Origin of the sequence: Bifidobacterium kimbladii (assembly GCF_032193675.1) — a bacterium.
GTDB classification, from domain to species: domain Bacteria; phylum Actinomycetota; class Actinomycetes; order Actinomycetales; family Bifidobacteriaceae; genus Bombiscardovia; species Bombiscardovia kimbladii.
This window is the reverse complement of record NZ_JASTZZ010000004.1, coordinates 173,015-230,685: the sequence shown is the minus strand read 5'-3', so window position 1 is coordinate 230,685 and position 57,671 is coordinate 173,015. Positions and strand designations below refer to the sequence as shown.

At 58.0% G+C, this 57,671-nt stretch carries 33 protein-coding genes, 1 tRNA gene and 2 pseudogenes (2 of these 36 running past the window's edge); 15 read left to right on the top strand and 21 right to left on the bottom strand.

Annotated elements, in window-relative coordinates; translation table 11 throughout:
* From QRX41_RS06855 to QRX41_RS06795, 14 genes and pseudogenes are all read right to left on the bottom strand, one after another.
* Nucleotides 1-773: the start of an RCC1 domain-containing protein gene (locus QRX41_RS06855; protein WP_313839546.1), read on the bottom strand. Its footprint begins 2,749 nt before the window's first position; 773 of the gene's 3,522 nt are visible here — the first part of the coding sequence; its start codon is at nucleotides 771-773; the stop codon falls past the left edge of the window.
* Nucleotides 774-1,070: 297 nt separating this feature from the next.
* Nucleotides 1,071-4,727 (bottom strand): RCC1 domain-containing protein, encoded by a 3,657-nt coding sequence (locus QRX41_RS06850; RefSeq protein ID WP_313839544.1) that lies wholly within the window; start codon nucleotides 4,725-4,727, stop codon nucleotides 1,071-1,073.
* A gap of 287 nt (nucleotides 4,728-5,014) precedes the next feature.
* Nucleotides 5,015-8,764 (bottom strand): RCC1 domain-containing protein, encoded by a 3,750-nt coding sequence (locus QRX41_RS06845; protein WP_313839543.1) that lies wholly within the window; start codon nucleotides 8,762-8,764, stop codon nucleotides 5,015-5,017.
* Nucleotides 8,688-8,891, bottom strand: a complete 204-nt coding sequence (locus QRX41_RS06840; protein ID WP_229132389.1) for a hypothetical protein — start codon at nucleotides 8,889-8,891, stop codon at nucleotides 8,688-8,690. The genes QRX41_RS06845 and QRX41_RS06840 overlap by 77 nt, the downstream gene beginning before the upstream one ends.
* 297 nt (nucleotides 8,892-9,188) lie before the next feature.
* A complete protein-coding gene (locus QRX41_RS06835; protein WP_313839539.1) occupies nucleotides 9,189-12,668 on the bottom strand; it encodes an RCC1 domain-containing protein in 3,480 nt (1,159 codons plus the stop codon).
* Between the two features lie 466 nt (nucleotides 12,669-13,134).
* The gene (locus QRX41_RS06830; RefSeq protein WP_313839538.1) at nucleotides 13,135-14,997 is read right to left on the bottom strand and encodes an RCC1 domain-containing protein; all 1,863 of its coding nucleotides are present in this window, start codon (nucleotides 14,995-14,997) and stop codon (nucleotides 13,135-13,137) included.
* A 171-nt stretch (nucleotides 14,998-15,168) separates the two neighbouring features.
* Nucleotides 15,169-16,572, bottom strand: a pseudogene (locus QRX41_RS08505) (RCC1 domain-containing protein); the annotation flags it as partial.
* A gap of 618 nt (nucleotides 16,573-17,190) precedes the next feature.
* Nucleotides 17,191-17,856, bottom strand: a complete 666-nt coding sequence (locus tag QRX41_RS06820; RefSeq protein ID WP_198200933.1) for a TetR/AcrR family transcriptional regulator — start codon at nucleotides 17,854-17,856, stop codon at nucleotides 17,191-17,193.
* Nucleotides 17,857-17,862: 6 nt separating this feature from the next.
* Nucleotides 17,863-18,639, bottom strand: coding sequence for an ABC transporter permease (locus QRX41_RS06815; protein WP_313839534.1), 777 nt, complete (start codon nucleotides 18,637-18,639; stop codon nucleotides 17,863-17,865).
* A complete protein-coding gene (locus QRX41_RS06810; protein ID WP_313839533.1) occupies nucleotides 18,636-19,517 on the bottom strand; it encodes an ABC transporter ATP-binding protein in 882 nt (293 codons plus the stop codon). The genes QRX41_RS06815 and QRX41_RS06810 overlap by 4 nt, the downstream gene beginning before the upstream one ends.
* Nucleotides 19,518-20,119: 602 nt before the next feature.
* Complete coding sequence (locus tag QRX41_RS06805; protein ID WP_313839531.1) at nucleotides 20,120-23,350, bottom strand: RCC1 domain-containing protein; 3,231 nt, start codon at nucleotides 23,348-23,350, stop codon at nucleotides 20,120-20,122.
* Between the two features lie 21 nt (nucleotides 23,351-23,371).
* A pseudogene (locus tag QRX41_RS08500) lies at nucleotides 23,372-23,926 on the bottom strand (InlB B-repeat-containing protein); the annotation flags it as partial.
* A gap of 526 nt (nucleotides 23,927-24,452) precedes the next feature.
* Nucleotides 24,453-25,976 (bottom strand): DUF4062 domain-containing protein, encoded by a 1,524-nt coding sequence (locus QRX41_RS06800; RefSeq protein ID WP_313839529.1) that lies wholly within the window; start codon nucleotides 25,974-25,976, stop codon nucleotides 24,453-24,455.
* Between the two features lie 512 nt (nucleotides 25,977-26,488).
* Nucleotides 26,489-26,908: a hypothetical protein gene (locus tag QRX41_RS06795; RefSeq protein WP_313839527.1), complete on the bottom strand. Its 420-nt coding sequence runs from the start codon at nucleotides 26,906-26,908 to the stop codon at nucleotides 26,489-26,491.
* A gap of 118 nt (nucleotides 26,909-27,026) precedes the next feature.
* On the opposite strand from QRX41_RS06795, the gene QRX41_RS06790 reads away from it, so the two are divergent.
* The gene (locus tag QRX41_RS06790) at nucleotides 27,027-27,287 is read left to right on the top strand and encodes a hypothetical protein (protein WP_313839525.1); all 261 of its coding nucleotides are present in this window, start codon (nucleotides 27,027-27,029) and stop codon (nucleotides 27,285-27,287) included.
* Between the two features lie 2,324 nt (nucleotides 27,288-29,611).
* Here the strand turns inward: QRX41_RS06790 and QRX41_RS06785 are convergent.
* Nucleotides 29,612-30,187, bottom strand: coding sequence for a hypothetical protein (locus QRX41_RS06785; protein ID WP_313839523.1), 576 nt, complete (start codon nucleotides 30,185-30,187; stop codon nucleotides 29,612-29,614).
* Between the two features lie 243 nt (nucleotides 30,188-30,430).
* Here QRX41_RS06785 and QRX41_RS06780 point away from each other — a divergent pair, with 243 nt between their 5' ends.
* Both QRX41_RS06780 and QRX41_RS06775 read left to right on the top strand, forming a co-directional pair.
* Nucleotides 30,431-30,697 (top strand): hypothetical protein, encoded by a 267-nt coding sequence (locus QRX41_RS06780; RefSeq protein ID WP_313839521.1) that lies wholly within the window; start codon nucleotides 30,431-30,433, stop codon nucleotides 30,695-30,697.
* 234 nt (nucleotides 30,698-30,931) lie between these two features.
* Nucleotides 30,932-33,880, top strand: a complete 2,949-nt coding sequence (locus tag QRX41_RS06775; RefSeq protein ID WP_313839519.1) for a glycoside hydrolase family 3 protein — start codon at nucleotides 30,932-30,934, stop codon at nucleotides 33,878-33,880.
* Between the two features lie 383 nt (nucleotides 33,881-34,263).
* On the opposite strand, the gene QRX41_RS06770 is transcribed toward QRX41_RS06775, so the two are convergent.
* Complete coding sequence (locus QRX41_RS06770) at nucleotides 34,264-34,416, bottom strand: hypothetical protein (protein ID WP_313839517.1); 153 nt, start codon at nucleotides 34,414-34,416, stop codon at nucleotides 34,264-34,266.
* A 69-nt stretch (nucleotides 34,417-34,485) separates the two neighbouring features.
* Nucleotides 34,486-35,508 (bottom strand): LacI family DNA-binding transcriptional regulator, encoded by a 1,023-nt coding sequence (locus tag QRX41_RS06765; protein ID WP_313839515.1) that lies wholly within the window; start codon nucleotides 35,506-35,508, stop codon nucleotides 34,486-34,488.
* Nucleotides 35,509-35,807: 299 nt separating this feature from the next.
* Here QRX41_RS06765 and QRX41_RS06760 point away from each other — a divergent pair, with 299 nt between their 5' ends.
* The 4 genes from QRX41_RS06760 to QRX41_RS06745 all read left to right on the top strand — a co-directional run bounded on the left by QRX41_RS06760 (nucleotide 35,808) and on the right by QRX41_RS06745 (nucleotide 40,246).
* Nucleotides 35,808-36,674, top strand: a complete 867-nt coding sequence (locus QRX41_RS06760; protein WP_232349646.1) for a carbohydrate ABC transporter permease — start codon at nucleotides 35,808-35,810, stop codon at nucleotides 36,672-36,674.
* On the top strand, nucleotides 36,671-37,639 hold the full coding sequence (locus QRX41_RS06755) for a carbohydrate ABC transporter permease (RefSeq protein WP_313839514.1): 969 nt from the start codon (nucleotides 36,671-36,673) through the stop codon (nucleotides 37,637-37,639). The genes QRX41_RS06760 and QRX41_RS06755 overlap by 4 nt, the downstream gene beginning before the upstream one ends.
* Before the next feature lie 101 nt (nucleotides 37,640-37,740).
* A complete protein-coding gene (locus QRX41_RS06750) occupies nucleotides 37,741-39,096 on the top strand; it encodes an ABC transporter substrate-binding protein (RefSeq protein WP_313839513.1) in 1,356 nt (451 codons plus the stop codon).
* Between the two features lie 397 nt (nucleotides 39,097-39,493).
* Nucleotides 39,494-40,246, top strand: coding sequence for a Fic family protein (locus QRX41_RS06745; protein ID WP_313839511.1), 753 nt, complete (start codon nucleotides 39,494-39,496; stop codon nucleotides 40,244-40,246).
* 320 nt (nucleotides 40,247-40,566) lie between these two features.
* On the opposite strand, the gene QRX41_RS06740 is transcribed toward QRX41_RS06745, so the two are convergent.
* A tRNA-Arg gene (locus QRX41_RS06740) sits at nucleotides 40,567-40,639 on the bottom strand.
* A gap of 167 nt (nucleotides 40,640-40,806) precedes the next feature.
* On the opposite strand from QRX41_RS06740, the gene QRX41_RS06735 reads away from it, so the two are divergent.
* Nucleotides 40,807-41,832: an endonuclease/exonuclease/phosphatase family protein gene (locus QRX41_RS06735; protein WP_313839509.1), complete on the top strand. Its 1,026-nt coding sequence runs from the start codon at nucleotides 40,807-40,809 to the stop codon at nucleotides 41,830-41,832.
* Between the two features lie 7 nt (nucleotides 41,833-41,839).
* Here the strand turns inward: QRX41_RS06735 and QRX41_RS06730 are convergent, their stop codons facing one another.
* Nucleotides 41,840-42,175: an exodeoxyribonuclease VII small subunit gene (locus QRX41_RS06730; protein WP_313839507.1), complete on the bottom strand. Its 336-nt coding sequence runs from the start codon at nucleotides 42,173-42,175 to the stop codon at nucleotides 41,840-41,842.
* A gap of 95 nt (nucleotides 42,176-42,270) precedes the next feature.
* Nucleotides 42,271-43,545, bottom strand: coding sequence for an exodeoxyribonuclease VII large subunit (gene xseA / locus QRX41_RS06725; protein ID WP_313837025.1), 1,275 nt, complete (start codon nucleotides 43,543-43,545; stop codon nucleotides 42,271-42,273).
* A 509-nt stretch (nucleotides 43,546-44,054) separates the two neighbouring features.
* Here xseA and QRX41_RS06720 point away from each other — a divergent pair.
* Nucleotides 44,055-49,508: an acyl-CoA dehydratase activase-related protein gene (locus tag QRX41_RS06720; RefSeq protein WP_313839505.1), complete on the top strand. Its 5,454-nt coding sequence runs from the start codon at nucleotides 44,055-44,057 to the stop codon at nucleotides 49,506-49,508.
* Between the two features lie 85 nt (nucleotides 49,509-49,593).
* Nucleotides 49,594-50,247: a sugar O-acetyltransferase gene (locus QRX41_RS06715; RefSeq protein ID WP_313839503.1), complete on the top strand. Its 654-nt coding sequence runs from the start codon at nucleotides 49,594-49,596 to the stop codon at nucleotides 50,245-50,247.
* A 78-nt stretch (nucleotides 50,248-50,325) separates the two neighbouring features.
* Here QRX41_RS06715 and QRX41_RS06710 read toward each other — a convergent pair whose 3' ends face one another.
* Complete coding sequence (locus tag QRX41_RS06710; RefSeq protein ID WP_313839502.1) at nucleotides 50,326-50,943, bottom strand: TetR/AcrR family transcriptional regulator; 618 nt, start codon at nucleotides 50,941-50,943, stop codon at nucleotides 50,326-50,328.
* 301 nt (nucleotides 50,944-51,244) lie between these two features.
* Between QRX41_RS06710 and QRX41_RS06705 the strand changes: the two genes are divergently transcribed.
* The 5 genes from QRX41_RS06705 to QRX41_RS06685 form a co-directional block, all read left to right on the top strand.
* Nucleotides 51,245-51,403, top strand: a complete 159-nt coding sequence (locus QRX41_RS06705; RefSeq protein WP_313839500.1) for a hypothetical protein — start codon at nucleotides 51,245-51,247, stop codon at nucleotides 51,401-51,403.
* A 33-nt stretch (nucleotides 51,404-51,436) separates the two neighbouring features.
* Nucleotides 51,437-53,551, top strand: a complete 2,115-nt coding sequence (locus QRX41_RS06700) for a beta-galactosidase (RefSeq protein ID WP_313839499.1) — start codon at nucleotides 51,437-51,439, stop codon at nucleotides 53,549-53,551.
* A gap of 83 nt (nucleotides 53,552-53,634) precedes the next feature.
* On the top strand, nucleotides 53,635-55,935 hold the full coding sequence (locus QRX41_RS06695; protein ID WP_313839497.1) for a glycoside hydrolase family 3 N-terminal domain-containing protein: 2,301 nt from the start codon (nucleotides 53,635-53,637) through the stop codon (nucleotides 55,933-55,935).
* A gap of 137 nt (nucleotides 55,936-56,072) precedes the next feature.
* Nucleotides 56,073-57,347 (top strand): glutamate-cysteine ligase family protein, encoded by a 1,275-nt coding sequence (locus tag QRX41_RS06690; protein ID WP_313839495.1) that lies wholly within the window; start codon nucleotides 56,073-56,075, stop codon nucleotides 57,345-57,347.
* A gap of 109 nt (nucleotides 57,348-57,456) precedes the next feature.
* Nucleotides 57,457-57,671, top strand: the beginning of a protein-coding gene (locus QRX41_RS06685) for a GNAT family N-acetyltransferase (RefSeq protein WP_313839493.1). Its footprint extends 253 nt past the window's final position; the window shows 215 of its 468 coding nt (coding positions 1-215); the start codon lies at nucleotides 57,457-57,459; the stop codon falls past the right edge of the window.

Genomic DNA, 57,671 nt, shown 5'->3' with positions numbered 1-57,671 from the left:
GTTGTGCTGACAGTTTCACGTCCCAGTTCTCCGTCGGCATTGTTCCCCCAGCTGTAGAGATTGCCGTCTGAACCGATGGCCAGGAAATGGGTGTAGCCTGTGCTGACCTGGGTGAAGTGGACGCCGGTCGGCGGGTTGACCAGGCTTGGCGTGCGCTTTTCGTCTTCAGGAGTCTCCAATTTGTAGTTGTTGTCTCCCCACCTGTAGAGGTTGCCGTCCGAGGCTATGGCCTGGGAGCCTTCTTCTTTTGCTGGGACGATGTGGCTGAAGCGTATGTCTGGTGTGGTGGGCGGGGTCAGGGTGATCTTGGTGTATTCTGTGGCTTTCCCTGAGGTGGGGGAGAGGCTCCAGGCGCTGGTGCCCTTGGTCCAGTGGGCGGTCAGGGTGAGGTCTGTGGTGACGGGTTGGGTGAAGTCGTAGGCGACCTTGGAGTCGCCCTTGGCGTCTTTGGTGAACCAGCCGTCGAACAGGTAGCCGTCCTTGGTCGGGTCTTGCGCGGGTCGATTGGCCTGGGTGCCTTCGGCAATGGTTTGTGAGTCGACACTGCTGCCGTTGTCGCTGTCGAAGACGACCTGGTATGAAGTTGAACCTGGCTGAGCTCGGGCGGTGGTTGTGCTGACGGATGCGTCTGTTTGCTGGGCCGGGCTGATAGGTTTCGCGATGGCGTCGGCTGCAGTGAGGCCGCCGATGATCATGCTGGCTGGAAGAATGACGATAACCTTCAAAAGGTCTACAACAATGGCTGACCGGGAAGACGCGTCCGGATGGCACATGATCGCTACAAACCCCTTTCCCAAGGTAAGGCGGTCCGATGATGAAAACCCCAAGTTTTTTCATCGGCTGCATGCCGGGCACGTTCCCGGTTGCTAAAAAGTACGCTAGCATGCAGGTTCGGGTCTGAAGGGGAGCAACACTCGGTTAAAACGGATAAAAAATATTATGTCAAGTTGGGACGCCGATATTTTCCTCTAGGCGCAGAGGTAAAAAATGAAAATGGGTGGCTCCCTGATGTTGGGGGGTGCGGAGCCACCCATCAAGGTCGGGCCGTTCTTGGGATGCGGCCCGACCGTTTACTCGAGCGAAGTGAATTCGTGCCTGTGGCGTCTGGCTGCCAGGGCGCCGGCGGCGGCAAGCAGGCCTGAGACGAACAGGAGGAGTACCCCCGTGTTGCCTGTGAGGGGCAGAATGCCTTTGAAGGTATAGCTGAGGTGGGTCGGGGCTTGGTTGGCGGGACCCAGGGACCAGTCCACGATCACGTCAGACAGTCCCGGATTGTGGGCTGGCGTGGTCAGGGTGACCGACCCGTCCGCGTTCTGCTGCAGGCTGCCGGCGGGTGTCTGGTCGAACCTGACGCCGGTAATCAGCGGCGGCGGATATAGCGCCACCAGCGTCGGCGTAATGATCTTCGTGCCGTTGTTGCTGCCGGTGCCGAGTTGCCCATGGTAGTTGTATCCCCAGCTGTAGCTCTTGCCGTCCTGACCGATGGCCATGGAACAAGCCGATCCTGCGCTGATCCGCGCGACCGCGAACCCCTTGCCTGCGTTGTCCTGGCCTGCGGGGGGTGACACTTGTGAGGGGACGAGCAGCTCGGAGGTGCCCTGGTTGCTGCCCAACTGATCAAAGGTGTTTTCTCCCCATCCCCAGGCTGTACCGCTCTGGTCGATAGCCAGCGAATATGTGGCTCCGGCGATGATTTGGGCGGCCTGGAATCCCTGGCTGGCATCGGCAGGGTTTTTTACCTGCGTGGGTGTGGACCGGTCGGTCAGCGTGCCATCGCCGATCTGGCCATCCGCGTTCATTCCCCATGCCCAGGCTGTGCCGTCCTGACCGATGGCCAGTGCGTGGACTTCACCGCTGCTGATCATCCTGGCCTTAAAGGTCTTGCTGGCGTTCTTGGGATCGGGCACGGGAGCTGGGTCGGCAGCATATGCGGTGCTGTATTTTCCTGTGCTTTGGCCGTTGCCGAGCTGTCCGTGGTTGTTGTATCCCCAGGTGTATACGTTGCCGTCGGCGTCCAGGGCCATGAGGAAGCTGTATCTTGCGCTTACCTGGACCGCCTTCAGCCCATTGTCGGAGCCGCTGGGATCCTTGGCCAGGGCCGGCGTCAGTTTGGGCGCGCTATAGGTGTCCTGGTCCTTGGTTTCGCTGCCCCAGACGTAGACGCGCCCATTCAGGTCGATTGCTGCCGAGTCGGTGAATCCGGCGGTCACCTGGGTGGCCTTGAAGGGTTGTCCGTCTGGGCCCTTGACGGGCTGTGGCTTGGAGTGGTCTTGCCTGCTGCCGTCGCCAAGCTGGCCATATTGATTTTGTCCCCAGCTGTAGACGGTCTGGTCGGAGCCGATGGCCAGCACGTGGGTTCCGCCTGCGGCGACCTGCGTGTAGGTGAATCCGGTAGCTGCGCCGTCAGGCAGGGGGACCTTGGTCGGCGCATATTGTTTGGCCGTCGTACTCGGATCCTGGCCCAGCTGCCCGTAGTCGTTGCCGCCCCAGGCGTAGGCATTCCCATCGCTGGTCACCCCTATAGAAAAACCGGCAAAATTATCGCTGGCGCTTATCTGGTTGAAGCGGATGCCCCGGCTGGTTTTGGGCGGGGTGATGGTCACATGCTGGCCGCCCTGGGCATCGCCATTATTCGGGCTGATTGCCCAGCTGCCGATGTCTACAGGGCTCCAATGGGCGACCAGGGTGATGCTGCTGGTGACGGGCTGGCTGAAGTCATAAGCCACCTTGGATTCGCCTTTTGAGTCCTTGAGGAACCAGCCGTCGAACAGGCAGCCGTCTTTGGTAGGGTCTGCGATCGGGCGTGTGGCCTGCCTGCCTTCGGTGACGGACTGGGGTCCGGGCATGCCCGAGGGTGCTGTAGGGGAGTCACTGTCGGAAGAGAAAGTGACATGGTAGGCGTTCATGTATTGGTAGGTCAGGTGGGTGTCGGGCTGCTGGCCGTTCATGCCCCAGATGATGGTGACATCGGTCTTGCCTGCTGCATGCTGGGGCGTGGTGACGCTCCAGGTGCCGTTCGACTCGGCGATGAGGTTGGTGCCGGGCGTCCCGCCGAAGCTGACGCTGACGGGTCTGGGATCCTCGGGGAATGTGACTGTGCCGGGGTCGGCGTCAGAATGACCAGTGGTCGTGCGTCCCAACTGGCTTCGGCTGTTGTCTCCCCAGCTGTAGAGGTTGCCGTCCGAGCCTAGGATCAGGGAGGAGGTATTTTCTGCGATGATCTGGATGCAGCTGATGCCTGCCGGCAGGGATACTTTGCCCGGTGTGGCATTTCTCAAGCTGTGGGCGTCGCGTCCCAGCTGGCCGAATTTGTTGCTTCCCCAGCTGTAGAGGTTGCCGTCCGATCCTACGGCCAGGGTGTGTTGGTTTCCTGCGCCGAACTGGGTGAATCTCGTGACGCCTGTGGGCAGCGTCACTTTGCCTGGATCGATGTTTTGTGTTGGCGTGTCGGTATCTCGTCCCATCTGGCCGTAGCTGTTGTAACCCCAGCTGTAGAGGTTGCCGTCTGAGCCCATGGCCAGAGAACACCATCCCTGTGCGGCAATCGCGGTGTATTTCGTAACGCCTGTCGGCAGGATCACTTTGTTCGGCAGGGTTCCTGGCTGTTCGCTGTTGGTGTTGCGTCCGAGTTCGCCCTGAGTGTTGTCTCCCCAGCTGTAAATGTTGCCGTCCGAGCCCAGAGCCAGGGAATAGAAGGTTCCCCCGCTGATCTGGGTGCAGGTGATGCCTGTCGGCATTGACACTCTGCCTGGCGTGGCGTCGTAGGTCGCTGATCCCGTGTCGCGTCCCAACTGGCCTCGGCTGTTGTCTCCCCAGCTGTAGAGGTTGCCGTCCGAGCCGATGGCCAGGGATTGCGAGTATCCGGCGGTGAACTGGGTGAAGTGGACGCCGGTCGGCGGGGTGACCAGGCCCGGTCTGTCAGCTGGCGTGCTGGTGGTGCTGCGTCCCAGCTGCCCGTTGTCGTTTAGTCCCCAGCTGTAGAGGTTGCCGTCCGAGCCCATGGCCAGGGAAAGGCTCATTCCTGCGCTGGTCTGGGTGAAGTGGACGCCGGTCGGCGGGGTGACCAGGCCTGGGGTGCCTTCTGGCGCCTTGCTCGGTGCGGTGGCTGGTATCTCATTGGTGTCGCGTCCCAGACTTGCTTTGTTTTCTCCCCAGCTGTAGAGGTTGCCGTCCGATCCCATGGCCAAGGTATGCCATAGACCCGAGCTGATGTGGCTGAATCGTACGCCGGGTTTGGTGGGTGGGACCAAGGTGATCTTGTCGCCTCCGGCGGCTGACCCGGAGGTGGGGGAGAGGCTCCAGGCACTGGTTCCCTTGGTCCAGTGGGCGGTCAGGGTGAGGTCTGCAGTGACGGGTTGGGTGAAGTCGTAGGCAAGATTGCCGGTGAACCAGCCGTCGAACAGGTAGCCGTCCCGGGTCGGGTCCTTGGCGGGCCGGCTGGCCAGTGCGCCGTCATCGACGTTTTGAGGGTCGATGCTGCTGCCGTCGGCGCTGTCGAAGGTGACGGTGTGCCTTGTTGAGCGTGCCTGGGGGCGGCTGTCAGGTGTTTGATCGTGTTCGGGTATGGTGTTCAGTGGCGAGGGTGTTGGTGTCAATGGGGACTGGGGTGTCGTCGGCGTGGCCTGCAGCGTTGGCTGGCTTGTGTCGGTGTTGGTGTCAGTGTCGGCTGTGGCGAGGCTGCCCATGATCAGACTTGCGAGCAGGATGATGGCAAGCAGAAGGCTCACGGCAATGCATGGCCGGGCAGAAGCATCCCTATGGTGCATGATGGCTGCGAACCCCTTTCCCCAAACAGGTGGCTCGATGATGAAAATCCCCAAGTCGCTTCACGAGACGTGTGCCGGGGGCAATCCCGACAGCTGTATTGCAGTCTATCACGCGCGGACGGGCAAGAGTGGGAGCAGCACCAGGGTGAATAAGAAGGGTGGCTCCGCTGTGTTGGGGGATTGCGGGGCCACCCTGTTTAGCCGGGCCATCTTGGGGTATGGTCCGGCTGCTTACTCGTGTGAAGTCTTCAGGCTTGCAGTCTGCGGGATTCGCGCCTGTGGCGCCCGGCTGCTGTGGCGCCCGCTGCGGCCAGCAGCCCGGCGGCCAGCAGGATCATGGTCCCGCTGCTGCCGGCGTTGGGCAGCATGCCTTCGTAGGTGTAAGTCAGATGTGTCTGGGGCTGGCTGGTCCCGCCCAGGGTCCAATCCACGATCACATCAGCCTGCCCTGGATTGTGGGCGGGCGTGGCCAGGGAAACAGAGCCGTCAGAGTTCTGTTGCAGGGTGTCTACGGCCGTCTGGTCAAATCTGACACCGGTGATCATCAGCACCGGGTTGAATGCCACCAGAGTCGGCGTGCGGCTCTGCGTCATGCTTTGCTCGGATCCAAGCTGGCTGTAGCGGTTGTCGCCCCAGGCGTAGGCCTTGCCGTCCTGGCCGATCGCTACGGAATGGCTCCATCCCGCGCTGATCCGCACGGACGCGAATCCGGTGTCGGCGCTGCTCTGACCTTTCGGAGGTGATACGGGCCGAGGTGTGGTCCGTTTGCTGGTGGTGCCGTCGCCCAGCTGGCCGTTGGCATTGTTGCCCCATCCCCAGGCTGTGCCATCCTGGCTAATGGCCAAGGAATTCCATGTGCTTGCGCTGACCTGCTGGGCTTTGACATTGGGCACCTGCTTGGGCAACGACTGATAGTCGGTGCTGAAGCCGAGCTGGCCGTTGTTGTCCATTCCCCATGCCCAGACTGTGCCGTCCTTACCGATGGCCAGGGCGTGCCATGCGCCCGCACTGATTTGGATGGCCTGCAGTCCTTCGCTGGTGTCCTTGGGATCGAGCACCAGCGTGGGGGTGGAGGAGTAAGCGGTCCAAGTTCCGTGGGTTGAGGACCCGTTGCCGAATTGCCCCCAGTTGTTGTATCCCCAGGCGTATATGTCGCCATCAGCGTTCAAGGCCATGATGAAGCTCCAGTTAGCGCTGACCTTGACCGCATGCAGACCCTGGTCGTTGCTATTCGGGTCGGCGACCACAGTGGGCTTCGGTTTGGCATCGGAGTTTACGGTGTTGACATTGTCGCCCAGGGTCGTAGTTTCGCTTCCCCAGCTGTAGACCTGGCCCTTGGTGTCGATAGCGACCGAGTCGCAGGCACCAGCACTGACCTGGGTGGCCTGGAATGGCTGGCCCGTGCTGGGATTGATGACGGCTACCGGCTTGACGTGGATGTTTGTGTCCGTGCTGCCGTTGCCTAGCTGGCCGAAATCGTTATGCCCCCAGCTGTAGAGGATACCGTCGGAACCGATGGCTAGGGTGTGCGCGCCCCCTGCCGAAATCTGCGTGTAGGTGAAGCTTTCCTTTACGCCGTCGGGTTTGAGAACTTCGGTTGGTTTGTCATGCTGTTTGTTGTTGCCGGTGCCCAGCTGTCCGTACCTGTTGTTGCCCCAGGCGTAGGCGTTCCCGTCGCTGGCTACGCCTACTGAGAAGCCGCGCATCTCCTTGTTTTGGGAGCCGCCGGCGCTGATCTGGTTGAAGCGGATCCCCCGACTGGTCTTGGGCGGCGTGATGGTTACCTGCTGGCCGCCCATCGAGCTCCCCTTGATCGGGCTGATCAACCACGTACCATTGTCTACGGGACTCCAATGGGCGACCAAAGTGATGTTTGCGGTGACGGGTTGGCTGAAGTCGTAGGCGATCCTGGAATCGCCGTTAGCGTCCTTGAGGAACCAGCCGTCGAACTGGCAACTGTCCGCCTTCGGATCAGGGTACGGGCGCATGGCCTGCTCTCCCTCAGTAACGGACTGGTTTTGGGGCATGTCGGAAGATGCCGGGCAGGAGTTGTCTTTGTTGCTGAAGGAGACGGTGTATTTTGGTCCGTCGTATCGATAGGTCAAATGCACATCCGGCTGTGACGCCCCATTTATGGTCCATTGAACAGTCACGTCCGCCTTCCCCTTTGCATGTGGCGGGGCAGTGGCGCTCCAGGTGTCTTCGTTCGTATTCTTCGACAGATCTGTAATGGTTGTTTCGTCGAACTTCATGCCAGTGAGGTTGGGTGTGCCGAGTGCCGACACCACTCCGCGCTCTTCGTCGTTGACGGCCCCGTGTCCGAGTTCACCGTAATAGTTGAAGCCCCAGGTATACAGGTTGCCGTCTGAGCCGAGCCCCATGGTGTAGCCATTGTTTATGCTGGCCTGCTTCCAGGTGAAGTCATCCTGATTGCTGTCAGGCTTGGACACAATTCCCGGGCCGTTTACTGGTGTAGCTTGCCCAAGCTCGCCGTCACCGTCGGTTCCCCAGCTGTAGAGGTTGCCGTCTGAGCCGACCCCTATGGAGTGGTAGTCAGTCGTCATGCAGTCAATGTAATTGACGTTGGCGGGTTTATAGACAGCTGCCGGACGGTTGGCGACTTTGAGGCTCAGATCGCGTCCCAGCATAATTTCTTGCTCATCCGATCCCCAGGTGTAAATGTTCCCATCTGAGCCAAGGGCCATGGAATTGTAATGGGCTGATCCTGTCTGGAGCCACGTGAAGTCGCTGGGAACACCTGCAGGTTTGTCGATTTTGCCGGGAATGGGATTGTTCGTCGCATCGGTGGTGTCGCGGCCCAGTTGATCGAAGTCGTTGTTTCCCCAGCTGTAGAGGTTGCCGTCTGAACCGATTGCCACTGTATCGTAGAACCCTCCGCTTGCCTCAATCCAAGTGAAATTGGATGAAGCGTTTGCAGGTTTGTCAACTTTGGTTGGTTCTTTGACTTCTTGAGTTCCCCCATCATGACCCAGTTGCCCATACTCGTTCCATCCCCAGCTGTAGAGATTTCCAAGGGAATCAAATGCCATAGCGTGGTTTGCTGCTGCCTTGATGCGGGTGAATTTGATGGTCTCCTGCTTGTCTACAGGCCTCGGCGTCCGATCACCACCGAAGATATTGAAAACCCCGTCCCGCCCAAGCTGACGGAATTCGTTGGAACCCCAACTATAGAGAATGCCATCCGAACCGAGAGCCAGGGCAAAAGTGTCTCCTGCGCTGACCTGAACCCAAGTGAAGTCGGATGATACGTTTGCGGGTTTGTCAACTTTACCTGGTGTGGGATTTGGATCGTATAGGCTACTGCTGGCTATACGTCCCAGCTGGCCTTCCTGGTTGAATCCCCAGCTGTACAGGTTGCCGTCTGATCCCAAGGCCACGGCAAAATTATCTCCGGCGCTGAATTGACTGAACCGAATATTAGGTATGACGGGTGGGGTAAGAGTGACCTTGGTGTTGCCGCTCGCTGGTCCATGGACGGGATCAAGGCTCCAGGTACTGGAGCCTTTTGTCCAGTGGGCTGTCAGGGTGATGTCGCTGGTGACCGGCTGACTGAAATCGTAGGCCACGGGCGTATCACCTATGAGCCATCCGACGAATATATAGCCGATTCTTGAGGGATTGGCAGGTCGGCTTACGCGATTTCCATCCGTGATTTTTTGTTCTGTGCTGGTTTGCTGTTCAGGGTCGTTGAAGGTGACGGTATGTTGAGCGGATGAGCGTGGTTGTGATCGGCCGTTTACATGTTCATCGGCAGCGATTCTTTTATTAGGCTCTGGGATGGTGGGTGACGGCAGCCGCGTTGTGTTGAGCGGGGAGGATGTAGCTAGGGGTGATGGTGTAGATAGGGGTGTGGTTGGAGTTGGAAGCGTTGCCTTGCTGGAGGAAATGCCGGAATTTTGCTTAGCTACGCGAGGGGTCTGACGACCCCCCCCCCCCGGTGCCTCCTGTTGTGGCAGGCGCGCTCGCGCCGGACGCAACAGGCTCGCTGGCCTCAGTGCTGGCATCGGCGCTGGTGCCGGCAAGCAGGCCTAGAGGCAGGATGACGGCCAGCAGTGTGCTGATGGCCATAGCCGGTCCGATAGACGTGTGCTGATGCTGACGCATGATAAGCATGATCCCCTTCCCCAGGAACTGCGGCTACATGCCCGGAACTCCCCAGTCCGGATCCCCCGCCGCATGCCGGGCACATTCCCGGCCTCATCTGCAACAACTTTATCACCCTGGTGGACATGCCTAGGCGCAGGCGCCTGAGAACTGTTTGTTCTAACTGGCTTATCGATTCTTCTGGGCGGACGGGTGCTAAAGAGAATGGGTGGCTCCGCTGTGTTGGGGACTGCGGGGCCACCCTGTTTAACCTGGCCATCTTGGGGTATGGTCCGGTTGCTTACTCGTGTGAAGTCTTCAGGCTTGCAGGCTGCGTGCCTCCCGCCGATGGCGTCCGGCGGCTGCGGCACCAGCTGCTGCCAGCATTCCGACGGCCAGCAGGATCATGATCCCGCTGCTGCCGGCGTGGGGCAGGATGCCTTCGTAGGTGTAGGTCAGGTGTGTTTGAGTCTGGGCGATCCCGCCCAGGGTCCAATCCACGATGACATCAGCCTGTCCCGGGTTATGGGCGGGCGTGACCAGGGAAACAGAGCCGTCAGAGTTCTGTTGCAGAGTACCAACTGCTGTCTGGTCGAAGCTGACACCGGTGATCAGCAGGACCGGGTTGAAGGACACCAGAGCCGGAGTACTGCTCTGCGTCAGGCTTTGCTCGACGCCAAGCTGGTTGTACTGGTTGTCACCCCAGGCGTAGGCGTTGCCATCCTGACCGATGGCCAGGGAGTGGTTTCGTCCTGCATTGGCACGTGCGGCTGTGAGCCCGCCGTCGGCCTTGCCTTGGCCCGCGGGCGACGATACGCGCGTGGGCGTGGGCTGGTCGCTGGTGGCGCCGTTGCCGAGTTGGCCGTCGGTGTTCCATCCCCAGGCCCAGGCTGCGTCGCTCTGGTTGACGGCCAGGGAGTGGTGCACGCCGGCGCTGATCCATGCGGCTTGGAATGCTTGGCTGGAGTTCGTAGGATCCGGGATCTGCTTGGGGGAGGGCCGGCTGGTTGTCGTACCGTCGCCTAGCTGCCCGTGGTCGTTGTATCCCCATGCCCAGGCTGTGCCGTCCTGGCTGATGGCCAGGGCGTGGTTGGCGCCTGCGCTGATCTGCGCGGCTTTGAAGGCCTTGCTGGTATCTCCGGGGTCGGGTACGGGTGCCGGGTCGGCGGCGTATGTGGTGCTGTATTCTCCTGTGGCCGCTCCGTTGCCGAGTTGCCCGTAGTTGTCGTATCCCCAGGTGTAGAGGCTGCCGTCCGTGTCCTTGGCCATGATGAAGCTCCAGCCGAGGCTGACCTGGGCCGCGTGCAGTCCCAGGCCTGAGCCCCTTGGATCCTTGGCCAGGGTCGGGGCCAGTTTGGACGTGCTGTATGCGGTGTAGTTGTTGTTTTCGCTGCCCCAAATGTAGACGCGCCCCTGCTGGTCGATGGCGGCCGAGTCGTAGGCGCCGGCGCTCACCTGTACGGCTTTGAAGGGCTGGCCGTCCGCGCCTTTGACGGGCTGTGGCTTTGAACGGCTGGCGGTGGTGCCGTCACCCAGCTGGCCGTGCTGGTTGCTGCCCCAGGCGTAGGCGTTCCCGTCGCTGGCCACGCCTACGGAGAATCCGCGGAAGTCCCCCGCATGGTAGCCGCCGGCGCTGACCTGGTTGAAGCGGATGCCTCGGCTTATCTTGGGCGGCGTAATGGTCACTTGCTGTCCGCCCATCGAGCTGCCCTTGATCGGGTTGATCGACCAACCGCCGGTGTTGGCAGGGCTCCAGTGGGCGACCAGCGTGATGTCTGCGGTGACCGGCTGGCTGAAATCATAAGCCACATTGGAACCGCCTTTGGCATCCTTGAGGAACCAGCCATCAAAGCGATGGTCATTCCAGATCGGATCGGCTGGTCGTTTAACCCGGTAGCCGTCGTTGACGGTTTCGCTATTTGCCGCACTGCCATTGGCTGGGTCGAAGGTTACGGTGCGCGGTGTTCCTATGTAGGTGTAACCCAAATATACTGTCTGGTCTGGCTGCGGGGCACTCAGCCTCCATGTCACGGTGATGGGAACCCAGCCTTCCGCATGCTGCGGCGTAGCGAAGGTCCAAGTGCCGTCGATATTGAATGTCGCTTCCGTAATGGCTGTTTCATCGAAGGTGACGCTGGTAAGTATAGGCGACGCGGGGAATGTCAATTGACCAGGTGAATAGGCATCGTTGCCGATTGTGCCCCTGCCGATTTGGCCGCCATTGTTGAGTCCCCAGGTGTAGAGGTTGCCGTCCGAGCCGATGGCCAGACAATGGAAGTTTCCCACAACGGCCTGAGAGGCGGTGATGTTCGTTGGCATAGCGACTTTGCCGGGTTGCATGACTGAGCCGGAAGCGGTACGTCCCAGTTCGCCGGCATCGTTGAATCCCCAGGTGTAGAGGTTGCCGTCCGCGTCCATGGCCATGCTGAACCAGTATCCGCCATAGGCTTTGACGATTTGTGTGCCTTCAGGTATACCCACAAGGCCTGGTTTGCTTCTAGGTATGCTGTCGGTGTCCCGTCCCAGCTGCTTGCAGTCGTTGTTTCCCCAGCTGTACATCTCGCCTTTCTGGTCAATGGCCATGGAGTGGAACATGCCTGCAACGGCTTGAGTGAAAGTGACGCCTGCAGGCGTTTCCACTTGATCTGGCTGGCTGGTTGAAGAACTCCCGATGTCTCGTCCCAGCTGGTCGTAGTCGTTGCTTCCCCAGCTGTACAGCTTGCCGTCCGAGCCCATGGCCAGAGTATGGTTCATTCCTGCGCTGGCTTGTGTCCAGGTGAAGCCAGGCTTGGCATCTGCAGGTTTTCCGGCCACTCCCACGGGAACATTGTTGTCGGCATCGGTTGGACGTCCTAGTTCGCCATATTCGTTGTCCCCCCAGCTGTACAGGTTGCCGTCTGAGCCGAAAGCCATGGAGAATCCGTTTCCTGCGATAGCCTGGGTAAATTTGACTCCTGCCGGCGCTTTCACCTGGCCTGGCTGATCGGTTGAGGCTCCTCCGGTATCGCGTCCCAGTTGGCCATCCTGATTGTCTCCCCAGCTGTAGAGGTTGCCGTCTTTATCAATGGCCAAGCAGTAGGCGCCCGCCGCACTGACTGAAACGAAAGTATGATGAGCGTTGCCAGGTATAGTCACCATCCCTGGCCGGTTATCGGCCAGTATGGCGAGTTTTCGACCTAGCTGTCCATTCCTGTTGTAACCCCATGTGTACAGGTTGCCGTCGGAGCCGAGGGCCAGAGAGTGGTTCTTTCCTGCACTGACTTGGCTGAATCGTATGCCTCTTGTGGCAGGCGGCGCAAGCGTCACATTGGTGTTGCCGGAGGTGGGGCCATTATCCGGGTTAATGCTCCAGTCGCCTGATCCCTCTGTCCAGTGAGCTTTGAGAGTCAGATTGTTGGTGACAGGCTGGCTGAAGTCGTAGGCGATAGGCGTGTCGCCGTTGAACCAGCCGTCAAAGAGGTATCCGTCCTTGGTGGGATCGTCGGGCCGTTTTGCCTGTCTCCCGTCTGTGACGCTTTGCTGTATATCGGCGCCCTGCAGGTTTGTGAAAGTGACGGTGTATTGCGTGGATGAGCGAGCCAGCTTCTGGCTGTCAGGACTTTTATGCTTGTCGGTTCCGTCGGGTTCGACGTGCGTGGGGTTCAGGGGAGAGGGTGTGGATAAGGGAGATGCTGGTGTTGCCAGCGATGTTGCCTTGCTGGAGGAAATACCGGAATTTTGCTTAGCTACGCGAGGGGTCTGACGACCCCCCCCCCCCGGTGCCTCCTGTTGTGGCAGGCGCGATTGCGCCGGACACAACAGGCTCGCTGGCGGTCGTGTCGGCCGCAGCGAGGCCACCAGCGATCAGGCTTGCTGGCAGGATGACGGCGAGCAGAAGGCTGACGGCCATGATCGGACGACTGTGCGTGTTCGTATGCTGACGCATGGTAAGCATGATCCCCTTCCCCAGGACCTGCGGCTATATGCCCGGAACTCCCCAGTCCGAATCCCCCGCCGCGCCGGGCACGATCCCGGCCTCATCTGCAACAACTTTATCACCCCGGTGGACATGCCTAGGCACCAGCTCCGCCAAAATCAGTGACATGCTCCAGGAAATCGATCCTGCTTCGCTTAAAAATGTTTGTTCTCTCTGGCCTATTAATCCTTCTGGGCGAGCGGTTGCAAAAGAGAATGGGTGGCTCCGCTGTATTGGGGGAGTGCGGGGCCACCCTATTTAGCCGGGCTGTCTTGGGATGCGGCCTGGCTGCTTACTCGTGCGAAGTCTTCAGGCTTGCAGGCTGCGTGCTTCCCACCTGTGGCGTCCGGCTGCTGCAGCACCCGCAGCTGCGAGTAGTCCTGCGGTCAGCAGGATCATGATCCCGCTGCTGCCGGCGTGGGGCAGCATACCTTCGTAGGTGTAGGGTAAGTGCGCTTTGGTTTGGACGATCCCGCCCAAGGTCCAATCCACGATCACATCGGCCCGTCCCGGATTGTGGGCAGGAGTCGCCAGGGTGACGGAGCCGTCGGTGTTCTGCCGCAGGGTGCCGATCACTGTCTGGTCGAACCTGATCCCGGTGATGTTCAGGGGGGTGGGGTCGAACATGGTCTGTATGGGTTTGGGGCTGTTGCCTGTTGTGGGGATGCTGGTGTTGCCGAGCTGGTTGTAGTCGTTCTTGCCCCAGGCGTAGGCGTTGCCGTCCTGGCCGATGGCCAGGGAGTGGTTGTGGGATGCGCTGATGCAGACGGCCTTGAATCCCTGGCCTGCCTTGTTCGGACCGGTAACTTTTATCGGGGTTGCCTGTTGGTCGCTGGTGCTGCCACTTCCGGTCTGCCCATAGTAGTTCCAGCCCCATCCCCAGGCGTTGCCGTCCTGGTCGATGGCCAGGGAATGCCATGTGCCGGCGCTGATCTGGGTGGCTTTGATGGTCTTGCCGGTGTTGGCGGGGCCGTTCGTGGGCCTTGTGTAGTTGGTGTCGTTGATCCTGCCCCAGGTGTAAAGGCTGCCGTCCTCCTTTCCGATGGCGAGGGCGTGCCTGGTGCCTACGCTGATCTGGGTGGCTTTGAAGGTCTTGCTGGCATCCTTGGGGTCCTGGACCGGCTTCGGGTCGTTGGCATAATCCTTGTTGTGCTCCCCTGCGGCTGTTCCGTTGCCGAGCTGGCCGTTGGTGTTGTATCCCCAGGCGTATACGTTGCCGTCCTCGTCCAGGGCCAGGATGAAGCTCCATTTGACGCTGACCTGAACTGCATGCAGCCCTTGGCTGGAGCCGTTGGGATCTTTGACCAGGGTCGGTGTTGATCTGACTGTGCCGTAGTCGGAGTAGCTGGTGTGCTCGCATCCCCAGGTGTAGACGCGGCCCTGGTCGTCGATGGCGGCTGAATCGTAGGCACCGGCGCTAATTTGCACGGCTTTGAAGGACTTGTCTGTAAAGGGGTTGTTGACGGGCTGTGGCTTGTATCGGTCCGTGGTGCTGTCGTCGCCTAGCTGCCCGTGATCGTTACGGCCCCAGCTGTAGAGGATTCCGTTGGAGCCTATGGCCAGAGTGTGGGCGCCGCCTGCTGCGATCTTCATGTAGGTGAAGTCGGAACCCACGCCATCGGGCAAAGGAACCTTAGTAGGGGTGTTCTGCACAGTCGTCTTGGCTGGGTCTTGACCCAGTTGTCCATACTGGTTGCTGCCCCAAGCGTAGGCGTTCCCGTCGCTGGCCACACCCTCGGAGAAGCCGAGGATATTGGCCTGCTCGCCACCGGCGCTGAGCTGATTGAAGCGAATGCCACGGCTGTGATCAGGAGGGGTTATCGTCGTCTGCTGGCCGCCAAGCACGTTGCCTTGGCTAGGGTTGATCGACCAGTGCGTGTCAACTGGAGACCAGTGCGCGACCAGACTGATGCCGCCGGTGACGGGCTGGCTGAAGTCATAAGCCACATTGGAATCGCCTTTGGTGTCTTTGATGAACCAGCCGTCGAACATGCAGCCGTCTGATTTTGGATTGGGATAGGGGCGCTTAGCTTGTTCGCCTTCAATGACCGGTTGGTTTCCGGGCATGCCTGAGGGTGCCGGGCAGGAGCCGTTCTTGGAAGTGAACCCGACGCTGTATTTGGGGCCGATATACGTGTAGAGCAGGTGTGCGTCAGGCTGCTGGCCGTTCATACTCCAGGAGACGGTAACATCTACTTGGCCTTTGCGATGTGACGGAGTAGAGACGCTCCATGTACCGTCGGAATTTCTGGACCGGTTGGTGCCGGATATCCCGTCAAACTTAATGTCGGAGATTTCTGGCTGTTCAGGGAAAGGAATCTTGCTTGCCCGTATGCCGTTTTTGGTTGATCCAGTGTCGCGTCCCAGCTGGCCGCTGCTGTTATCTCCCCAGCTGTACAGGTTGCCGTCCGAGTCCAGGGCTAGTACGTGTTGTTTTCCCGTTCTGACTTGGGTATAGGTGACTCCAGCGGGTGTGTATACTTTGGTAGGGTCAGCAATAGTGCTATAGTCATTTGGGTCTTTCGCTAGTTGTCCCTTGCTGTTGTCTCCCCAGCCATACAACTTGCCATCAGATCCGATCGCGAGTGAGTATTCCGATCCTGCACTGATCTGTTTCCAAGCGAAGTCTTTTGCCGTGCCAGATGGATGAGCAATATTACAGTAGTCGTGGGCATTGCAACGTACCGAGCTGTATAGCTGGCCATTTGCGACAAGGCCCAGTGAATGCATGTATCCTGCCGAAACCTGCTTCCAAGTATTTCCAGAAGGACCGAATTTTGTTATTTGGGTCGGTGTACTGGCTCCGGTACCGAGGCCGGGCATTGTTTGTTGTTGACTCCATCCGGGCAAGTCCAATCCATTCCACCCCCAGCCGTACAGTTTTCCGCTCGTGTCAATGGCTAAAACGTGTTGGAAGCCTGCGCTTACTTGGGTGAAGTGAACTCCTGAAGGCATAGTGACCGGGCTGGGTTTGCTGGACGGTTCACTGCCGGGTTTATTGCCGGAAGGGCGTCCCAGTTCGCCGTTGTAGGCGTCGCCCCAACTGTATAGCTTGCCATCAGAGCCGAAGGCCAGAGCAAAGTCAGCTCCAGCAATGACCTTGGTCCAAGTGAAACTTGAATCAGCCTTTGTCGGTTTGTCGACTGGTTTGGGAGTAGGGTCACCCTTCATGGTGTTGGAATCATCCTTGTCTGTTATGCGCCCTAGCTGGCCGTATCCGTTGCTTCCCCAGCTGTAGAGGTTGCCGTCGGTGCCAATGGCCAAGGAATAACCTCCTCCAGCCACCGCTTGAACCCAGGTAAAGCCGGAGGATGCTCCCTTGGGCCTTGTGACCAGATTTGGCTTGCCGCTTGGTGTTTCATTGGTAACAGCGCGCCCTAGCTGCCCGCTGCTGTTGCTTCCCCAGCTGTAGAGGTTACCGTCTGAGGCAAGGGCGAGTGAATGAGCCCCTCCTGCACTGATTTGAGTGAAGTGGATGCTGTTTGCTGACGGCGGGGTGATGGTGATTTTGGTGCTTCCGGCTGTTGGCCCATTATCAGGGTTAATAGACCATGTGCTTGATCCTCTGGTCCATTGGGAAAGCTGCTTGGTCCAATGCGCATTAAGGATGATGCTGCTGGTGACTGGCTGATTGAAATCGTAGGCAAGGTGTGCGCCATCCTTGAACCAGCCTTCGAAAACGTAGCCGTTCCTGGTCGGATCAGCGGGTCGCTCCGCCAGTTCACCAGCTTTGACGTTTTGCCTCATGCTGGTGTGCTGGTTGGGGTCGTTGAAGATGACAGTGTACTGAGAGTCCGGGGTCTGATCGGTTTTAGTGGATTCTGTCGGCGTGGGGTTTAGGGAAGATGGTGTGGATAAGGGGGATTGTGGTGTACTTGGCGCTGATGTTGGAGTCGCGCTACTGGGGAAAGTGCCGGAATTTTGCTCAGCTACGCGAGGGGTCTGACGACCCCCCCCCCCCGGTGCCTTCTAGTGTCGCCGGCGCGCTGGCGACACTAGACTCGTTGGTGGCCGTGTCTGCTGCGGCGAATCCACAGATAGCCAGGCTGGCTGGCAGGATAACGGCCAACAGTAGGCTGACAGCCCTTATTGGACGGCTTGGCATGTTCGTATGCTGACGCATGATAAAGCAAAATCCCCTTCCCCAAAGACTGACTCACCGGCCCCTACCGGTAGAGATACCCTTGGATGCTTCCTGACATAGCGCATATCCCCATCCCTCTGTGCGAGGGTGCGAGCAGGAAGCCTTGCGTCTTTCAATTATACTACCTGCTGATAAGGTTCTCTCAGATGGAATGTCGGGGAAGCACTCCTAGGCAGGATTAATGGTGCGGTGGTCTTGCTGAACTGGTCGGCAGTCCCGGGTCAGGCAGGCCAACCGGCGATCAGGGCGTGCAGGCCCTTGCGGTAGCTGGCCTCCATAAGGGCGCTAATGCCGTCGTCCGTAGAAGCGAAGAGTGCCTTCAAATCATCGAATCCTTGGGTGTTGTCGGCCAGTCTTTTGGCCAGATCAGTATTGGTCTGGCCACCCGCACCGCCGACCGGGGGAGAGGCCTGGGCGATGGCACTGCCCAGGGTCAGTCCGGCAAGGCTGTTGAGCAGGTGGATGGTGTCGGAATCGACCTTGAGCCCGTGGGCGGTCAGCTGGTTCAACCAGGTGCTGACCATGTGGAAGGACTGGTCGGTGTTGATGGGATGCGTGGCCATGAGCGGGAGCGCCCGGGGATGCGAAAGCAGCGTCCGGTGAACCTGGAGCATGACCTCTTCAAGCGCTTGCCGCCATACCATGCCCTGTGGTATGGAGTCCAGGTCGGTGGCTGACTGCCAGATGAGCTCGACGATCCCATCAAGCAGGGCGGCCTTGCTGGGTACATGACGGTAGATGGCTGGTCCTGACACCCCCATTTGCTTGCCCAGGGCGCGGATGTTCAGAGCTTCCAGTCCGTGCTCGTCGACGAAATAGAGGGCAGAGCGCAGAATGTAGTCGCGGTTGAGCGTCGTCTTGACGGGTGCCTTGGGTGGGTCAGCCATGCTTTCTCACTCCTTCCGCTGTACTCCTCTCTTGAATAGTACCGTTGCCAGGAGAGCCAGAGCGAGCAGGAAGGCCAGCAGGATACGCAGGTCAGGCCATACATCCGCCATTCCGGCATGGTCGAAATTGATTTTTCCTATGGCATCCATGGCCCAGTAGACGGGGCTGCCCTTGGCCAGCTTCTGCGCCCAGTCCGGGAATCCGGAGACGGGGCTGAGGGCTCCGCCCATGCCAGCCAGGAGCATGCCAAGAATGTTGTTGAAGGACATGGCCATGTTCTGGGAGGACGAGAAGATGTAGAGCAACAGGCCGAAGAGGGTCAGCACAATCGAAATGACCAGGCAGACCGCGGCCAGGGCCAGGACTGATCCATTGGGCCGATAGTGGTAGAGCGCCGTCCCGATCAGCATGACCAGAGCGACCTGGACCACCTGCACCATGGAAGACACGCTCAGCTTGGCCATGACCAGGTCGAGGAGGGAGACTGCTGACACCCGCATCCTGTCCCAGGTGTGCCATTCGTGCTCCTGGAAGAAGAGTTGGAGGACCAGCTGCAGGGAGAACATGGCGAAAAGAATGGCGAACCCCGGAAGCGCCTGCTCGGATCCGTTCGCACCCAGATGCCCCTGGGCCCTCAGCGAGTCGCGGTAGGAGGGCAGCATGAAGGGGATGATGATCAGGGGAATGGCGACGATGACCGCCTGCAGCCAGATGCTTCGCAGCTCGATTTTGAAATTGAGGCGGAATGTCGCTAAATATCCGTTGAAATGCACGGCGTTCACCTGTCTTCCCATGCTCGTGACCCGGCAGGGTCGCTTGAGGATGTGCCCATGACGGTCATGTAGGCCGACTCGATGTCAGGCTGGACGATGGTGATTGATGCCAGACGGGCACTTTTCATGACCGGCTCCTGCAAGAGGCGGGCCAACTCCTGCTCTGGACTGGACACCGGGTGATCGGGCTCCAGGAAGCCGTCTGCTGTCCGCCATCCCGGGAACTGGCCTGGGGCAGGGCCGACGAATGAGATACGCAGGGATGCCCGGGCATATTTATGGAGTACCTCCTGCAGGGAGCCCCGGACCTGGATCCGCCCGTCGATCAGGAAGGCCAGGTCCGCGCCCATCTCTTCCAATTCTTTGAGGTAGTGGGTGGTGTAGATGATGGTGGTGCCCTGTCGGCTCATGGCCTTGACCATGTCAAGTATTCTGGCGCGCGCCTCCACGTCCGCTCCGACTGTCGGCTCGTCCAGGAAGAGCACCGGGGGATTGTGGACCATGGCCATAGCAGTGTGAAGGCGTCGTTTCTGCCCTCCCGATAGATCCTCGGCTGCTGTTCCTGACTGGGATCCCAATCCCATGAGCTCTATCAGCTCGTCGGCCCTTTTGCCGCCCTGCTTGGTGCTCAGTCCCTGCAGGCCGGCCATGCCACGCAGGTTGTCTCGGACGCTGAGATGGGGATAGATGCCCAGGTCCTGGGGAGCAAGTCCGATGACCCGGCCGAAGATGCGCGAAGGGGTGCGATAGGGGTTGTGCCCCTCGACTGTGATGTGGCCTGAGTCCGGCTCGCCCAGCCCGGTCAAGGCCGAGATCAGGGTTGACTTGCCTGCCCCGTTCCTGCCCAGCAGGCCCAGGATGCTGCCGCGTCTGACTTCAAGATCCACACCCTTGAGCACCTGCCTGCTCCCGAATGATTTGCGTACCTGGCGACAGGACAGGGCGTATTCCCCTGAGTCGTTTTTTGCGGGTTGCAAGATATACCCCCTGACGATTGTTGGTAGTTAACAATGTAAACTATAATAATATTGTTAACAACTTAGTCTCACTATGATGCTTGTGGGATGCGTCAGCTCTCGGATATTCTGACGTGGCGAGGCCGGGATATACGCCTCGCGTCGTCTTGGAAGTACTATGCTTTCCTTAGCAGTGTTGGGAATCCGATAATTACTCTTCAACGAAGAAGACTCGGGGGATTGTTCAAGTGCGAGCGGGGCAGGATGCTGTCTATGCTGCTATGCCACTGCTATGCCTTGGTTGGCCGTAGCCCTGGCTTAGTGATTCCGCAGGCGCCGGCCTTCAGGGTCCCGGTGGGCGTGGCAATGGCTGGTGTATACAGTAGCTGGCCTATGACAGAAGAATGTTGGCCCTGCTTAAGAGGAAGCTCCAGTTGGGGAGCAAAGCAGAAGATTGAAAGAGATTAAAGAAATGGGGTGACCTCGCAATCTTGGGGGTTTGCGGGGCCACCCCGCTTACTCGGGCAAGGAGCTCAGTGGCGGCGGCTGCTGGTTTCCCGCTGGTGGGAGGCTGCTGCTGTGGCGCCTGCAGCGGCCAGCAGTTCTGTGGCGAGCAAGACAAGCAGGCCGGTGCTGCCGGCCATGGGCAGGATGCCCTCGTAGGTGTAGCCCAGGTGGGCGGTCGTCTGCGCGACTTGGTCGATGGTCCAGTCGACGGCCACATCGACGTGTCCTGCGTCGTGGGGTGGGTTGGTTATGCTCCAGGTGCCGTCGTCGTTCCGGTACAGGCTGGTCCCGGGGATGCCGCCGAACTTGACGCCAGTGAGAACCAGAGGCGCCGGATCGAAAGCAACCGCCATGGGGGTCGTGCTTTTGGCTGCCGTTTGATTGTTGCCCAGCTGCCCGTACTGGTTGTCGCCCCAGGCCCAGAGGTTGCCATCCTGCCTGATGGCCAGTGAATGGAGTTGTCCCGCGCTGCTTCGAACGGCCTTGAATGCTTGGGCCTTGTTGGCGGGGTCCTTGATGAGCGCAGGCTTTGTCTGATTGACGGTGCTGCCAATGCCCAGCTGTCCGTTGCTGTTTAATCCCCATGCCCAGAGATTGCCGTCCTGGCCGACCGCAAGGGAGTGATTCACGCCCGCGCTGATCTGAGTGGCTTTAAGGCTTTGGCTGGTATTAGTAGGGTTTTGCACGGTTTGAGGCTTGTATTTATCACTGGTGCTGCTGTCGCCCAGCTGGCCGTATCCGTTGTATCCCCAGGTCCAGGTGTTCCCGTCCGTATCGATGGCCAGAGCATTCCAGCTTCCTGCGCTGATCTGGGTGGCCTGGAAGGACTGGTTGGGCAGTCGGGCCGGATTGGCTGCGTAATTGGTGCTGTCACTGGTGTTGTTGCCGAGCTGGCCATTAGTGTTGTACCCCCATGTGTACACGTTGCCATCGGCGTCCAGGGCCATGGTGAAGCTCCAGTTGAGGCTGACCTGGACCGCACGCAAGCTCTGTCCCGGATTGTCCGGGTCAGCGGCTGGTGCCGGGTTCTTCCTGGTTGTGCTGTATATAGGTGCCTGCCCCTTGCCTGTGCTTTCGCTGCCCCAGGTGTAGACACGGCTTTCGGAGTCGATGGCGGCCGAGTCGGCGACGCCGGCGCTGACCTGTACGGCTTTGAATGGCTGGCCGCTGGTGTCTTTGACGGGCTGAGGCTGGTACCGATCCGTGGTGGTGCCGTCACCAAGCTGACCGTGGTCGTTGCGACCCCAGCTGTAGAGGATGCCATTGGATCCGATGGCCAGAACGTGCGAGTCGCCAGCTACAACCTGCGTGTAGGTAAAGCTGGAATCCGCTCCGTCGGGCAGAGGGACTCTGACAGGGGCCTTCTGCATGCTGGCATCGGCCGGTTTCTGAGCCAGCTGCCCGTACTTGTTGCTTCCCCAGGCGTAGGCGTTTCCGTCGCTGGCGACTCCTATGGAGAAACTGCTGGCGCTCGCGGTCTGGTAGCCTCCGGCGCTGATTTGGTTGAAGCGGATGCCTCGGTTGATTGTGGGCGGGGTGATGGTCACATGTTGTCCGCCGAGCACATTGCCTTTTTCGGGGTTCAGGGCCCAGTGCGTGTCCATCTTGGTCCAGTGGGCAGCCAGGGTGATGTTGCCGGTGACGGTCTGGCTGAAGTCGTAGGCGATCTTGGAGTCGTTGTTGGTGTCTTTGATGAACCATCCGTCGAATAGGCAGCCGTTTGCTTTCGGGTCGGGGGAGGGACGTTTGGCCTGTTTGTTCTCGGCGAGGGTCTGGTTTTGAGGCATCCCGGAGGGTGCAGGGCAGGAGGTGTCCGCACTAGTAAATGTGACGGTGTAGGAGTCTAGGTATCTGTAGGCCAGGTGGGCGTCCGGCTGTTGGCCGTTCAAAGTCCATGAGACGGTCGTGTCCACTTTTCCTCGCGCATGTGCGGGCGTGGTGACGCTCCATGTACCATCTGCGTTCTTAGTTATGTTCGTACCTGCCGATCCGCCGAAGCTGACAGCGGTGACTGTGGTGGTGCTCGGCAGGCTTACTCGGCCGGGGATGTGTCGTTCACTGGTGGTGTTGTCGCCCAGCTGGCCGTTTATATTGTTGCCCCAGGAGTAGAGGTTGCCATCCGAAGCCAGACCGAAGGATGTGTTGTCCCAACCGGCGCTTACCTGTAGCCAGGTCAGTCCAGAAGGTGTATTTGGCGGCGCTGCAACTTTGACAGGGGTGTTACGTTGAGTAGTGGTGTTGTCGCCCAGCTGGCCGTTTGCGTTGCCTCCCCAGGAATAGAGATTCCCGTCAGAACCTATAGCCAGGGATGCAAAAGATAGACTGCTGATCTGCTTCCAAGCGAATCCTGGGAGCGCTCCACTGGGTTTAAAAGCTTGTGTCGGACTGGGCTCATTATCAACAGCACCATTGCCTATATTGCCGCTTGCTCCGTATCCCCAACCATATATGTTGCCATCGGATCCGATGGCGAGAGAGTAATAATCACCCATTTTGGATTCTACCCAAATAAATCCGGAACCTGCTTTTTGCGGTGCAGCTACGCGTACGGGTGTTGGTTGATATCCTGTTGGTCCTCCAATACCCAGCTCATTAGTTCCATTATAGCCCCAGGAGTAGAGCCAGTTATCCGATCCCAATGCCAGGGAATGCCAACCCCAGCAGCTTATTTGCTTCCAAGTAAAACCGGCAGACACATTTGGTGGCGGGGTTACAGGGACGGGAGTGTAACGATCGTTAGTAGTGCCGTCTCCCAGGTATCCGTATAGGTTGTTGCCCCAGCTGTAGAGCTTGCCGTTGGATCCTAAACCGAGAGCATGCAGGCTGCCTGCTGCGACCTGATTCCATGTGAATCCTGTCGGCACATTCGGTGGTAGAGCTACTGGGCCGGGAGTGTGGCGATCGTTAGTTGTGCCGTCTCCTAAGTATCCGTTTAGATTGCTTCCCCAGCTGTAGAGCTTGCCGTCTGACCCTAGACCAAAAGAGAACATGTATCCGGCTGAAGCTTGGACCCAGGTGAAATTCTGGGACACGCCTTGGGGTTTCTTCACCTGGACCGGCTCATGACGTTCAGTTGTTGTCCCGTCGCCGAGCTGACCATAATCATTGCTTCCCCAAGAGTAGAGGTTGCCGTCCGAGGCGACTGCAAGGGTGTGTCCTCTTCCGGCGCTGACCTGGCTGAAGCGAATTCCACGCGGCCCAGGAGGGGTCAGTGTGACTTTCGAGCCACCAGCGACCGGTCCCTGCACCGGGCTCATGCTCCAATCCTTGCTCCAATGGGCGGTGAGCTTTAGATCGTTGATGACTGTTTTGCTGAAATCGTAGGCAACTGGTGTATCACTAATGAACCAGCCGTCGAATAGGTAGCCGTTTCGAGTTGGATCTGCTGGACGTTTTACGCGCTCGCCATCATTTACTGTTTGCGTTGTGTCGGTGCCTTGGGGATTGCTGAAGCTGACGGTGTGTGTTGTGGAGGCGCGCGCGTGCAGCCCGGCGTTGACTTTGTCGTCGGAGGAGCTGGTCTCGTTCGGCGTGGGAGAGATGGAAGGGGCCGGCTGTGTGGGATTCAGAGGGGAAGATGTAGCCAGGGGAGACGGCGAAGTAGGAATTGTTGCTGTAGGAGTGTTTGCAGTTCCTGTTGGCTGGGTGGTGATGTCAGGAGAATCGCTGGACTGTTGCTTAGCTACATGAGGGGTCTGACGACCCCCCCCCCCCCCGCTATTTCCTTGTGTGGTCGGCGCGATTGCATCGGCCACGCTGGACTCGGTTGCAGCGTTGTCTGCCGTGGCATAAGTGCAGACCAGGAGGCTTGCGGGCAGGATAATAGCCAGCATCAGGCTCACCAGCAAGGCCGGTCGAGTCGCTATGTTCGAGTGCTGACGAGGCATTAGTATGATCCCCTTCCCCAGGAATCGCAGCCGTATTGTCGATCATCCCCAACAGTCGACGAGTCAAGCGCCGAAGACAACTTTGGCTACTAATGACACATTAGCATAACCTCTGAGGGTCTAAAACAAACAAAATGGAGGAGACGGCAGTGCATTGCATGATGAATGCTTTTTGGGCGAATAAAAACAATATGGGGCTGCTCCGTCGTGCTGGGGACTGCAGGCCATCCTGTTTGGACAAACTATCTTGTGTTAAGCCAAGGCCGCTTACTCGGGAGAAGTTTTATGTCGTTTATTGCCTGCGATCCTCTCTCCGATTGGATGCGTCTTTGGCGTGATCCTTCAGACAGTTAAGGAGGTTCGCGCTCGATTTAATGTCAGTCTGACCCCTAGCTAAAAGATTGATGGTTTGTCTGAAATAGAGAATGTTGGGAAGGCGGAAAGCCTTGATACTCGTTGTCGATGCGAGCTGTCATAGTTCCTCTTCTCCCATGAGAGCGTTGGGATTCCACGCAAGATCTACGGTCTTTTCCGGATGTCGGCGAATAAATTCGGTGCCGACTTCTGTAATTACGGTTGTTTCTGCAATTTCGTCTTTAGCCGGTGTGATTTGTACTAGTTTGTGAGTCGTTAGGCGCGTCAGCAAGTCCCTCCAGCACCAAAGTGCCATGTGGAAGTCTTTTGCGTCGATATGTGAGCTTATGTCTAGGTCGAGGTCCAGTTTTGCTTGATCCGTATTGATAGGGGCCTGTATTGAGGGCTGCAACATCTGCAGCAGTTTAGGAACACCAATCTTTCCGCTAAACTTCATGCGGACAAAGCCGCTATTCCTATATTGTGGAACGAAAACTTTTCCATGGCCGTCTATCGACGTGGTTGCGTCTAAGAGTTCCAGTTCCGCATCTCTGAGGATATGATCCTGAGCCTTCTTTGGCTCTTGTCCTCTGACCCAGCCTTGCAGGCCACTCTTGTCTTGTTGGTTCAAAGCTTCGTAAATCATATAAGCGATGTCTTTGGGACTTTCACCGGCGTTCCAAAATTGGGCAAGCCTGTCGTTCTTGACCTCATCCCGGAAATTATTAAGCCGCTCAAGTTTGTCTGGATCCTGTTCATAGCTACTGTAAGGAAGGTGCTCGGGATCCTTGCATATGAAAGCCAGCACCTTGATGTTTGGCATCGCCTGAGCCATCCTATATTCTTTATGTGTGTAGCTTATACTGTTGTCAGAGAGAAGGGTGCCATACCGGCCGCCTAGGATAAGCACATAAAGGTCAGTGACTTCCATCCTGTCCCGAATGTAATCGAGTTGGCTCTCATCTGTGGCGGCGAACTGTTCCATGCCGATAGGGTTGTAGTCTTCAGTGTGTTGTAGTTGCTCCAGTACGGCCTTTCGGACGTCTGCCATGTCCTCAAAGGTGGAACTGATAAACACGTTGTAAAGTTTTCTGTGACTTGTCATTTCATGATCGATAAGACGCGGGTTTGCTATAAGGCTACCCTTTGTAACTTGGTCGGGGATCTGCAACGGTGGATCTAAGAAGAATACAGGTGAATTTTGTAATAAATATATGTTATATTCCGGCGTGCCCTCTGGGATGTCGCTTCCATACGATTGTTGCAGAAATTTTTGATCGTATTCAATCTGCTTTTTGAGACTTGCTGGCTTGGTTCGTAGCGTGCATCCTGCTTCTACTTCAATGACCTGGGTGAAGTTTTTTAGTACTTTATGTAAAGTTATCAGGATACGGCTGTCTTTAGCCCATAGATGGCGGCCGATTCTGTCATTGAAATGCGATGCCGTAACCGCGAGCAAGGCTTGCGCCGTAGAGAGGAATTCAGTGGTTTGCTGAGGCAAGCCAACGTAGAGTGGAGTTATCCGCTTGAAGGCAAGGCTGCACTCATTACTGGACTCGGCATAGTCTTCTGAATTTTCTAGCAAGTATGCAGTATGCGCGTGTGCGGCATGCTCAATCTTGTCTTTGTTTGCAGAGTCCATATACAAATTATAGGCATGCTGAAATAATCCGAAGCCGTTTGTAAATGTTGGAATTAGAATGTCACAGAATTGGTTTTGCAAATACTAAATAAATTGAATGAACTATATATTCAATGCTGATTCTTGCCGGATTTTCACAGAAGGCCTAAGTTAATTGTAATTTAGCAATATTTACTAGTCGCCCATCCGGTTCTTGACTTCTGCTAGATTTAATCATCTAGTATGCACAATATCGGGTGCAAGAATCAAAAAAATAAATTTCGATGATTGCAAATTTGACTTTAACAGTTGCCGCAGAGCAACGAACCGCCGAAGCAGCATAACGGGCTTACGGTATTCATTCGCTGAAATTGCTCAACTTATATTCGATCCGAGTAAGAACAGACTAGTAAGCCGTCGTAGATGGACACTGAAGGCGTTATCGTGGTCATATTATCTTGCCAAAATCGTCTCGTCCTAAGGTTATGGCCGAGCGTGCTGTTAAAATCTGCCTGGACGCTTGCCAATTGGTGTTAACCATGAGAAGGAAATGGACGGCCTTGTGGTGATATGCTTTCGCACCGGCCGATGAAATGGATGACAGCCCGGCTGCCATAACTGTCCTTGTCGCGCGCCCAGGACTCTTCCCAAACCACCATGTATTCGTCGTACCCCGAGCCTGGGGCCGTAAAGCGCACGTAATGCACCATCTGCTTGCAATGTTCGAAATGCACTTGGACAGCACCCGGCACCATAGGCCCCTGGATGTCAATGGCTTCCAACACCCTTTTGAAGCACAAATAGATGGGGGTATCCATATCCCGGTACTGCTTGAGCTGGGCCTTGGCTTGCTGCTCGTATCTCAGGCGCGACTGCGCATGATCGTTAACACTATTCATGGCTATTATCATATCACCTATTGTGAATAATGCACACAATGCAACAAAACCCATATGATGCTTAAAACACATATGGACTAGCAGTAGCGCTTGTGCTACTGTGTAGAAAAGGCGGGAACAAGCCGTGGATGACAGGGCAGCGCTCGCTGATGATTAAAGGAGACGAATGAACATGAAGGTAGCACAGTCGACTCAGCCACAGCAGGTCGGGGAGTCCACGCTTGTGTCCCCTGACTCGAGAGGGCGTATAATGTTGGGGAAGTCCGCGTCGCCGCTTTACAAGATGACTAAGACACCTTACGGGTATACCTTGGAAAGGGCCACTGTCATTACTGACGAGGACAGAGAGCTGCAGTCCCAGACTGCGTTCTGGGACAAGATCACCAAGGAGTTCGGCAAGGACCCTGATGGCTACGAGACAATGGAGCTGTAACCAAGATTACTAGTGGGCAAATTTGCCGGCTGGTGCATATGAGGTCGAATCCTGGCTCATTGTGTTTCGTGCAACGAACCTCGTGGCATTGTCAATACACATTTTTTGATTGCTGCTAATCTGCAGTAGATTGGTCACATTTCAATACTTGTTTACTCTTAAATTTGTAGCCTCGTTAAGGCGATGACAGTGGATATATAGCGGTAATGCTTGATTTTTATAGAGAATTGTATTGAGGGGTATTCTGGGTCTCAAAGCACAGCGTGTGTTTAGGCCTTCTTGCCTTGCTTATTGCGGGTCTATATTTATTTTTATTTGGCCGTGAATGCTGCTATACAGACTTTGGTCTTCAAATGCGTGAAAGCTTCGTGTTTCGCTTATTTGTGTTTTTAACCGACAGTATTGAGCTTGTCCCAAGATGACTAAGCGAGTAACGGTTGAGAATCAGGCGGAAATGGATGCGATAACCCGTTCAGGTGATCAAGGGACTCATCAATCATCCCGAGGCCGTCATAAGCTGCAATCCTGATGCACTACTTCTAAGTGAAGATGAGGCTGAATCAATCATGTTGCAGTGATATGAGAAATATCAGAGATTGTTGAAGGAGAGGGGTGAGGACTAGACCTGTCGTAGGGGTCTGATCTCGGCTCGATCTCTATGAGGGAATGAAATGTTGAGGCCTTAACTTGTGGCGATGAACTTTGGCATTGACTATAAAGAGTCCGGTTGTAATTGTTTAAAAAATTGAAAATTGCTTGTCGGGGAAACTGTGATCAGTCGACATGAGCAGGGTATGAGGCCGGCTGTTTCAGCCGGCCTTCTTTTTTCACAAGCATTCAATAATTCGAGTGCAATGCTGGCCGAGGACAACCTGCTCAAGCGAGTGGACAGGAAATGTTTGTTAGCAGGCTGGACGTCAATTTCAACTACGTGAACATGATTGATCCTTTCTGCGAGAACAATGACCGCACCCAGCGAACATACTGGACTTTCGTAGCGTATGAGGCCAGTTGGGGCATCCAATGGCGAAAAGTGTTCTAGCAGGAGAGCACCCGGGCCCCAAGGTCGTTGCCGTGGTGGATTTAAAAGGGATGGAGGATGCATTCCGCAGGGTCGTCACGCCATACGACTCTGACTGAAGTGAGCCAAGGAGTTGTACTGTGGAGAGCTCAGAAGTAATGAGCGAACGAGATAACCGAATGGAAAATAATAAGTAATTGTATAATAAAAGTACTGAAGAGTGGTCTGCTGATGCGATCTGGATGGGCATCAAAGAGTGATTGTGGTACTTATCGATGATATCCTCGAAAGTACATGATTGAGCCATTTGTCAAAACAGAGTCAGATGTTATGTGATCTATAGCAGTCTTTGGTTTTTTTAACTCCGGCTTCACGATCGACACCGGAGTCGTTTTATAAATGGCCGTATTCAGGCCACGATTGAGGAGTCTGAACATAGCAGCTCCGTTGTATTAACGGACTCCCGCTCCGGTTCCGTAAGAGCCCATCGAAGCCTGTTTGCTAATAACAATCGGCGAAGTAGTTGCCATCGATGTCGATTGCTGGTCCCTCATGGCCTTGCTGCATTTGATTCCACAGGTTGGGATAGTCCTGAAGATTGAACTAGCCGCTTTGAAAAGCAGATGGGGCGGATCCGCCACCTGTGGCGCTGCGGTTGCCGAACGGCCTTCTGTGGACCTTGGCGGCGGATCCGCCTTGGTGCCTGCGCCTGCAGTACCGAAAGGCCACGGCGGAGGTTTCGATTGGAACCGGTGGCTACAGAGTTAAAAGCCGCTTGGGAATCGTGGTTATAGTCAGGGTGGATCTTGTGGTATTGGCTGATTGATGGGGAATTGAGCGTTAGCCATGGGTGCTGATTATCCGGAGGGTTTCCTGCCATGCTGACATTGCTCGCGGAAGACTATGATGCTGTCTCGTTCAAAGTACTCTGCTGTATCCGCTGGAGAATGCGATATGGCTCGGCTTAGGTTTGAACGTTATAGTTGTGGATGAGAATGCCAATAGCATTTCAAATAGACCCTAGGCCACACACAAGAGTGAGAAATTATTCTTAGGTTATGGTGTCGCTTTAGATCGATGACGCCTCAATGACGGGGTTCAGATAGCAGTTTGTTATCGAGGATGGTCCGCACTGAATGCGGGCCACCGCTGCTGGAGCGAGTGCTGGTACGGCCGTTGCGAATGTAATAAATACCTGCAGGGCTTTATGCCACACGTTCCCCCATTTCATTCTTTCATGTTTGGTCTTCTAGCAATCAATAGGGCGACGTGCCGTATCGGCGAGAGAACGCTCTTAGCGGAATTATGCGGCTTGCTTTGGCAGGCTTCGAACGTGAGGATCGAGCAATGCGATCATTTCGACACCATCCGTCTGGTTGCATGTGAGCTTGTGCGAGTTGCCCTTTTTAATGTCGATTTGTGCGAATGGGAAGAAATTCTGCCCGTCGCCTGCTGGATAATTCAAGTTTGAAGAAGAGCGCTGCATGGATTGCCCATTTACCTTGCATTGCTCGGGCTTTGTCTGCTTAAGGTCAGCCCGCCGTGCAAGTACGTACAGGGTTCCTGATTTGTTTGCAGAGATAGTTTTGATACTGCCGTCACCAGAAACGTCGTACTTTGTCAAAGATGAAAAATAATTGGAGGCCTGTTCCACTGACGGCTCTGACTGATTCGCCCCCTGGCAGCCCGAAAACAGGGCCACACTCATCAATACTGCTACGAGGGTAATTATTCGTTTCCATATAGCCGCAGCCGTCCTAGCTTCGTTACAGAACTGGTTCGGCAATGCCTTGAGCCGTCCCATGCGTCCCTGGGAATCCCGCTGATGCGTCTCTGCCGGATCAAAGTTCGTCTGTCCAAAAGCCTTTACCTTTTTCATCAGTTCTCCTTAGGCAGGTGGAGGAGGTTTCACAACACTGTAATTAGATTTATGTTTCACAAGCTAGAAGAGCGTTTATTGCTATAGAAAGTTTAGCTCTTTATTTAAGAAGTACACTAAAATTTGCAGACCTGTATCATCAGTGGTCGAATGTTGATTATGTTTGCCGAGTATTAGCATGACGCGTGTGATCCCCATCGTCTGCAGACCTGAAGTCACAGCGGCTGCTCAAGGTTCTGGCCATTGGTTGGTTCTGTTGGCGCGATCAAACATTTCAATCTGAATGCCATCATCAATGCTGTTACCACCTTCGCCTTCTTCACGCTGACCATGCCCTCCCTGATTTTGGGCGAGAGCGGATCCTCCGGCTATTTCCTCTGGTGGGTGCTTATCTACTACGCCTTCATGGCCCTGTTCGATCAGCAGGTCTATTTCTTCCCCATCGTGGCTGTGGCCCTGGTTACAGTTGCGCTGGTGCTGATCGTTGTCAGCCATCGCATAGAGAGGTAAATGGCGGCATGAGTCAGCAATTCAATATCAATATTAGCCAGGCCCTTCGCAAATCATGCATGCATAATGACAGGTTGTGCCTGGACATTGATGGCTGTAAGCGCGTCCGATAGTGTTGGCTTCTACAGACATAACTTTTCGAAGTCTCCTGGCTATCTGTGTTGATGGCTTTGGGGCTGTGACATTGCCTTGGTCCGGCCGCATGGGAGCTTCATTTCAACGAGGAGGTTAAGCATGCTCCAGATAGCATGGTCTGACGTGGTGGGAGTCATAGATGCCATCAAATGGTATCTGGTAGTCTTCGCGCTCATCGTCATTGCCGCCATTATTGTTGCGGCGCTCGCTCATCTTTGGTCCGTTCCGGTCCGCAAACTGGTCCGGTCCAACGCCATAGCTGTGCCCTTGGTGGCCCTGGTTGCTGTGATCAGCATGATACTGACAGGGCCCATGTCCACGCTGTTGAATTTGTCCATGAACTCGGATGCGGCAGGAAAGGCGACGATTTCGGACGCGACCACCGCCAAGGCTGGCAAGGTGGCCAAATCCATCGCAGGAGAAGGATTCGTACTGCTGAAGAACGATGATGGCCTTCTGCCACTCACCGACACCAAGAAGCTCAATCTCTTCGGTTGGGCCTCTGAGAATCCAGTTTACGGAGGGACGGGGTCGGGCGCCATCAATGCCAGCTATGATATCCAATCCCTCAAGGATGGTCTGCATAAGGCCGGTTTCCAGACCAATGATGACCTGAGCGCGTTGTATTCCAAACTTGGCAAGCGAGATTCCTCAAACAGCACCTTCAACAAGGGTTGGTCGCTGCCCGAAGTCACTGCAGACCGCTACACCGATGATGTCATGGCCAAGGCCAAGGCTTTCTCGGATACTGCAGTGATCACGCTGGCCAGGGTCGGCGGCGAGGGCTACAACGACATGCCCCAGGACATGAGCCAGCTGCCTGCCGACAAATACCGCAACAATTCCGACAAATATGCAGACTTCCAACCAGGGGAATCGTATCTGCAGGTGTCGCGCACAGAGCGGGACATGATCGATCTGGTCTGCAAAAACTTCGACAAGGTCATTTTCCTCTACAACGGATCAAACCCCATGCAGTTGGGATTCCTCAGAGATCATCCTCAGATTCGTGCCGCCCTCTGGGTTCCTGCGCCCGGCAATGTCGGATTCGATTCCTTGGGGGAAATCCTGTCCGGTCGCATCAATCCGTCTGGACGTACGACCGACACCTTCCTTTATGACATGCGCAAGGCGCCGTGGTGGAACAATGCCGCAGCCACGGACTATGAGAATCTCAAAAGCAAGGCCGTCAGCCTGCCGGTGGCTAAGGGCGTCACCTTCAAGCTCAAGCCGTCATACATCAACTACGTGGAGGGTATCTACGTCGGGTACAAGTATTACGAGACGGCCGCCTCCGAAGGTGCCATCGACTACGACTCCACGGTTCAGTTCCCATTCGGCTACGGCCTGAGCTACACCAGTTTCAGCCAGAAAATGTCCGATATCAAAGACGAGGGCGATTCGCTCGGGTTCGCCGTCACCGTCACCAATACCGGATCCGCTTCGGGCAAGGATACGGTCGAGGTGTACTCCAATCCGCCTTACACCAACGGCGGCCTGGAGAAAGCCACAGCCAACCTGATCGCATTGAAAAAGACCCGTCTGCTGGATCCCAAGCAGTCCCAGACCATCAAGGTGTCCATTCCCAAGGAACGGCTAGCCTCCTATGACTATCTGGGTCACAAGGCCTATGTGCTTGAACGCGGTGCTTACGAGATCTCCATCAAGTCCGACTCACATCACGCGATCGATCATAAGGAATATACAGTCGATAAGGACGTGGTCTATGGAAAAGGCAATCCCAGGCCCAGCGACAAGACAGTGGCGACCAATCATATCGACGAAGTTGCCGGCGATGTCAACTATCTATCCCGCAAGGATCATTTCGCCAACTATGAGCAGGCGACTACTGCCCCTGCGCTGAAGGAACTGCCCAAGAAGTATGTCGACCAGTACCATACAAACGCTGACTTCGACAGGGCTACATACACCCGCAAGCAGGATGCCATGCCCACCACGGGTGCCAAGAACCATCTGAAGCTGGCTCAATTGCGCGGCGCGTCGGCTGATGACCCCCGCTGGGACAAGCTGCTTGATCAGATGTCAGTCAAGGACATGTCCGATCTCACCTCGATGGCTGGCTTCCAAACTGCTGCTGTCGACTCCATCGGCAAGGTGGCGACGACGGATGCGGATGGTCCTGCAGCCATCAACAACAACTTCACCAAGAAGGGTTCGCTCGGATTCCCGGTAGCAGTGGTTCTGGCCAATACTTGGAGTGCGGACCTGGCGCGGCAGTACGGCGAGATCATGGGGAAGATGGCACGTGAGATGGGCATCGTTGGCTGGTATGCGCCGGCGATGAACACTCATAGGACATCCATTGGCGGCCGAAACTTTGAGTACTTCTCAGAGGATGGCGAACTTGCCGGAGTCATTGGTGCCAATGCAGTGGCAGGAGCCAAATCCAAGGGCGTATACGCCTATATCAAGCATTTCGCCCTCTACGATTCGAATGCGATGATGGTCAGCATCTGGTCCAATGAGCAGGCGGCCAGGGAGATCTATCTGCGGCCCTTCGAGATGTCCGTCAAACAAGGCAAAGCCGACGCGACCATGGTCGGCTGGGACTACGTAGGCACCAAGTGGTCCGGAGAACAGGGGTGGATCAACACGATCATGCGCAACGAATGGGGTTTCAAGGGCATGGCTCTTACGGACTCCTTCGGGGCTGACGGCCGTGGCTTCATGAATGCAGACAACGCTCTGCCCAATGGAGTCGATGCCATGCTCTCGACGTATGGGAATGGTCCCAATGTGGTCGACAATCCCAAGTCCCCGTCGTCGGTGAAGTATCTGCGTCAAGCCAGCAAGCACATCCTCTACACGGTGGTGAACAGCGGCGCCTATGACGACGGTGGAGCCAAGGCGAATGCCATGCCAGCATGGAAGAAGATGGTGATCGGCGTGGATGTACTCACGGCCATACTCGCGATTGCCGCCGAGGTTCTATTCATTAGACGCTATCTGCGTCGGCGCTCGCAGGCTGACGCGGTCGTCACTGGTCGTGGTGACCTGACGGACCAGAATGGGCAGCAGGAATCCTGACGATTCGGGTCTCCAAGGCGGGGCAGGGGCATGATGGCTCCTGCCCCGTCTTAGTATTGATATCAGAATCGGAGTCTTAACCTTACTTGGCCTGCTTGTTTGGGATCGATGCCCGAGGGGCTCGGCTTTCCCTGGTCTGCACGACATGATTCGGGTATTGGATATTAATTCCACTGCGGTTTCTGAGAGCGGGGTGATGGAGACGACGACCAGCAGGTAGAGGGTGGTCATCCATTGCACGCTTGAGATCCTGATACTGAAATGGCTCATGAGGGCCGGGAAGGTGATGTTCATAGCCGTTTCCACGATCACGCCGCAGAAGGACATGATGCTAGTGGCTACCACTGCACCGATGACCCTGCGGGGGCTTGCCTGGGTTGCGCTCATGAGCGAGACTTCTTTCCGGCCAGGGAGGAATCATCGGAGTTCAGAGTGATGAAATAGGCCAGCATGCGGTCGAAGGCAGCCAGATCACGTTGGTCGAACCGGCGTTCAATGGCTGTTTGCTGCCCGGCTAGGCACCAGTGATCTGACATCTACTTGGGCCAAGGCAATGATGCTGAAACGGGATGGTTTAGGGGAGGGGGTCGCTGACCTTACCCTGATTATTCCTGACGCTGGCTGATGTCGCTGACCGATCCGCGCTGGATCAACTTTGCCGGAATAAGCGTCTTGGTGTTTGTAGGAACGTATTCTCCCTCACACTGGAGCTTGACTTTGGCAAAGGCCTCACGCCCGATGGTTTCAAAATCCATGCGCATGGTAGTCAGACTCAATCTTGGGACCGTTCCGATCAGAGAATCGTCGACACCGATCACGCTGACATCTTCAGGTACTCTTTTGCCGGAGTCTTTGAGGCCCTCAATGGCTCCATAAGCCATCTGGTCGTTGGCTGCATAGATGGCTGTGCAATCAGCTTCATGCGCCAAGGCTCGTCCTGCCTCATATCCGCTGTCTGCTTCCCAGTCGCCTATATAAGTAGGCGGCACTGGGATGCCGTGAGCCTGAAGAACGTCTCTCCATCCCTTGGCCCGGCTTTCCGCAGCTCGTGAGGTTGAGGGGCCTGAGATGTGGTAAACAGTGCGGTGGCCTTTTTTGAGCAAATATTCGACAGCCGAAGTCGAGCATCCGTATTGGTCGGCATCGATAGTGGGGCAATGAGCGGAAGGCTTCTCGGTGATGAGGACCACAGGTAGCTCCTTGCTGGGTTTAAATCGATCGAAATCGACGACCCTTTGTTCAAGTACCACAATAACGCCGTCGACAGGCAACTGCTTCATCTGCTCTACGATGTCCGCCAAGGTAACGTCCGATGAGTGGTTGACTACGTGGACGGTTGCCGCATATCCGAATTCTGATGCGGCTTCCACAGCGCCGTCCAGGATGCGCGCATTGCCAAATGTGGTGATGTTGAACAGGACGATGCCAATATTGTTGAACCGGCCGTGTTTCAATGCCCTGGCGGCATAATTCGGTCGATAGCCCAAGGTTTCCATGGCGTTCAGCACTTTTTGCCTGGTGTGGGGGCGCACAGCTGTGCTGTCATTGACGACTCGCGACACCGTTTGCGGCGATACCTCGGCAAACCGTGCGACGTCTTGTATCGATACCTGTTTCTTCCGTCCCATGCCTACCTGATCCAGCTCATGGGAGCTTGCCGTCCTTAGCGTCGGTTGCTCCTTGGTGGCAGACAATATGTTTGCGACACCATTTTTATAAACACCAGTATATCAGAGATTAAGAGAATGCTGGTTTCTCTGATTCATGCTATTATGGTAACGAAAACATCCGGTGAACGTCCATTGCTGTTCGATATGGTCGGAGCTTGATTGTTTGTGTTGTTGCAGAGCTTCGAGGGAGAAGGTCAAATATGGCTGCTGTTACTAGCGGCGCTGCTGCCCAATCGAGTAGTGCGCCCCGGGGCCACATGGGTTCTCGTTGGCGTGGTTGGTTGTTTATGGGGCCGTTTGCTGTGGTGTTTGTGGTGGTGTTTGTGGTGCCGGTGTTGTATGCGGTGTGGATTTCCTTGTTTCAGCATCGGATGGTCGGGGGGACGGTGTTTGTGGGGTTGGCGAATTATCGTCGTCTGCTGGCTGATGGGCAGTTCTGGTCGTCGGTGCGCCGGGTGGTGGTGTTCACGGTGGTGCAGGTGCCGATCATGCTGTGCCTGTCGGCGTTGATGGCCCTGGCTTTGGATTCGCTGCGTCTGCATGGGATGCGGTTCTTCCGTATTTCGACGTTTCTGCCGTATGCGGTGCCGGCGGTGGTGTCGGCTTTGGTGTGGGGGTTCATGTACGGGGCGAAGTATGGTCTGGTGGGCTCGTTGAACGCGTGGCTGGGCACGCATGTGGACGTGCTGCAGCCGTCGGTGCTGCTGGCGGCGATCGGGAACATCAATACGTGGGAGTTCACGGGGTATAACATGCTGATCTTCTATTCGTCGCTGTCGACGGTGCCGCGCTCCTTGTACGAGGCGGCGGCGATCGACGGGGCGGGCGAGTGGCAGGTGGTGCGCCGGGTGAAGCTGCCGGAGCTGCGGGGCTCGCTGGCGATCACGGTGATTTTCAGCATCATCGGCTCGTTCCAGCTGTTCAACGAGCCGAGCGTGATGCAGAACATGGTGCCGGGCAATGCGATCACGACGTATTACACGCCGAACATGTATGCGTATAATCTGAGTTTTTCGGGCAATCAGTCCAATTATGCGGCTGCGCTGGCTATTGTGATGGCGGCGCTGACGATGCTGGTGGCGTATGCGGTGCAGCTGCGGAGCATGAGGGAGCAGATGCGATGAGCGTGCTGGATGCTGAGGGCCGCCGGGTGCGGGCGGCGGAGCGTGCGCGGGCGCGCCGGGTGGCGGCGGACGAGCGGGCTGAGCGGCGTCGTGCGGCGTCGAGCGGGTTCTCGAACCCGTCGAATCCGCGCCGGTCGGTGTGGCTGACGCTGGCGTGCGGCGTGTTCGCCGTGTACTGCCTGTTCCCGTTCGCCTACCTGCTGGTGAACGCGACGAAGACGCAGGCGGATTTCACGAGCACGTTCGGCCTGGGGCCGGGCCGTTCGTTCGCCTTGTGGGACAACATCCGGGAGGTGTTCTCCTACCAGGACGGGATCTTCGCCCGCTGGCTGGCGAACACGCTCATGTACGTGGTGGTGGGCGCGGGCGGCGCCACGCTGCTGGCGGTGATGGGCGGGTACGCGCTGGCCAAGTTCCGGTTCCCGGGCCGCAAGGCGGTGTTCGCGGTGGTGCTGGGCGCGATCAGCGTGCCGGGCATCGCCCTGGCGGTCCCGCAGTTCCTGCTGTTCGCGAAGCTGGGGCTGACCAACACGCCCTGGGCCATGATCATCCCCAGCCTGATCAGCCCCTTCGGCCTGTACCTGATGTGGATCTTCTCGGACCAGGCCGTGCCCGGGGAGCTGCTGGAGGCGGCGCGCGTGGACGGCGCCTCGGAGTGGCGCACCTTCCGCACGATCAGCCTGCCCCTGCTGGCTCCGGGGATCGTGACCTGCGCCCTGTTCACGATCGTGGCGACCTGGAACAACTACTTCCTGCCCCTGATCATGCTCAAGGACGCGGACTGGTACCCGCTGACCATCGGATTGAACCAGTGGAAGGACCAGGCCAGCACCGCGGGCGGGCAGGCCATCCAGAACCTGGTCATCACCGGCAGCCTGGTCACCATCATCCCCCTGGTCATCGCCTTCCTCCTCCTGCAGAAATACTGGCAATCCGGCCTCGCCGCAGGAGCCGTCAAAGAATAACAAAAACCAAAACCGTGCTATAGGCGAAGAGCCATAGGACAGTGAAAGATATCAGTAGTCATGTGTTGTTGCCAAGGACAACAGAAAAGGAGATAGGGACAATGAGGTTCGAAAAGATGACGAAGGTCATAGCCCTGACAGGTGCTGTAGCCATGGCGTTCGGACTCGCCGGCTGCGGTGGATCCGGCAGCGGTTCTTCTGCGTCGGGCAAAGACGGGAAGACCGAAATCTTGGTCTGGTCCTGGGATTCGACCCTTCCTCGAACAGTCAAAGGATTCGAAGCCAAGAACCCTGACATCAAGGTGAAGGTCACCAATGTCGGCACCAACAAAAAAGAGTACACGGCCTTGAACAATGCCCTGTCCGCCAACAAGGGCGCCCCTGACCTTGCACAGGTCGAGTATTATGCACTGCCCGAATATGCCACTCAGGACAAGCTGCAGGATCTGTCTGACATGGGCGCCTCCGGATACAAGAGCTTCTACACGCCAGGCACTTGGGATTCAGTGAATTTGAATGGGGGCGTCTACGCGCTGCCTATGGATTCCGGCCCCATGGCTCTGTTCTACAACAAGGAAGTGTTCGACAAGGCCGGAGTGACCGAGGTCCCAACGACCTGGGATGAGTATTACGAGGCGGCCAAGAAGATCAAGGCTGTTGGTTCCTACATTACCTCGGACTCAGGCGATGCAGGATTCTTCGATTCCATGACCTGGCAGGCCGGCGCCAAGCCCTTTGCGACCAGCAAGGATGGCAAGACCGTCACCATCAATCTGACCGGTGACCCCAAGGTCAAGCAGTGGGACGACTACTGGCAGAAGATGATCAACGAGGACTTGATCAACACGAAGATTCCCGGATGGTCGGACGACTGGAACAAGGGCCTCAACGACGGATCAATCGCCTCCTTGCTCACCGGCGCCTGGATGCCCTACAACCTGCTGTCCGGTGCCCCTGATGCCTCCGGCAAGTGGCGTGTGGCGCAGATGCCGACCTGGGAAAAGGGCGGAACAGAGAATTCTGAAAACGGCGGGTCTTCGCTGGCTATGATCAAGACCAAGGACGACTCGAAGAGCAAGGCTGCATATAAGTTCTTGGAATACGCTTGCCATAACGCCGAGGGCATTAAGACCCGTGTCGATGGCGGCGCTTTCCCGGCTGACAACAACACGCTGAAGTCCAACGAGTTCCTTTCGATGACCAGTTTGAAGGATGCCGACGGCAAGGACAACGCCTACTTCGGCGGTCAGAAGTTCAACGAGGTCCTGTCGCAGGCCGCCAAGAACGTTCTGCCTGGTTACAAGTTCCTGCCCTTTGAGGTCTACGCACGTGGAATCTACGGTGACAAGATGACCGCTTTCACCTCCAAGTCGGCCACGCTGGATCAGGGGATTGCAGCTTGGCAGAAGGATCTGCAGAACTACGCCAAGCAGCAGGGCTACACGGTGAAAAAGTAGCAAGCCAGGCTCTGCAGAGTAGTTCTGTAATGAATGGTCGGCCAGGGAGAGATGGTCTTTCCCTGGCCGACTCTTGCATACGTATCGTGGTGTAGGCCTGCAGTATTCAATTTACACTGATGGCAGTGAGAATCAGATTGAAGACTGTGGCTCCATCTTTGCCTTTATGTACCGATGAGCAATACTAGGGTGTTCTTCGATAACCGTAACTGGCGTGTGTGGTGACACAACTTATTGTGTATAGCTCTTTTCGATCGATGTCGCCGAAGAGGTCAATGCTAAATCAGCTGTAAGCAACTCACGGCCTGCCTGTTGGTCGGAAGCCAGGTGAAAACAGCCGACGCAAAGCATGGCTGACATGAGAGAATAAGCAGCACATGAACGGAAGGAAACGCACATGAGCGGGCATGGATCACTGAGCACCAAACAACTTGCAGGGCTTCTGTACTCCATGGGCCGCACTTTTGATGGGTTGCAGTCGACCTTCATAGCTACTGAGGAGTTCTTGTGCACGGGCAATCCCCAGGTCGTCAATTCCAAGGCTGACTACAACCTTCTGCTTGACCTGCGACAGGCCGCAGAATATACCCTGCACTACGACTATGCACACAAGCCGATCGATCTGGAGTACGTGAAGTCCATCAACGCACAGCTGACAAGGACTGCCGCCATGGAACCCGGCAAGCTGCGCGACGAACGCACCCCTGTCATGGTCAATACCCCTTTGGGGAAGTATGAGCCGCCCGTGCCTGATTCCGCCACCCTTGCATACCTGATAAGAGGCACTGTTGAGGGAGCAACTGGAGAAGACATCCTGGAGGATGCGGTGCGCCTTTTCGCTGGCTTAGCCAAGATGCAGCCATTCGGTGACGGCAATAAGAGGACCGCGTTGCTCGCCGGCAATGGGTTGCTGATCGCGCACGGCGACCAATATCCGCTGACCGTGCCTACCATTGATAAGGACAGGACCTGGTTCAACCGGGAGCTGGCTGCTTATTATCTCAACAATGATCAAACGATCATTCATCATTTGGCCAGGTGGAACAGGCAGCAGGCACTGCTGGCCGAGCAGAGAGATAACGGGGATGACATGCCGTTCTCCATCCCTGAGCAGACACAGGGAACACAGATGGACGGCCCTGACTTGTAATGTCCTCTTACCTTCGGCTGGGGACGGTCAAACGAACACAGCAATCAGCACATGGTGTAAGTCAGCCCGTGCCTGATTGGCTGCTCTGATTTCAATGGTCTGCCCGGCACCTGTGTCAGCCGAACCGCGTATAAGTCTGACTAACAGTACCGATACCTCGTCCAGGACGGGCAACCCATGCCAATGTACATGTAGGGATGCAGTGGATACAGGTTAGCAGGGAATACTTGAGGCGACGCGTCAGAATACAAAAGTCATTGGGCTTGAAAATGAATGCAGGGAGCAAAGCCAGGTATTTCTTTATGCCTGAACTTTCAGGGTGCCCCGGATGCGATTCGAACGCACGACACCTTCTTTAGGAGAGAAGTGCTCTATCCCCTGAGCTACCGGGGCAACGGAAACTACTGTACCACGAAGTGCGACTCGGGCAGGTCGCTGATGTGCAGGCTAGGACCGTGTGCCTCCTGGAGAAAGTTAGCCTTTTATCCCGGTACGCCATACGGTCATGGTTTACAATTGCTCAACGGTCAAGCTGACTGTGCATTCCTTGGGAGGAGACCATGGCGAAATTCAGACAGTCCTTCCTGGTGAAGCATGTCTTTGGGTGGACGGCCAGGCTGCTGGCGCTGTCCTGCTTGCTGGTCCTGGCGGCGCGTGCCTGCCCGGCATGGCTGTCATCAATACCCTACCTGCCTGATCTGGCTGCTCTTACGCCCTGGTTCATCATCTTGAGTCTGCTGGCCTTGGTCCTGGCTCTGATGGCGTCGCGATGGTTTACGGCTTTGGTGCTTATTGCCGCCTTGGCCCTGAATGTCTACTGGCAGTACCCTTTCTACCAGCAGGGATCCGAGCTCAATGGGCAAGCGGATCAGCTCATGTCCCTTGAGCATCCTGACCGGTATGACAATGTGGCCCGGGTCATGACCCTGAATGTCTACAAGGGTCAGGCTGATGCTGATCAGGTAGTCAAGACGGTCAGCGACAACCGGGTCGAGGTGCTGGCTCTGCAGGAGGTCAGCGAGGATTTTGTGGACCGTCTGCACAAGGCCGGCATCGACCGCTATCTGCCCCACGAGCAGCTTTCCACATCTTCGAAGGAATACGCCAACGGGCTTTGGACGGCCGCGCCAATGCAGTCTCCCTCAAAGGACGACGTGGGTTCCCGCTCTTCCATGATGCCGGCGGCCAGCGTCGACTTCGGCAGGGGCAGGACCAGTGTCAGATTCGTCTCGGTCCATACCACCTCGCCGCAACCGGGCAGTTGGAATGCCTGGCGACGCAGCGTGTCCGACCTGGGAAAACTGCGGAAGCACGAGCACACGCGATACGTGCTTTTGGGGGACTTCAACGCCACTTATGATCATGCAGTTTTCCGAGACATGCTGGGGGAGCGGTTCAGTGATGGGGCACGTCAGGCCGGGCATGGCATGAGCATGACCTGGCCAGCCAACCGAGCTCCATTGCCCAGGTTGGTGGCCATCGATCATGTGGTGGTGGATCGGGACATCAGGGCTAATCGGCTGCAGGTCGTACCTATCGCGGGTTCGGATCATGCGGCCCTGCTGGCCACGGTGATGGTGGAGTAGTGGATTTTCAGGCATCCAAGTTGGACTGGGTGCCAGCCTGGGCCCCGGCGCTGGCCTGCTCCTGCTGAGCAGCATCAAGTTTGGCCCGCACTTGGCCCAGTAGCTCCTGGGCCCGCTTGGCCAGAGCCTCGCCGATCTCCCACTGACGCATTGAGGCATCCAGATCCAGGCCGCCGGCCTCCAGCGCCTGAACCGCCTGGATCAGCTGGTCACGGGCCTGCTCATAGGGCAGTTTGGCGATGGTTTCGCGTTCCTTCTGGCTCAGGGCCGAGGCCAGTACCGGCTCTTCCTTGCCCTGCTCCGTCTCCTTCTGCTGGGTCTGCTCTTCGTCGGTGTCGCTCATGCCTGCTCCTCTTCTTATACGGTGTGTTATCAAATTTTTAATTAATAAGGATGATTATCGCTGATGATTATATGTGGCTGACCACGTGGGATCGGTCACTGCCCGCTGACGACCCTGGTCTCGATCCTGCCCTCTTTGACGGTCAAGGTCAGATCCTGATCGGCCTGAACCTGCTGTGGGCTGACGACCACCTTCCCGTCCAAGGTCTGCACGACTGCGTATCCGCGGTCCAGCGTGGACTGGGGAGAGAGGGCGGTCAGTGAGGACTGGAGCTTCTCCACGGTCAGGGAGGCGTCGTCCACGATCCGTCGCAGGGCGATGTCCAGGCGGACCAGCGACTCGTCAACCAGCCGCTGGGGCTTGTCCAGCATGGTCTGCGGCTTGGTCAGGCTGGGGCGGTTGGCGTATCCCTCAATCAGCCGTGTCTCGCCCTCGACCATATTTTGGATGCGCGCGTTTATGCGCATCCTGGCCTCTTGGATTATGCCCTCCTGCTCGACCAGGTCGGGCACCACCCGCTTGGCGGCGTCAGTGGGGGTGGAGGCACGCAGATCTGCGGCCAGGTCAATCAAGGTCCAGTCGTCCTCGTGGCCGATGGCCGAGACGATGGGAGTGACGCAGGCTGCCGTGGCGCGGACCACGGACTCGTCCGAGAAGCCCAGCAGATCCTCGAAGCTGCCGCCGCCCCTGGCCACGATGATCACATCCACAGCCGGATCAGCATCCAGCTTCTGGATGGCTTCGACCACTTCGGGCGGGCACTGGGGGCCCTGGACGTGGGCGTGTACCACGGAGAATTCGATGGTGGGCCAACGCAGGCGGGCGTTGGTGATCACATCCCCCTCGGCTCTGGCCTTGGGCGCGCAGATCAGGCCAATGCGTCGGGGGAATTCGGGCAGGGGAACCTTGTTTTCCGCATCGAAGAGGCCCTCGCCCTTGAGTTTGCGCCTGAGCTGGTCAATCTGCTCTTTCAGGTCACCGGTGCCTACGCGCTTGATCCGGTCGGCCATAAAGCTCAGACGGGTCTGTTTGATCCACAGGTCAGGCCGCCCATGCACTACCACCCGGTCGCCCTGACGAAATTCCCTAGCCTGGGTGGCGAAGGCCCGGAAGCCCATGACGTTGATGGAGATGTCCTCGAAGTTGTCACGCAGGGTCAGATATGCCGAGCCGCTACGGCGGGTGTTGATCTCCACGATCTGACCCTCCACCCAGGCTCCGGGCCAGCGGGCCACGGCATCGTGGTACTTCTGGCTGAGCACGCTGACCGGCCAGGGATCCTCCTCGGTGGTGTCACGTGCCAGGCGGGGCAGCTGATCCAATGGTTTGGGAGCCAGTCCTGACGGTGCTGGGCCAGCCGGCGCACCCATCGACCCGCGCATGTTCGAACCCATGTATGCTCGCACCTGATACCTCCTGACCATCGGTTCCGCCAGTCTGACCAACCTATCTGGCAACGGCCTGTACAGGATGGTATGCGGGCTGGTCGGTGAAGGAAACGTTCTCTCAGGGTCTCTCAATACGGGGACAATTCCCTATTCCCTGTAAGTCCTTCGCAGGCCTACTGTCGACTGCTCCTGAGCCGATTTCGCCAAGGGCACAGCGGCTTTTCTTCCATTTGCGGGCAGGCTGTCATTGAGGCGAAAGCGTGGAGGACGAGGGTTGCAACCAACGCCTTAATGCACCTGTCCCAGTCTGTGGCTTGCCTGCATCGGTGGCGGTTCTGCTGGCGGCTGTGTCAAAGGAGACAGTCTTGATTCCCTGATATTGCAAAAGTTATTCACGCTCTGGCGGTAGCATAAATAGGGTAAGCCGGATATGATGTGGTGTCTGCTTTTTGGACCCATCATGCGGCGGTCTCACGGATTGAGGTTGTTTCATGTCTGATGGCGTCGACATAACGGGTCGATATAAGGGCACAGGACCGCGGGATCTCCTGCGTGTGGGTTTGGATATCGGGTCCACCACAGTCAAGGCCGTGGTCCTTGGCACAGGTGACAGGCTGGATCAGGCGCTTTTCAGCGACTATCGCCGCCACCATGCCAATGTGCGGCAGTGTGTGGCTGAGCTGGTCACCGACATCAAGCTTTCCCTGTCACGGGTTGGTCTGGCAGGCAATCCCATCAGCCTGGTGATCACCGGTTCGGGCGGTCTGGAACTGGCCAGCCAGCTGCAGGCCGAGTTCGCCCAGGAGGTCATTGCCGAGACCGAGGCCATCAACGCCACCTACCCCGAGGGGGACGTGATCATCGAGCTGGGCGGCGAGGATGCCAAGATCACCTATCTGAAGCCCACGCCAGAACAGCGGATGAACGGGTCCTGCGCAGGCGGGACCGGAGCCTTCATCGATCAGATGGCTACCCTGCTCAACACCGATGCTTCAGGCCTGAACGATATGGCCGCCAAGTACAAGACCATTTATCCTATCGCCTCGCGCTGCGGGGTCTTTGCCAAGTCCGACCTCCAGCCCCTGATCAACGACGGAGCCGCCAAGGAGGATCTGGCTGCATCCATATTCAATGCCGTGGCCACACAGACCATTTCTGGACTGGCCTGCGGACGTCCCATTCGTGGCAACGTGATCTTCTTGGGCGGGCCCCTCTTCTTCATGAGCGAGCTCAGGGAAGCCTTCAAGCGGATCCTTCAGGACAGGGTCAGCCGTTACATCATCCCTGAGAACGCGCACCTCTATGTGGCCTACGGCGCTGCCATCATGGCTGGCCGCCACGAGCAGGACGACCAGGACAGCGCTGCGCAGGTCAAGACCGACTATTCGCCAGAGACCGATGTGAACGACCCCTTTGGCCCGGCCTGGGGGCTGGATCAGGCGGAGGTCGACAAGGCACGGTCCGAGAAGGCCTCGAACCTGGACAAGATGGCTCTGCAGGATGCCATGCAGGACGGCCGCACCACCACCTTGGTGGACGGTGAGCATAAGGCTCCCGCCACCGAAACCGACAAGGATGCCAGCCACACTCAAAACATGAACTTTGACCTGACTTCCTTGGATGGCGTCCTCTCCGCCCTGAAGGGCCTGGAGAACATGCCCTCCACGGCAAGAACGATCCGCCCGCTCTTCCTGAACGAAGACGAGCGCAGTGAGTTCAACGACCGGCATGGGGCCCAGGTCATCCCCACCGGAGACCTGTCAGGAGCCAAGGGGCCGCACTTCCTGGGCATCGATGCGGGCAGCACCACCATCAAGGCCGTGCTGATCAACGACGACAAGACCATCGTCTGGTCCACCTACGGGGTGCATAAGGACAGCCCGCTGATCGCCGCTGCCAACATCGTCAAGGAGGTCAGGAAGTCCTTGCCGGAGGGGGCCTACATCGCCCGTGCCTGCGCTACCGGCTATGGTGAGGGCCTGGTCAAGGCCGGCCTGCATGTCGACGAGGGCGTGGTCGAGACCATGGCCCACTACCGGGCAGCCGAGGAGATCAGCCCCGGGGTCACCTCGGTCATCGACATCGGCGGGCAGGATATGAAGTACATCGCCGTCAATGACGGGGTCATTGATTCCATCTGCGTCAACGAGGCCTGCTCGGCCGGCTGCGGGTCCTTCCTGCAGACCTTCGCCCAGTCCATGGGCATCAGCATCCAGGAGTTCACCAAGCAGGCGTTGGCTTCCGAAGCCCCGACCGATCTGGGTTCACGCTGCACGGTCTTCATGAACTCCTCGGTCAAGCAGGCTCAGAAGGAGGGCGCCTCCCCGGAGGATATCGCCGCCGGGCTCTGCTACTCGGTGGTCAGGAACGCCCTCTACAAGGTCATCAAGCTGCGCGATGCCAACGCCCTGGGGCCGGTGGTCGTGGTCCAGGGAGGCACCTTCCTCAACGATGCCGTCCTGCGGGCCTTTGAGCTCCTGACCGGTCGCAAGGTGACCAGGCCCAACATCGCCGGGCTCATGGGAGCCTATGGTGCTGCACTGACGGCCCGCATGCACTGCCCGCAGAATGAAGAGGTCGAGGATCTGACCGCTGCCGGCTCCCACATGGCCGACGGGGTGAAGTCCGTGGGCAGCACGCCCACCACCCCCAATAAGGCTCCGACTTCCACCAAGCCAAAGTCGTCACCGGCCGCCGTCAACAAGATTGCCTCCAAGAACGACCAGGGGTTCAAGGCGACCTTGCCTGACCTGAAGGTGCAGGACGGCCATGTGGTCAGCTCCATTCTGGCAGGGGACGATCTGGACAATCTCTCCATGACCACCACCCACGATGTCTGCAAGCTCTGCCAGAACCACTGCAAGCTGACCATCACCGAATTCGAGGACGGCGGCCGCTACGTGACCGGGAATCGCTGCGAGCGTGGCGGCGACAAGAACAGGAAGCGCTCCGACAGGCCCAATCTCTATGACTTCAAGTACAAGCGGGCCTTCGCCTACCGTCGTCTGACCCCGGACAAGGCCACCAGAGGCGACATCGGCATTCCTCGCGTGCTCAACATGTACGAGGACTACCCCTTCTGGTTCACCCTGCTGACCTCCCTGGGCTTCCGGGTCATGATCTCCGGGCGTTCCAACCACGAGCTCTTCGAGAGCGGGATGGAGTCCATCGCCTCCGAGAACATCTGCTACCCGGCCAAGCTGGTCCACGGGCACATCCACTCCCTGGTCGACAAGGGCATCAAGACCATCTTCTATCCCTGCGTCACCTATGAGCAGGAGCTGGTTCCCGATACGGACAACCATTACAACTGCCCCATCGTGGCCAACTACCCGGTGGTGATCGAGGCCAATATGGCCGAGCTCAAGGAGAACGGCGTCCGCTTCATGCGGCCCTACTTCAACCTGTCCAACAGGGAGAAGATGGTCGAGCGGATCGTCAAGGTCTTCGACTGGGCCAAGGTGAGCGAGGAAGAGGCCAGGACGGCCGTCCAGGAGGCCTACCGTGAGGATGCCCGCTTCAAGGAGGACGTCCGCCAGGAGGGGCTCCGTGCCCTGGCCTACATGCAGGAGTATGGAGTCAAGGGCGTGGTTCTGTCGGGCCGTCCCTACCATGTGGATCCCGAGGTCAACCACGGCATTCCCGAGACCATCTGCTCCCTGGGCATGGCCGTGCTCTCCGAGGACTCCATATGCGAGCTGGACGTGCATAAACTGCCCAAGCTGAGCGACTACATCATCCCGGCGGCGGGGGAGCGGGCCCTGGCCTCCAACAACCCCACGGCTACCAAGTTCCGCAAGACCGTGCCGAGCTTCGGCGACGACCATCAGAAGATGCCCTTGAGGGTGACCGACCAGTGGGCCTACCATTCCAGGCTCTATTCGGCAGCCAGGTTCGTCTCCGAGTATCCCGACCTGCAGCTGGTCCAGCTGGTCAGTTTCGGGTGCGGCGTGGATGCCATCACCACTGACCAGGTCCAGGAGATTCTGGCCGACAAGGGCGATGTCTATACGCAGCTGAAGATCGACGAGGTCTCCAACCTGGGTGCAGCCAAGATCCGTCTGCGCTCGCTGAAGGCCGCCATGGACGAACGCCATCAGCGGGATCTGGCCCAGGAGGAAGCCCCGGCCAAGGATCAGGCGCCTGCCAAGGTCGCGGTCAAGGATGCTGACCCATTGCCTGACCTGGTTCAGGCGGGGGATTCATCCGATTCTCAGGAACCTCAAGAGCTTACCGGACATATCGAAGCAGTGGATGCGAATGCGTCCGACCATCCGAAATCCGATGGGTTCCGGTCCACCAACGCGCAGAAGATCAGCCTATCCCAGCGCAAGGCCGACATTGTGGCTCTGGCACGGTTCGTGGCTTTGCACGATAAGAGCGACCAGGGTCTGATAGGCCTTCATCCCATGGGCATCAAGCCCATCCGGGAGACCATGGCCTCAAAGCAGAAGGAGCAGGAAGTCGAAAGCAAGTCGACAGAGCGTCCGGCCGAACAGGTCAAGGATGTCCAGGCTAGCGGAGCCGCCGCCAAGCCGACCCTGTCCAAGTACGCCACTGAGCATCGCTTCACCAAGGAGATGGGGCACAAATTTACAGTGGTCGCGCCGCAGATGTCGCCTGTGCACTTCTCCCTCCTGGAGGCGGTCTTCTCCAGCGCCGACTACCACTTCGAGCTCCTGAAGCATGCCACGGCCGAAGACATCAACACCGGTGTCAAGTATGTCAACAATGATGCCTGCTTCCCTGCCATCATCGTGGTGGGGCAGTTGGTCAATGCCTTCCTCTCCGGCCGTTTCGACCCGCACAAGTGCGCGGTCATTGTCACCCAGACCGGTGGCATGTGCAGGGCCACCAACTACTATGGCCTCCTGCGCAAGGCTCTTGCTGATGCGGGCTACGGCTACGTGCCGATCATCACGCTGAGCGTGCAGGGGTTCAAGGCCAATCCGGGCCTTCAGGTAACCCCTGCCCTGCTGCACCGCGCGGTCAAGGCCTTCTACCTGGGCGATGCCATGATCGAGTGCCTGCTCAGGGTCCGCCCCTACGAGCAGGAGCCCGGCTCGGCCAACAGGCTCTACAAGCTTTGGGACACGATCTGCAAGGAGACCATCGAACACCACGGATACTCCAAGACCGCCAAGAAGGTCTACGGTCATGGATATTTGCCTTACCGCACGCTGATGAAGCGGATGATCCGGGCCTTTGACCAGCTGCCCCTGCGCAATATCCCCCGCAAGCCTCGAGTGGGTGTAGTCGGAGAGATCCTGGTCAAGTACCATCCTGATGCCAACAACCACGTGGTCGACCTGATCGAAAGCCAGGGCTGCGAGGCTGTGCTCCCCGGTGTCTGCGACTTCATGGTCAACGGCATCTCCAATGCTGAATGGAACGAGGAGATGCTGGGCACAGGCGGACCAGTAGGCGTCAAGAAGATCGTCCTCAAGGCGGCGGATGCCTACCGTGCCCCCATGATCGCCGGCTTCAAGGCCTCCCATGGGAAGTTCGACATTCCCGCTCATATCACCGACCTGAGGGAGAAGGCCGCCTCGGTCACCTCCCTGGGCGTTCAGGCGGGAGAGGGCTGGCTTCTGACCGGCGAGATCATCGAGCTGATCCAGTCCGGCGCCCCAAACATCGTCTGTGCGCAGCCCTTCGCCTGCCTGCCCAACCATGTGACAGGACGCGGCATGTTCGGCAAGATCCGCAGGACCTACCCTGAGGCCAACATCGTCTCCATCGACTACGATCCCGGCGCCTCGGAGGCCAACCAGCTCAACAGGATCAAGCTGATGATCGCCGCCGCCAAGAAACCGGGCGGCCAGCAAAAGCTCAGCCAGGGCCACAGGGCCAACGTCGAACCCCAGGCATCTGGATCGACCGGTCGGGATGCTGGGCAGGCAGCACCCGTCCAGGACGAGGAGAAGGTTCTGGAGCGTCTGTAGATGCCAGGTCGAGGCCGGTGTCTGGAGCTAATGCGCCGGCCTCGGAACTGCTGAACCACGAAGATCAAGGAAAGAGGGGCTTCCCATGACCAGCCGCGAGGAGATCAAGGCTCTGCTGGACACCGACCAGATCTACATTGCCGATACACCCGAAATGAAGCAGGTACAGGACGCCCAGCAGGATCTGGTCTTCGAGTTCAACGCCTGCCGTCCCAGCCAGGCGGAGAAAAAGCGGGACCTCTGCAAAGAGATGTTCGGTTCATTCGGCGAAGGCAGCTGGATTGAAGGGCCAGTGCGGGCCAATTGGGCCTGCAACACCTACTGGGGGAGCAAATGTTACGCCAACTTCAACCTGGTTCTGGTCGACGACGGACGCATTGACATAGGCGATCACACCATGTTCGGACCCAACGTCACCATCGTCACCACGGGGCACACCATTCGCCCCGATATACGCGTATATGGAACGCCCCAGTTCTCGGTTCCGGTCAGCATAGGCAGGAATGTGTGGATCGGAGCAGGCGCCATCGTCATGCCGGGAGTGACCATCGGCGACAACACGGTCATCGGGGCAGGGTCCCTGGTCACCAAGGACATTCCCTCCGACGTGGTCGCCTACGGCCACCCCTGCAAGGTCGTCCGTCCGATCAATGATCACGATTATGAATACTTCTGGAGGGATCGTCGGTATCAGGCGCCTTATGATGCCCGGCCTTTCAGGATGGATCAGGAAGGCTGATTGGTTGCTGCTTCCTCGGATGTCCCTGTCGGCTGGTGTCCGGCAACTGCGGTTTGGCCACTGCAATGCCTGTGCTGATCAGCAATATCCATCCCAGAGTGGTGAGGGAAAAATCAGCGCTTTGAACCGGTCCCATTCCTGGATGTAGTCGATTTTCGGCTCACGCAGCAGCCGTATCTGTATGCCGTCCATGACTTCCAGACTCATCCTCACCTTGTCCTGCATGTCTGTTGCCCACGCTATGCCATCAGGAAGCAGCCAGGGGAATTCAGAATAGCGCTTCCAGACCTCTGCCGGCCTGCGGATGAAATAATCATGCAAGGGGTGGCTGGCCGAAATGGCCTCTGTCTCTAGGACCGTATACAGCTGTGTGAGTTCGGGCTGGTCGGCATTGTGGGCGACCAAATAGTCAAAATAGGCCGGAAGATGCGGATGTTCGGGGTCGGACCCGGGAAGGCCGGTCCGCAGGAATTCCTCTGGCGTGCCATCGGCATCATAGATATCCGTGACCAAGAGGGAGAGCAGGCCTTCCTTGCTGCCCACATAATGGAGGACGCCCGGTTGCGACATCCCTACCATGTTAGCGACGTCTTTGAGCGATATGCCGTTGTACCCATGTTGGCTGATGAGGCGGGCAGCGGCCTGTGTGATTTCCGCACGTCTCACTTCTGGTGATTTTCTGGTACGGCTCGTCATTTCCTGGTCTTGCGGCTCCTTTTCACAGCTCTTGGATGCCTGGATCCTCCCGGTGGTTTGATACTTATGGTACATGGGGGCGTATTGGCAACAGCAAAAGGGGTATGGCTCGGCCCACGGCAGGATTCCGACTCGTCTGGGGAGTGCAAAAGAAGTCGTGGCATTCGCGGCCCTGGATGGAGCCGATGACTTGACAGAACCATTGAATTCCTGTTAGGTATATCATTATCTAATGATTAGTAGATATGGCTTTTCCGCCATTGGAAGTGTCGGAGAAGACTAGTTGAAAGATATCGGCACCATGAGCGACTCAACAACCCTGGCATTGGATGATTCGGCACTGCTGCAGGCGCATAAGGCCGTCTCGGAGCCGTCAACCGATCTGGAATGGACTAGCAAAGAAAGCCAGGGCTTCCTAGCAAACCTGGAGCCGCGATCTTTCAGCACCTTCGCCCTGTGAATTGAGTCCTGCAAATCAAGATTGGAGTTCATCATGCCAGACCAGACGGTCCGAACCAAGAACCACCCAGCTTCACAAGGCATCGCGCGCCTTCCGGACAGGTTCATCTTCGGATGCGCCTACTACGACGAATACATGCCCTATGAGCGGGTGGACAAGGACATGTCCATGATGAAGTCAGCCGGCATCAACACCATTCGCATCGCCGAATCCACCTGGAGCACCCTGGAGCCCCAGCCTGGCGTATTCGACTTCAGCCATGTGGACCGGGTGCTGGATGCCGCTGGCCGCTTCGACATTCAGGTCATCGTGGGCACGCCCACCTATGCCGTCCCCGCCTGGCTGGTCGCCATGCATCCGGAAGTTCTGGCGGACACCCCCAAGGGTCCCAGCCGGTATGGCGCTCGCCAGATCATGGACATCGTCAACCCCTCCTACCGGTACTATGGCGAGCGCGTCATCCGCAGGCTGGTGAGCCATGCGGCCGACAACCCCCAGGTGATCGGCTACCAGGTCGACAACGAAACCAAGTACTACGACTGTGTATCGCCCGACATGCAACGGCTCTTCGTCAAGGATCTGCGACGGCGTTTTGGCAATGACCTGGGCCGTCTCAATGCGGCCTTCGGCCTTGACTACTGGTCAAACAGGATCGACTCCTGGGAGGACTTTCCCGATCTGACCGGGACCATCAACGCCTCTCTTGGTTCGGCATTCGACCGCTTCCGCCGCAGCCAGGTCAGCCGCTACCTGGCCTGGGAGGCTGACATCGTGCGCGAATATGCCCGCGAGGACCAGTTCGTCACCCACAACTTCGATTTCGACTGGAGCCCAGGCTGGTCATACGGCCTTCAGCCCGCCGTCGATCATTTCGAAGCGGCCGAATGCCTGGATGTGGCCGGCGCGGACATTTACCACCCTTCTGAAGATGACCTGACCGGCAAGGAGATCGCCTTCGGCGGGGACATGACCCGCAGCCTGAAGGGCGGTGCCAACTACCTGGTTCTGGAAACCGACGCCCAGGGGCAGAACGGCTGGCTGCCCTACCCCGGGCAGCTGAGGCTGCAGGCATACAGCCATCTGGCCTCGGGGGCTGACGGGGTCATGTACTGGCACTGGCATTCCATCCACAATTCCTTTGAGACCTACTGGAAGGGGCTGCTTTCACAGGACATGGAACCCAACCCCACCTATGAGGAAGCCGGCCAGTTCGGCAGGCAGATAGCGCAAAAGGGTGTGGGGGAGCGCCTGATCAACCTCCACAAGCGCAACAAGGTCGCCATCATGGTGGGCAACGACTCCCTGACCGCCTTGGACTGGTTCTCCCTGGAGACCGGTTTCCCCCGTCAGCAGGGGCAGATCTCCTACAACGATGTGGTCAGACGGGTCTACGATGCCCTCTTCGAGCTCAACATCGAGTGCGATTTCATCAGCGAGGAGGCTGACCAGTCCCAGCTGGACTCTTACGCCATGGTCGTGGTCCCTGCCCTCTACAGCAGCAATGAGGATACGCTGAAGGCCCTGGCCGACTACGTCCATCAGGGAGGTCATCTGGTGGCCACGCTGCGCTCCTTTGTGGCGGACGAGAACCTCAAGGTCTGGCATGACAAGGCCCCCCACCTGCTGACCGACGTGTTCGGCATCGACTACAACCAGTTCACCCGTCCCGGCAGGGGTCTGACCTTGGATCTGCATGGGGCCGACCAGGCTGGACCGGCGTGCCAGGGGCTGATCGAACTGCTGAACCCGCGACCCGGCACCCAGGTCCTGGCATCCTATGACCACCCGGTCTGGGGGCGGTATGCGGCTGTGACCCGCCATGATTACGGCCACGGCAGCGCGGAGTGGATCGGCACTCTACCGTCGGCCCAGGGCATGCGACTGCTGCTTTCGGATGCGGCGGATGCGGCTGGCTTGAGCGGTCCTGCCCGGGACCTGGCTGGCCTGGTCACCGTGCGTGAGGGCATCAACGCCCTGGGGGAGCAGGTCGCCTACCTGCTCAATTATTCATCCAAGGAGATCAGGCTGGACGCGCCCTATGGTGGGCAGTTGCTGGTGGCCGACGGGCAGGCTGATCCTCAGGCTCATGTCGACCAGGGCCAGCCCATGACCATCGGATCCTGGGATCTGGCGATCATCGTTCGATAGACCAGTCCCGGTCTGATCGGCTTCGGACTGACCGGACGCAAATATGAGTGGATGAGTGCTCAGTAAGAAAGGAAGGTGCCCAGATGGCATCAAGAAAGTTGACGGAGGACCTGCCCTATCGCAATCCCGACCTAAGCGTGGATGCGCGAGTGGCCGACCTGGTGGGCCGGATGACCCGTGAGGAGAAGCTGGGCCAGATGATGCAGCTTGATGCCCGCTCGGGAGTGGACAAGGAGGTGGTGGATCAGCACGCCGGGTCACTGTTGCATGTCTCTCCGCAGAACATGATCAAGGCTGACAAGGCCGTTCATCGCACCCGTCTGGGCATTCCTCTGCTGATCGGCGATGACTGCATCCACGGCCATTCCTTCTTCCGCGGGGCCACCATTTTTCCCGAGCAGTTGGGCATGGCGGCTTCCTTCGACCCTGAACTGGTTCAGCGGATGGGGCGGGCCACAGCCCAGGAGGTCGCCACAACAGGCGTCCACTGGACCTTCTCCCCGGTGCTCTGCATCGCCAGGGACACCCGCTGGGGCCGGGTGGATGAGACCTTCGGCGAGGACCCCTTCCTGATCGGCGAAATGGCCTCGGCCATGGTGCGCGGCTACCAGGGCGGATCAGCCATGACCGGGACCTTGCCCAAGGATGCTGTGCTGGCCACGGCCAAGCACTTCGCTGGCTATTCCGAGACCCAGGGCGGGCGCGATGCCTCCGAGGCCGACCTCTCGCACCGCAAGCTGCTGTCCTGGTTCCTGCCGCCCTTCGAGCGGCTGGCCAAGGAGGGCGTGGCCACCTTCATGCTGGGCTACGAGTCCATCGACGGAGTCCCGGTCACCATCAACAACTGGCTGCTCAACGAGGTGCTTCGAGGGGAGTGGGGCTACCAGGGCACCCTGATCACCGACTGGGACAACGTGGGTCGGATGGTCTGGGAGCAGAAGGTGCAGCCCGACTACGCCAGGGCCGCTGCAGCCGCCGTCAAGGCCGGCAATGACCTGATCATGACCACGCCCGGCTTCTACCAGGGAGCCTTGGATGCACTGGATGCCGGGCTTCTGCACGAGGAGGACCTTGACCGGGCGGTCAAGCACATCCTGGCCCTGAAATTCCGCATGGGGCTCTTCGAGGATCCGCGTCTGCCCGACCCCGAGGCCCAGAAGGCGATTATCAACTCACCGGAGCACCAGGAGCTCAACCTTCAGGTTGCCCAGGAGTCGGCAGTCCTTTTGAAGAACGACGGCATCCTGCCCCTGTTCGGTGGGGTTGATGCCGATGGCCGCCCCGGTGATGACTCAGCGCACAGCATCGCCCTGGTGGGTCCACTGATCGACGATGCCCAGAACCAGTTGGGGGACTGGGCCGGTGGTTCGGGTCAGTGCGACTGGATCAAGGACCAGCCGCGGGAGATGATCTCGACCGTGGCCGACGGTCTGCGCGGGGAGCTGCCTGAAAACTGGCAGCTTAACTGCGAGCAGGGTGTCGATGTGCTCCGTCTGGTCGACGACCCGGCGGGCAAACTCTTCCCCGATGGCCAGCCCAGGCCCAAGGTGGCGGCCCCGGCCAGGATCGATCAGGACCGCTTCGACAGGGCCGTAGACCTGGCCAGGCAAAACGACCTGGTGGTTGCCGTGGTCGGCGACGTGGTCCAGCTGGTGGGCGAGGGCCGTTCGACTGCCACCCTGGAGCTCTACGGTCCTCAGCGCGATCTGCTGGACGCCCTGGCACAGACGGGCAAGCCCATGGTCATCGTGCTCATGTCTTCCAAGCCGCTGATCCTGCCCCCGTCCGCACAGTCGGCCAGGGCTCTGATCTGGCAGCCCGACCCGGGTATGCGGGGCGGCCGTGCCCTGGCCAGGATTCTCGCTGGCAAGGTTGAGCCCACAGGCAGGCTGCCCATCACTTTCCCTAGGCATGCGGGCCAGCTGCCGGTCTACTACAACCAGATCCGAGGCCAGCATGGTGACCGCTATGCCGACCTGACCCAAGAGCCGGCCTTCGCCTTCGGCCAGGGGATGGGCTACACCACCTTTGCCTACGGAAAGCCCCAGATCGATGGACCGGATGCCGTCGGCCCTGAAGACAGGGTCAGGGTGACTGTGGACCTCACCAACACCGGCCAGCGCCCAGGCACCGAGGTCGTCCAGGCCTACATCAGCGACCTGGTGACCTCCGTCAGCTGGGCCGACCGCGAGCTCAAGGCCTTCCAAAGGATTCAGCTGGATCCAGGGCAGACCCGGAAGGTGGTTTTTGATCTACCGGTGTCTGAGTGGACCCTGGTTGATGCCGACTGCAACCGCAGGGTCGAGCCCGGTCAGTTCCAGGTGCTGGTGGGATCCTCCTCGCGCAGGAAAGACCTGCAGGCCGTGACGGTGACCGTGGGCTGAGCCTGAAATCGACCGGGTTGCGGTTGCTTTAGGTTGCGGTTGTTCTGGATTGCCGCCGGTCGACTGACCGATACCTTGTTGTGGAACTCCTCGCGTGTTGGTTGCCCATGGCCCTCGGCCGCTCTTACCATGACAGCATGAGGAAAAGCGTAGGCGCTGGGTATGCGCACCTGTTGACGGTCCCCAATCCTCGGCATGTGGCCAGCCTGGTTGACTACTTCACACGCGGATCCAAACCACGGTCCCAGTGGCGGTTCGGTATTGAGATCGAGCATCTGCCGGTGCGCAATGATGGTTCCGATGCCCCGGTTCCCTATGAGGGAGAGCAGGGCATCGAGGCCCTGCTGTCTGCCTTGGAGCCCTGCTACGACGGCGATAAGGAATACCGGGAAGATGGCCACTTGGTCGGGCTGAGCAGGCCGGGCTGCGTGGTTTCCCTGGAGCCCGGAAGCCAGGTGGAGTGCTCCTTGGGCGTGGTGCGGGACAGCCGGGAATTCGAGGAACTCTACCGTCGCTTCCGTACCGAGATCGACCCCATCGCCGAGCGACTGGGATTCCGTCTGGTCGAGTACGGGTACCGTCCGGCTGGGTCCTATGCGGATGTGGGCGTCAATCCCAAGGAACGTTATGCGGTCATGAACACCTACCTGGGTCGCATCGGCCAGTGCGGGCCCATGATGATGCGCAGCACCGCCTCCACCCAGATCAGCATCGATTACCGGGATGAGGACGATGCCATCGCCAAGATACGTCTGGGCACGGCTATCGGGCCTATTGTGGCCTACTTCTTCCGCAATACTCCGATCTTTGAGGGGAAGCCCAACCGCATGCCCCTGCGACGCCAGCGGATCTGGGATTGGCTCGACACCCAGCGCACAGGCCTGATTCCGGGGCTGTTCGAGGACGGCTTCGGCTGGGAGGACTACGCCGTGGATATGCTCTCCACTCCGCTCATGGTGGCGGATGTCTCCCACACCCCTGAGGTGGACGGGCCGCAGGGTCAGCAGTTCTTCGTTGCCTGGCATGAGAACGCCGGGGAGATCTATCCTGACCGCCGGCTCAACGATGCCGAGATAGCGCATATCCTGACCACGCACTTCAACGACGTCCGTTTGAAGAATTACATCGAGCTCAGGCACTGGGATTCCCTGCCCATGAAACGTGCCAGCCGACTTCTGGAGATCGTCGGCGGTATCTTCTACGACTCGGATCGATTCGCCGGACTTGTCGGGCTTTTGGACGGGGTGAGCGAGGAGGACGTGCTCCAGGCCAAGGCCGACCTGCAGGCCCGCGGCGGGCAGGCCAGCCCCTATGGGCGCTCTCTGGACTTCTGGCGGCAGGCGCTAGGTGCCGAGAACACTCTGGATGATCTGCCGGGCGATCCGCGCCATCCTGAACGCTTCCAACGCTAATATTTCACGCAAGCTTGCTGAATTGGACAAAACTTTGCTGTCGGGTTAAACTCGGGCTGGTTGATAAAACGTTATAGCAATACTGGTCACTCGCAGCGGAGGGATTCCAATGGAGGTTGTTATTCGGTATGATGCGCTGACGCCAGAATTATACGAACGTGTACGTTCGACGGCTGGTTTTCACCCTTACTCATCAGTTGACGTAAGAGCTGCTTTATCCGGCGGCTATTGCTCGGTTGTGGCCGAGGTGGATGGTGAACCAGCTGGTATTGGCCGTGTCGTTGCCGATGGACGTATAGCCTTCTTCATCAAGGATCTTGTGGT

Coding starts and splice junctions, on each gene's coding strand:
- QRX41_RS06720 (WP_313839505.1), top strand. CDS start 44,055: ATGTCTGATGGCGTCGACATAACGGGTCGATATAAGGGCACAGGACCG.
- QRX41_RS06755 (WP_313839514.1), top strand. CDS start 36,671: ATGAGCGTGCTGGATGCTGAGGGCCGCCGGGTGCGGGCGGCGGAGCGT.
- QRX41_RS06800 (WP_313839529.1), bottom strand. CDS start 25,976: ATGGACTCTGCAAACAAAGACAAGATTGAGCATGCCGCACACGCGCAT.
- QRX41_RS06750 (WP_313839513.1), top strand. CDS start 37,741: ATGAGGTTCGAAAAGATGACGAAGGTCATAGCCCTGACAGGTGCTGTA.
- QRX41_RS06760 (WP_232349646.1), top strand. CDS start 35,808: ATGGGTTCTCGTTGGCGTGGTTGGTTGTTTATGGGGCCGTTTGCTGTG.
- QRX41_RS06700 (WP_313839499.1), top strand. CDS start 51,437: ATGCCAGACCAGACGGTCCGAACCAAGAACCACCCAGCTTCACAAGGC.
- QRX41_RS06690 (WP_313839495.1), top strand. CDS start 56,073: ATGAGGAAAAGCGTAGGCGCTGGGTATGCGCACCTGTTGACGGTCCCC.
- xseA (WP_313837025.1), bottom strand. CDS start 43,545: ATGGGTGCGCCGGCTGGCCCAGCACCGTCAGGACTGGCTCCCAAACCA.
- QRX41_RS06735 (WP_313839509.1), top strand. CDS start 40,807: ATGGCGAAATTCAGACAGTCCTTCCTGGTGAAGCATGTCTTTGGGTGG.
- QRX41_RS06790 (WP_313839525.1), top strand. CDS start 27,027: ATGAAGGTAGCACAGTCGACTCAGCCACAGCAGGTCGGGGAGTCCACG.
- QRX41_RS06770 (WP_313839517.1), bottom strand. CDS start 34,416: ATGTCAGATCACTGGTGCCTAGCCGGGCAGCAAACAGCCATTGAACGC.
- QRX41_RS06710 (WP_313839502.1), bottom strand. CDS start 50,943: ATGACGAGCCGTACCAGAAAATCACCAGAAGTGAGACGTGCGGAAATC.
- QRX41_RS06730 (WP_313839507.1), bottom strand. CDS start 42,175: ATGAGCGACACCGACGAAGAGCAGACCCAGCAGAAGGAGACGGAGCAG.
- QRX41_RS06705 (WP_313839500.1), top strand. CDS start 51,245: ATGAGCGACTCAACAACCCTGGCATTGGATGATTCGGCACTGCTGCAG.
- QRX41_RS06795 (WP_313839527.1), bottom strand. CDS start 26,908: ATGGGTTTTGTTGCATTGTGTGCATTATTCACAATAGGTGATATGATA.
- QRX41_RS06785 (WP_313839523.1), bottom strand. CDS start 30,187: ATGAAAAAGGTAAAGGCTTTTGGACAGACGAACTTTGATCCGGCAGAG.
- QRX41_RS06765 (WP_313839515.1), bottom strand. CDS start 35,508: ATGGGACGGAAGAAACAGGTATCGATACAAGACGTCGCACGGTTTGCC.
- QRX41_RS06840 (WP_229132389.1), bottom strand. CDS start 8,891: ATGCGTCAGCATCAGCACACGTCTATCGGACCGGCTATGGCCATCAGC.
- QRX41_RS06820 (WP_198200933.1), bottom strand. CDS start 17,856: ATGGCTGACCCACCCAAGGCACCCGTCAAGACGACGCTCAACCGCGAC.
- QRX41_RS06745 (WP_313839511.1), top strand. CDS start 39,494: ATGAGCGGGCATGGATCACTGAGCACCAAACAACTTGCAGGGCTTCTG.
- QRX41_RS06830 (WP_313839538.1), bottom strand. CDS start 14,997: ATGAACGGCCAGCAGCCTGACGCACACCTGCTCTACACGTATATCGGC.
- QRX41_RS06695 (WP_313839497.1), top strand. CDS start 53,635: ATGGCATCAAGAAAGTTGACGGAGGACCTGCCCTATCGCAATCCCGAC.
- QRX41_RS06805 (WP_313839531.1), bottom strand. CDS start 23,350: ATGAGCCCGGTGCAGGGACCGGTCGCTGGTGGCTCGAAAGTCACACTG.
- QRX41_RS06775 (WP_313839519.1), top strand. CDS start 30,932: ATGCTCCAGATAGCATGGTCTGACGTGGTGGGAGTCATAGATGCCATC.
- QRX41_RS06715 (WP_313839503.1), top strand. CDS start 49,594: ATGACCAGCCGCGAGGAGATCAAGGCTCTGCTGGACACCGACCAGATC.